Consider the following 57,671-nt stretch of genomic DNA (forward strand, 5'->3'; position numbering starts at 1 on the left):
GACCTCTTCTGCTCACGAAGTGCCGCACACCGGACCGAACGCAGGACGGGAGGCACGGTGCCAGCCCGCACCGCGCCTCCCGACCGCAGACGCCCGCCGCACCCACTCCCACGCGCCGCTAGGCTTGCCCCGTGGTCACACGGCTTTCGCATCTGTTCCTCCGTACGCTCCGCGACGACCCCTCCGACGCCGAGGTGACGAGCGCGAAGCTCCTCGTCCGCGCCGGCTACGTCCGTCGCCAGTCCCCGGGGATCTTCGCGTGGTTGCCGCTCGGTCTGAAGGTCCGCGCCCGCATCGAGGCGATCATCCGCGACGAGATGGTCGCCGCCGGCGCGCAGGAGGTCCTGCTCCCGGCGCTCCTGCCGCGCGAGCCGTACGAGGCGACGAACCGCTGGACCGAGTACGGCGACGGCATGTTCCGCCTGCAGGACCGCAAGGGTGCCGACTACCTGCTCGCGCCCACGCACGAGGAGATGTTCGCGCTCCTGGTGAAGGACCTGTACGGCTCGTACAAGGACCTTCCCGTCACGCTGTTCCAGATCCAGGACAAGTACCGCGACGAGGCACGCCCCCGCGCCGGACTCCTGCGCGGCCGCGAGTTCACCATGAAGGACGCGTACTCGTTCGACCTCACCGACGAGGGCCTCGAGCGCAGCTACCAGGTCATGCGCGACGCCTACGAGAAGATCTTCGCCCGACTCGGTCTCGAGTACGTCATCGTCAAGGCGGACGCCGGCGCGATGGGCGGGTCGAAGTCCGAGGAGTTCCTGCACCCGATCGGCGTCGGCGAGGACACCTTCGTCCGCAGTGCCGGCGGCTACGCGGCCAACGTCGAGGCCTACGTCACCCCGGTGCCGGACGCCCTGCCGATCGAAGGGCAGCCCGAACCCGTGCTCCTGCCCGCGTCGGACACCCCGACGATCGAGACGCTCGTGGCGCACGCGAACGAGATCGCACCGCGCGACGGCGCCCCCTGGACGGCCGCCGACACGCTGAAGAACGTCGTGCTCGCCCTGACGCACCTCGACGGCACGCGCGAGATCGTCGTCGTCGGGCTCCCGGGTGACCGCGACGTCGACCTGAAGCGCGCCGAGGTGGCCTTCGCCCCGGCCGAGGTCGAGCCCGCCGGTGACGACGACTTCCGCAAGCACACGGGCCTGGTCAAGGGCTACATCGGCCCGCAGGTCCTCGGTGCCGAGAGCACGACGGGCATCCGCTACTTCGTCGACCCCCGCGTGGTCGACGGCACCGCGTGGATCACGGGCGCGAACGAGCGCGGCGTGCACGTCTCCGGCCTCGTCGCCGGTCGTGACTTCGTGGCCGACGGCGTCGCCGAGGTGTCCGACGTCCGTGCCGGTGATCCGGCCCCCGACGGCTCCGGCCCGCTCGAGACCGCGCGCGGCATGGAGATCGGCCACGTCTTCCAGCTCGGCCGCAAGTACGCCGAGGCGCTCGGCCTCAAGGTGCAGGACGAGAACGGCAAGCTCGCCACGGTCACGATGGGCTCGTACGGCATCGGCGTGACGCGCATCCTCGCGATCCTCGCCGAGGCGCACAACGACGAGAAGGGCCTCGCCTGGCCGAAGAACGTCGCACCGTTCGACGTGCACGTCGTCGCGACCGGCAAGGACGAGGTCGCCTACGACCTGGCCACGTCGATCGTCGCCGAGCTCGAGGGTGAGCGGTTCGAGGTCCTCTACGACGACCGTCCGAAGGTCTCGCCCGGGGTGAAGCTGCGCGACGCCGAGCTCCTCGGCATGCCGATCGTCGTCGTCGCCGGCCGCGGCGCCGCCGACGGCGTCGTCGAGCTGTGGAACCGGGCGAGCGGCGAACGCCGCGACGTGCCGGTCGCCGAGCTGCTCGAGGCGGTCCGCGCGATCTAGCGGGTCACGTCCTCGACGTGACGACACGGCGGACGGGAGGCACGGTGCCAGCTGGCACCGTCCCTCCCGTCCGTCGTCCGGCCGGGTCCGTGACCCGCAGTGCGGTAGTCTGGTCGCCGACTTCCGCGCGGTTCCATCCGCGGGAGCGACTCATCTGAATACGGAGGCCCTCGGTGAAGATCGATCTCGCAGTCCTGCGACTCATGGAGCGTGAGCGGGAGATCCCGTTCGACGAACTCGTCCAGATCATCGAACAGGCCATCCTGACGGCGTACCAGAAGCACCGCACCGAGAACGAGGAGCCCGTCGACGCGGACGTCCGCGTCGAGCTCGACCGCAAGTCGGGCGAGGTCTCGGTCTACGTGCCCGAGCGCGACGACGAGGGCACCGTGATCGGCGAGGCCGTCGACCAGCCCAGCGACTTCGGTCGCATCGCCGCGTTCGCCGCCAAGCAGGTCATCAACCAGCGCCTGCGCGACATCGGCGACGACAAGATCCTCGGCGAGTTCCGCGGCAAGGAAGGCGACATCGTCGCGGGCATCGTCCAGCAGGGCCCGAACCCGAAGATGGTGCACGTCGACCTCGGCACCGTCGAGGCGATCCTGCCGCCGGAGGAGCAGGTGCCCGGCGAGGACTACAAGCACGGTGCACGGCTGCGCGTCTACGTGACGAGCGTCGGCCGCGGCATGAAGGGTCCGCAGATCACGGTCTCGCGCACCCACCCCGGCCTGGTGCGCAAGCTGTTCGCGCTCGAGGTCCCGGAGATCGCGTCCGGCGTCGTGGAGATCACCTCCCTCGCGCGCGAGGCCGGCCACCGCACGAAGATCGCGGTCAAGGCGAACGAGCCCGGTGTGAACGCGAAGGGTGCGTGCATCGGCGAGCTCGGTGCCCGCGTCCGTGCCGTGACGACGGAGCTCGGCGCCGAGAAGATCGACATCGTCGACTACTCGTCCGACCTGGCGTCGTTCGTCGCCAGCGCCCTGTCGCCGGCAAAGGTGACGAGCGCCTTCGTGCTCGACGCCTCGACGAAGGCCGTCCGCGCCCTCGTGCCGGACTACCAGCTGTCGCTCGCGATCGGCAAGGAAGGGCAGAACGCCCGCCTCGCCGCGAAGCTCACGGGCGCCCGGATCGACATCCAGCCGGACTCGATCCTGGACGGCGAGGACTGACGGTTTCGCTCGTGGCACGTCCGGTCCGGGCGTGCCGGATCGCGGTCGTCGAGAGGGAGGAGTAAGGTGGTTCCCGTCAGAACATGCATCGGCAGTCGCCGTCGTGCTCCCCGGTCCTCCCTCCTCCGTGTCGTCGCCCTGAGCGACGGTCGTGTCGTGGCGGACCCGAAGGCAGTCATGCCGGGGCGGGGAGCGTGGCTCACCCCGACCGTCGAAGCACATGATCGGGCCGTCAAGCGCAAGGCGTACCGCCGGGCGCTCCGGCTCGATCATGAACCGGACACGTCCGCGGTGCGTGACTACCTCGAAGCGCTCCGGCGCCCCGAACCACAGGCACGCGACCAGGACATGACAGAACAGGCTGAACGGCTTATGGACAACTGATGAGCGGCTCGAAATGAGACCCGTCATCCATTGAGTCCTGCCCCTCCACGGGGTGGGACCCGTGAAGGAGAACAGTGGCAAAACCACGCGTACACGAGATCGCATCCGAACTCGGTGTCGACAGCAAGACCGCAATGGAGAAGCTCAAGGAACTCGGCGAGTTCGTCAAGGGCCCGAGCTCCAGTGTCGAACCCCCCGTCGCGCGCAAGCTCCGTGCTGCGCTGCAGGCTGACGGCGCCTCGGCGTCGAAGCCCGCTGCGGCACAGACCCCGAGCGCGCCCGCCAAGACCGCGGCGCCGAAGTCGGGCGCACCGAAGCCCGGCGGCCCCCGCCCGGGTCCGGCCCGTCCGGCACCCACCCCCGAGCCCGAGCCCGAGGTGCAGGCGCCCGCCGCCGACGTGCCGACCCCGGCCGCCCCGAAGTCCGTCGCCCAGCGACAGGCCGAGGCCGAGGCCGCTCGCAAGGCCGCCGCTGCCGAGAAGGCCGCTGCCGAGAAGTCCGGCGACGCCGGCCCCGACGCAGCAGCCGAGCCGAAGGACGACGCCGTCAAGCCCGGCGGCGCTCCGAAGCCCGGTGCCGCAGCCGGCCCCAAGCCGGGTGGCCCGAAGCCGGGCGCACGCCCCGGCAACAACCCCTACGCGTCGAGCCAGGGCATGGGCTCGCGCCCGCCGCGTCCGGGCAACAACCCGTACTCGTCCAACCAGGGCATGGGCCAGCGCCCCGCCGCCGGCGCCGGTGGCGGCAACGGCATCCCGCGTCCGGCCCCGCCGCGTCCGGGTGCTCCCCGTCCGGGCGCTCCGCGTCCCGGTGGTCCCGGGCAGGCAGGCCGTCCGAACGGCTTCGGGCAGCGCCCGGGCCAGGGTGGCGGCGGTCGTGGCGGCCCCGGTGGTCGTCCGGGCGGTGCCGGTGGTGCCGGTGGCGGCTTCCCGCGTCCGGCCTTCAGCGGCCCGCGTCCCGCCGGTGGCGGTGGCCGCGGTCGTGGCCCCGGTGGCGGTACCGCTGGTGCGTTCGGTCGCGGTGGCGGCAAGAGCCGTGCCCGCAAGTCGAAGCGGACGAAGCGCGCCGAGTACGAGATGCGGCAGGCGCCGTCGCTCGGCGGTGTGCAGGTCCCTCGTGGTGACGGCAACACGGTCGTCCGTCTGCGTCGCGGAGCGAGCATCTCGGACTTCGCGGACAAGATCGACGCGAGCCCCGGCAACCTGGTGACGGTGCTGTTCCACCTCGGTGAGATGGCGACCGCGACCGAGTCGCTGGACGAGGCCACGTTCGAGGTCCTCGGCGAGGAGCTGGGCTACAAGATCCAGATCGTCTCGCCGGAAGACGAGGACAAGGAGCTCCTCGAGGGCTTCGACATCGACCTCGAAGCCGAGCTGGACGACGAGGACGACTCGGTGCTGCAGCAGCGGCCCCCGGTGGTCACCGTCATGGGTCACGTCGACCACGGCAAGACCCGCCTGCTCGACGCGATCCGCAACTCGAAGGTCGTCGAGGGTGAAGCCGGTGGCATCACCCAGCACATCGGTGCGTACCAGATCGTCACCGAGCACGAGGGCATCGAGCGCCCGATCACCTTCATCGACACCCCGGGTCACGAGGCCTTCACGGCCATGCGTGCCCGTGGCGCCCAGGTGACGGACATCGCGATCCTCGTGGTCGCGGCGGACGACGGCATCATGCCCCAGACGATCGAGGCACTGAACCACGCGCAGTCGGCCGGTGTGCCGATCGTGGTCGCGGTGAACAAGATCGACAAGGAAGGCGCGAACCCGGCCAAGGTCCGCCAGCAGCTCACCGAGTACAACCTGGTGGCCGAGGAGTACGGCGGCGACGTCATGTTCGTCGACGTGTCGGCTCGTCAGAACATCGGCATCCAGGACCTCCTGGACGCCGTGCTGCTCACGGCCGACGCCGGTCTCGACCTGCGGGCGAACCCCGACAAGGACGCCCGCGGTGTGGCGATCGAAGCACGCCTCGACAAGGGCCGTGGTTCGGTTGCGACCGTGCTCATCCAGTCCGGCACACTGCACGTCGGCGACGCCATCGTTGCGGGGACGGCCTACGGCCGCGTCCGTGCGATGACGGACGAGAACGGCGTGGCGGTCAAGGCCGCGACGCCGAGCCGTCCGGTCCAGGTGCAGGGTCTGTCCTCGGTGCCCCGCGCCGGTGACACCTTCCTCGTCACCGAAGAGGACCGCACGGCACGTCAGATCGCCGAGAAGCGTGAAGCCGCCGAGCGCAACGCCCAGCTGGCCAAGGCCCGCAAGCGCATCTCGCTCGAGGACTTCACCCGTGCACTCGAAGAGGGCAAGGTCGACTCGCTCAACCTCATCATCAAGGGTGACGTCTCCGGTGCCGTCGAGGCACTCGAGCAGTCGCTCCTGGACATCGAGGTCGACGACAGCGTCCAGCTCCGGATCCTGCACCGCGGCGTCGGTGCGATCACGGAGTCGGACATCGACCTGGCCACGATCGACAACGCGATCGTCGTCGGCTTCAACGTCCGCCCGGACGTCAAGGCCCGCGAGCGTGCAGCGCGCGAAGGCATCGACGTGCGCTTCTACTCGGTCATCTACAACGCACTCGAGGACATCGAGCAGTCCCTCAAGGGCATGCTCAAGCCCGAGTACGAAGAGGTCCAGTCGGGTGTCGCCGAGATCCGCGAGGTGTTCCGTTCCTCGAAGTTCGGCAACATCGCGGGTGTCATCGTCCGCTCCGGCACGATCACGCGCAACGCCAAGGCGCGCGTCATCCGAGAAGGCGTGGTGCTCGCCGATGGTCTGGCCATCGAGTCGCTGCGTCGGTTCAAGGACGACGTGACCGAGGTCCGCACGGACTTCGAAGCCGGTATCGGTCTGGGCAAGTTCAACGACATCCAGATCGGCGACGAGATCGAGACCACCGAGCTCGTCGAGAAGCCGCGCGACTGATCGCGTGACTACCCTGGGCCCCGGCTTCCTTCACGGGAGGTCGGGGCCCAGCCCCGTTCCAGAGCAAGACATCTCCACAGGAGGCACCCATGGCCGATCCGCAGCGCGCACGCAAGATGGCGGACCGCATCAAGGAAGTCGTCGCACGCCGACTCGACAAGGGCCTTCGCGACCCGCGACTCGGGTTCGTGACGATCACCGACGTCCGTGTGACCGGTGACCTGCAGCACGCGTCGATCTTCTACACCGTGTACGGCACCGACGAGGAGCGTGCCGACTCCGCCGCGGCGCTCAAGGCCGCGACCGGGATGCTCCGGTCCGAGGTCGGCAAGAACATCACCGCTCGTCTGACCCCGTCGCTCGAGTTCATCGCCGACGCCCTGCCGGAGACCTCGGCGCACATGGAGGACCTGCTCGTGCAGGCCCAGGTGCGCGACGAGCAGGTCCGTGCAGCCGCGGCCGGCGCGACCTACGCCGGCGACGCCGACCCGTACAAGCACGACGAGGACGAGGACGAGGACGAGGACGAGGACGACGCCGACGCGGCGCGCGCCTGACCCGTCCGATCAGCCCTCGGGCAGCCGGTAGCCGCTCGCGTCGTCCCCGACGGCCAGTCCGTCGCGCAGGAGCGACGCGAGCGCCCGGTCCCGCTGCTCGGCGTCGGGCCACACCGGTTCGATCTCGTCGCGCGTGACGGGGACGTCGCTCGCGCGGAGCTCCGCCATGATGAGCCCGCGCACCTGCCGGTCGCTGCCGGCGAACTTCGCCTGCTTCGGCGCGCGTGGGCCGTCGTGCTCCGGGTAGCCGGCGGCCCGCCACGCGCAGCGGTCGGCGATCGGGCACGCGTCGCACGCGGGGGAGCGGGCGACGCAGACGAGCGCACCGAGCTCCATCACCGCGGCGTTCGTCGCTGCGGCGTCGTCACGGTCGTCCGGCAGCACCGACTCCATCAGCGGGAGGTCCTGCTTCGCCTTCGCCGGGCCCGGTTCGCCCTGGCCGAGCAGGGCGCGGGCGAGGACGCGCCGGACGTTCACGTCCACGACGGGGTGCCGGTCGCCGTACGCGAACACGGCGACAGCTCGGGCCGTGTAGTCCCCGATCCCGGGCAGCGCGAGCAGCGCGTCCACGTCCCGGGGCACCACGTTGTCGTGCTGCTCGGCGATCGCGGTCGCGGCCGCGTGCAGCGCGAGCGCTCGTCTCGGGTAGCCGAGCCGGTCCCAGGCACGCACCGCGTCCGCCGGGGGTGAGGCCGCGAGGTCCGCAGGCGTCGGCCAGCGGGTGAGCCATGCCTCCAGGCGGGGCACGACACGCGCGACCTGGGTCTGCTGCAGCATGATCTCGCTGACCAGCGTGCCCCACGCGGGGAACCCGGGACGCCGCCACGGCAGGTCGCGCGCCTCTGCGCGGAACCACGCGATGAGCGGCGTCGCGATGTCCGTTCGTCGGGTCGCGTCCTGTGGACGGGTCGGGTTGTCCACATTCGGACTGGAGGCACGACTCGCGTTCACCACGACAGCCTACGGTGGGTGCATGGCACGTTGGGCACCCCAGGAGACCGACACCATGGCCGCGATCGCGGCCGAGGTGATCGCGCAGGTCGGCACGAACCGGACGGTCGTCGGCATCGACGGACAGGACGGCGTCGACCTCGAACGTGTGGCCTCCGGGCTCGTCGACGGCTTCCAGCAGCACGGGGTGTCCGCGATGGCCGCTGCCGCACCGTCGAGCGACGTCGACGCGCTGCGGGCCGACCTCGTCGCGCCGTTCCGGTCCACCGGCGAGGGCCCCGGCATCCTCGTGGTGCACGGACACGGGGTGCTGGCACACGGTGCCCACCGGCTCTGGCGCTGGTCGCTGTGGGTGGAGCAGGAGTCCGGGCGCCTCGAACGCCGCGCGGACGTCAAGATCGCCGCGTCCGCGGTGCTGGACGTCACCGACCCCGAGCACCCGCGTCGCGAGTGGAACGACGCCTGCTGAGTCGCCGGAGCGCTGGTAATCTCCTCTGGTGCTCGAAACCGCGCCCGACGGCATCCTCCTCGTCGACAAGCCGCAGGGGATCTCCAGCCACCGGGTCGTTTCCATCGCCCGACGTCGGCTGGGCCTGAAGAAGGTCGGCCACGCCGGCACGCTCGACCCGATGGCGACCGGCCTGCTCCTGCTCGGGATCGGCCCGTCGACCCGGCTCCTGACGCACCTCGTCGGGCTCGGCAAGACCTACACCGCCACGATCCGTCTCGGGGTCTCGACCGACTCGGACGACGCCGACGGGACCCCCACCGCGGCCGTGGGCACGTCCTCGGCGGACGTGTCCGAGGCCGCCGTCGAGCGGGCCGTCGCCGCGCAGCGCGGACAGATCTCGCAGGTGCCGTCGACCGTCAGCGCCATCAAGGTCGACGGCCGCCGCGCCTACGACCTCGCGCGCAAGGGTGAAGCGGTCGTCCTGCAGTCCCGGACCGTGACGGTGTCGCGGTTCGACGTCACCGGCCGGGGCGACCGCGTCGTCTCCGTCGACGGCGAGGACGTGGCCGTGATCGACCTCGACGTCGTCGTGTCGTGCTCGTCCGGCACCTACGTGCGCGCGCTGGCCCGTGATGTCGGCGCCGCACTCGGCACCGGCGCCCACCTCACCGCGCTCCGCCGCACCGAGGTCGGCCCCTTCAGCGTCGACGACGCGATCGACCTCGAGGACGAATCGGTCGACGTCCGGGCCGCACTCGCCCGACCGGTCGACGTCGCCCGCACCCTGTTCCCGTCCGTGCCGCTCGACCCGGCCGCGGCGAAGGACCTCGCCGACGGCAAGCGCGTCGCGGCGGACCACCCGGACACCGACGGTCCGGTCGCGGCCGTCGCCACCGAGGGGGACCGGCTCGTCGGGCTCGTCTCGGTGCGACGCGGACTGCTGCGCGTGATCACCAACTTCCCGACGGCATCGGGGGTGGGCGCGTGATCGAGTGGTTCATGTGGGTGCAGCTCGTCATCGCCGTGCTCGCCGGGCTCTTCGCGGTCATCGTGGGCTTCATCGGCTGGAAGCCGAACGACTACACGGTCGGGTCGCTCGCGCTCATCGAGCTGCTGCTCCTCGCCCAGGGTGTGATCTCCCTCGTCCTGCCGGCCACGGGCAGCCCGCCGGTCGGCAACGCGCTCGAGTTCGGCGTGTACGCGGTCTCGGTGCTGCTCGTCCCGCCGGCCACCATCGTCTGGGCGCTCATCGACCGGACGAAGTGGAGCACGGTGGTCCTCGGGGCCGGTGCGTTCACGGTCGCGGTGATGGTCTACCGGATGTACCAGATCTGGTTCGCCCTGAACTGACCCGCTCGCGTGCCCCCCGGCGACTGCGCGTTCGTCGTGGTGCGTCATCGTGGCCGCCCGCCGTCGGTAGAATCGGTGCAATGGCGACCAGATCCTCTCTCGCGACCGGCATCGGCCGCGTCCTCATCGCCGTCTACGGCATCCTCGCGCTCGCAGCGACGGGACGCAGCGTCGTGCAGATCATCGAGAAGTTCTCGTTCGCACCGTTCGCGTACACCCTCAGCGCCGTCGCCGCGGTCGTGTACATCGTCGCGATGATCGCCCTCATCGTGCCGGGTCGGTTCTGGTACCGCGTGGCCTGCGTCACGATCGTCTTCGAGATGACCGGCGTGCTCGTGATCGGCACGCTGTCGCTCTTCGACCGGCAGCTGTTCCCCGACGACACCATCTGGTCGTACTACGGCATGGGCTACGCCTTCGCGCCGCTGGTGCTGCCGGTGGCCGGACTCTGGTGGCTCCGCAAGCACCACCGCACCGCCACCGCGACCGAGACGACCCCGTCCGCCGTACCGGCCGGCGAGTAGGGACCGACGTGCAGTACTACGACGACACCGCCGACGTGGCGCAGGGCTTCGGGCCGAGTGCGGTCACCATCGGGAAGTTCGACGGGGTCCACGTCGGACACCGTGCGGTCATCGCGCACCTCGAGCGTGCGGCGCGCGAGCACGGCCTCGTGTCCACGGTCGTGACGTTCGACCGCCACCCGCTCGACGTGATCGACCCCGACAAGGTGCCGCCCGCCCTGACGAGCATCGCCCAGCGGCGCGAGCTGCTCGACGACGTCGGGGTCGACGCCACCCTGCTGCTCCGGTTCGACCACGAGCTCCAGTCGAAGGCACCAGAGGCCTTCGTGTCCGAGATCCTCGTCGACACCCTGCACGCCCAGCTCGTGTTCGTCGGCAGCGACTTCCGGTTCGGGGCGAAGGGCGCCGGCGACGTCGCCCTCCTGCGCGAGCTGGGGGAGCAGCACGGTTTCACCGTCGAGCTCATCGACGACGTCGACCTGGTCGACGACGTCCGGCCGGACGGTGAGCGACGGGTGTCCTCGACGTGGATCCGCGAGCTCCTCGGGGACGGCCGCGTCGCCGAAGCCGCGCGCCTGCTCGGCCGTGAACACGCGGTGCGGAGCGTCGTCGTGCACGGGAACGAGCGCGGTCGGGCCATGGGTTACCCGACGGCGAACCTCGACCCGGCCTCCGAGGGCTTCGTCCCCGCGGACGGCGTCTACGCCGCACGGGTCCTGCACGACGGCACGGTGTACCCGGCTGCCGTCTCGGTCGGCAACAACCCGACGTTCGAGGGCGTGCCGGCGAAGCAGATCGAGGCGCACCTGCTCGACGTGGACATCGACCTCTACGGCGACACGATCTCGGTGCTGTTCGTCTCGTACGTGCGGGGCATGGTGAAGTTCGACTCGATGGACGAGCTCGCCGAGCAGATGCGGCAGGACGACCGCGACATCCGGACGCTGCTGGGGCTCCCCGCCGTCGTCTGACCAGTTGTCGCAGTGTGCGAGGTTCCGGCCTCGGTGCGAGGGCATCCGCGTCCCACGGTGCGCGGGACCTCGCACACTGCGGACGTCCCCCAAGCCCTGCGACCGACGACGAAGCCCCCGCGACCGAACGGTCGCGGGGGCTTCGTCGTACGGGCCGATCAGCCGCCGAGGGCGTCGAGCCAGATCTTGCGGGCGTCGAGCGCTTCCTGCGCGTCCTTGATCTTGCGGGCGTCGCCCGAGGCCTGGGCATCGGCGAGCTCCGCTTCGAGCTTGCCGATCGCGTCCTCGAGCTGGCTCGCGAGACCGGTCTGACGGGCCTTGCGCTCCGGGTCGGACGCCTTCCAGTGCTCGTCCTCGAGGCTGCGCACGTGGTCCTCGACCGCGCGGAGACGGTCCTCGATGCGCCGGACGTCACCGCGGGGGACCTTGCCGATCTCGTCCCACCGGCGCTGGATGCCCGTGAGGGTCTTGCGTGCGGCTGCCCGGTCGGTGACCTTCAGGAGCGGCTCGGCCTCGGTCAGGAGCGCCTGCTTCGCTTCGAGGTTGGCCGAGTACTCGACGTTCTCGGCGGCGGCTTCGGCGTGGCGCTGCTCGAACAGCACGTCACCCGCGGCCTTGAAGCGCGCCCAGAGTGCGTCGTCGTGCCGCTTGCCGGCTCGCCCGGCGCCCTTCCAGTCGTCGAGCAGTTCGCGGTACGCCGGGATCGCGTCGGACCCGCGGGGAGCGAGCGCCTCGGCCTGCTGGACGAGCTCCTGCTTGCGGTTGCGGGCGTCGCGGTGCTGCGCGTCGAGCTCGGAGTAGAACGCGCGACGGTGCTGGTCGACGGTGGATCGGGCCGCGCGGAAGCGCTTCCAGAGCTCGTTCGCCTCGTTCTTGGGGATGCGCGGGCCGTCGTGCTGGTGCTGCTGCCACCGCGCGAAGACGTCGTCGAGCTGCGCGGTGATCTGCTTCCACTGCGCCCGTGCCGGGTCGACCGCGGCGAGGGCCTCGGCTTCTTCCACCAGGGCGGTGCGGTGCGCCAGGGCGTCCGCGAGGGCCTGCTGTGCCTGCTCCGCCTGCTCCTTCGTCAGGGAGCCGAGCTGCTCGGTCAGGGCGGCGACGCGGGTCTCGAGCGACTTGAGGTCGCCGACGACCCGTGCCTCGGCCACGAGGGCCTGCAGGTGCTCCACCGTGCGGGCGACGTCGTTCGCCGAGGCGCCACGCTGGACGCGCTGCTCGGCGATCTTCACCTGCCCCTCGAGGTCGGCGTACTTCCGCGCGAAGTAGGCGAGGGCTTCGTCGGGTGTCGCGTCCGGGTACTCACCGACGGCTTTCTCGGTGTCCTCGTACCGGACGTACACCGTCCCGTTCTCGTCGACCCGCCCCCAGGTCGTTGCTTCGTCAGGTCCCACAGGTCTCGCCTCGATCGTGGTCGTGCATCACCGACGTCGCCGTCGGCACGGTCAGGTCGTCAGCCTATTGCACGGAGAGCATCTGCGACCCGCCGGGTCGGCGCGCCTGTGGACTACTTCTCCTGCTCGATCGTCGCGCCGGTGATCTTGGTCGCCACCTTCGGCTCGCCGGTGCCGTCGCTGCCGGCGGAGGAGATGCCCTTCGACGTGATCTTCGACTCGAGTTCGTCGAGGCCGCTGGTGACCTTCCCGACGACGGTGTAGCCGCCGGTGGAGCCGTCCAGCGTGGTGTCGCCGTAGACGATGAAGAACTGCGTGGTCTGCGAGTACGCCGACGAGCTGCGGGCGATCGCGATGGTGCCCTTGGTGTACTTGCCGTCGCTCGGGACGTTCTCGAGCGGGCCGTACTGGAAGCCGGCGTCACCGGTGCCGTCGCCGTTCGCGGAGCCGCACTGCAGGAACTCGAACCCGGTGCTGTCGGCGAGTCGGTGGCAGGTGGTGCCGTTGTAGAACTGCTCCTGGATGAGCTTGATCTCGACGCTCGCGGCCTGTGGTGCCTTCTCGCCGTCCAGCTCGATGCCGAGCTTCACGTCCTTGTTCAGGGTGAGTGATCCGGTCCAGGTGGAGTCCTTGGCGATGGACTTGCTCGGGACGTCGCCCGTGTTCGCGGCGGTGGCACTCGCGGACGGGGTCGGCGTCGCGGTCGCGGAGGCACTCGCGCTCGCGTCCGCCCCGCCACCATGCGACCCGGCGAAGGCGAGCTGCGAACCGGTCGCCAACGCCGCGACGAGGACGAGGACACCGGCGCCGACGACGTTGTCCCGCACCCGGCGGCGCCGCTGCCGTTCGTGCAGGCCCTGCCGTGCCGTGTAGAGGCGGAGGCGCTCGCGCGCCTCCCGGTTGTCACGCGCCTGGTTCTTCGGTGCCACGGTGCTGGTCGTACCTCTCGTCGAGTGTGCGACGAGCGTACTGTAAACGGCCCTGTCGGAGGCCTGGAGGCACGCCCCTGTCGGTGGGTCGGCCTACGATTGGTCCCATGGCAGCGGACCGTTCGGGCATGCGTGCGCCCACCACCGGCGGTCGCGCCGGGCTGGCTCAGGGGTCCGTCCCACTCGCGGTGCGGATGCGGCCGACCAGCCTCGACGAGGTCGCCGGCCAGCAGCACCTGCTCGGCCGCGGCAGCCCCCTCGTGCAGCTCGCGACGGGCACGCGCGAGAACCCCGGCGGCGTCTCGGTGATCCTGTGGGGACCGCCCGGCACCGGCAAGACGACCCTGGCGCAGGCGATCGCGCGGCAGTCCGGTCGCGAGTTCGTCGAGCTGTCGGCCGTGACCGCCGGCGTGAAGGACGTGCGCGAGGTCATGGAGAAGGCGCTCACGCACCGCGACCTCTACGGATCGACCACGGTCCTCTTCCTCGACGAGATCCACCGCTTCAGCAAGGCCCAGCAGGACGCCCTGCTGCCCGGCGTCGAGAACGGTTGGGTCATCCTCATCGCGGCGACGACCGAGAACCCGTCGTTCTCGGTCATCTCGCCGCTGCTGTCCCGCTCCCTGCTGCTCACGCTCAAGCCCCTCACCGACGAGGACCTCGGCATGCTCGTCGACCGCGCGGTCGAGGACCCGCGGGGCCTCGGCGGATCGGTCGTCCTCGGCGACGAGGCCCGCAGCGCCATCGTGCGGCTGTCCTCCGGCGACGCCCGTCGGGCACTCACCGCGCTCGAGGCCGCAGCGTCCTCGGCCGTCGCAGCGCAGGCCGACGACGACGTGGACGGGGCGCTCGACGGCATCGACACGGTCCCGGTCGTCGACGCCGACACCGTCGCCGCAGCGGTGGACCGGGCACTGCTCCGCTACGACCGCCAGGGCGACGAGCACTACGACGTCATCAGCGCGTTCATCAAGTCGGTCCGGGGGAGCGACGTCGACGCCGCACTCCACTACCTGGCGCGCATGATCGAGGCGGGGGAGGACCCGCGGTTCATCGCCCGTCGCATCATCATCTCGGCGTCCGAGGACATCGGCATGGCCGATCCCCAGGCCCTGCCCATCGCCGTCGCAGCCGCACAGGCCGTCCAGCTCATCGGCATGCCCGAGGGCCGGATCCCCCTGGCCGAGGCGGTCGTCTACCTGGCGACCGCGCCGAAGTCGAACGCCGCCTACAACGGGGTGAACGCCGCGATCGCCGACGTCAAGGCCGGGCGGCTCGGGGTCGTGCCGATGCACCTCCGCGACGCCCACTACCCTGGCGCGAAGCGGCTCGGCCACGGCAAGGGCTACGTCTACTCGCACGACGCCGAGCACGGTGTCGCCGAGCAGCAGTACCTGCCCGACGCGCTCGAGGGCACCGAGTACTACACCCCGACGGCGAACGGCTTCGAGCGCGAGGTCGGGCCGCGACTCGAGCGCCTCCGGAAGATCACCCGCGGCGAGTAGTGGCCGCCCCGAGTTCCTGCTAGCATTGCCGGGCCTACGTCCTGGTCCTCGAGCACGGCTGCGTCGAGGACAGAGTGCCACTCCGGTGGTACGGGGGCAGAGGTTCGGACTGTAGCCGTCCGATCCCACAGGCTCATCCCTCTGGATCCCGTCGTCGGGACCGATCCCTTCCGTGTGTCTCGTTGCCCACGGTCGGACGGATCCCCTCGAGTCATTCAGTTCAGACAGAGAAAAGGACCCTGTGTCTACCAAGTCACGTACCCGCAGCAAGACCCGCCTCTCGCGCGCGCTCGGCATCCCGCTGACGCCGAAGGCGGCCCGTTACCTCGAGAAGCGCCCCTACGGCCCCGGTGAGCACGGCCGCACCCGCCGTCGTGCGGACAGCGACTACGCCGTCCGCCTCCGTGAGAAGCAGCGTCTGCGCGCCCAGTACGGCATCCGCGAGAAGCAGCTCCGCATCGTCTTCGAAGAGGCCCGCAAGACGAAGGGCCTGACCGGTGAGAACCTGGTCGAGCTCCTCGAGCAGCGCCTCGACGCCCTCGTGCTCCGTGCCGGCTTCGCCCGCACCACCGCGCAGGCCCGTCAGCTGATCGTGCACCGTCACATCCTGGTCGACGGCAAGCTCGTCGACCGTCCGTCCTTCCGCGTGAAGGAGGGGCAGCTCATCCACGTGAAGCAGCGCTCCGAGTCCCTCGAGCCCTTCCAGGTCGCCGCCGCCGGTGGGCACCAGGAAGTCCTGCCGAAGGTCCCGGGCTACCTCGAGGTCGAGATCGACAAGCTCCAGGCCCGCCTGGTCCGTCGCCCGAAGCGCGCCGAGGTCCCCGTGACCTGTGAAGTGCAGCTCGTCGTCGAGTACTACGCAGCTCGCTGATCCACTGATCACACCCGAACGGCGGGTCGTCCTCTCACGAGGGCGGCCCGCCGTTCGGCGTCGGTGGCCGGTGTCGTCGGTAAGATCGTCTGGGCACGCACCGCTCGCGTGCACAAGAGGGAGAGGCACCGTGAAGCAGCTGTTCTTCGTCGCCGTCGGCGTCGTCATCGGGTTCGCCGTCGCGCACAAGGTCGCGAACACCCCCGGTGGCGCGCGGTTCTTCGCCGACGTGAACGCTCGCGCGGAAGCCTTCCGTGGTGCCGTCGCCGAGGGCTACCGCTCTCGCGAGGCCGAGCTCCGCACTGACGTCTGACCGACGACCCCTCCCACGCACACGACCTGAAACCAGGAAGCACCATGCAGACCGCAGAGATCCGCCGCCGTTGGCTCCAGTTCTTCGGTGACCGCGGCCACACCGTCGTCCCGTCCGCCTCGCTCGTCTCGGACGACCCCTCGCTCCTGTTCACGGTCGCCGGCATGGTGCCGTTCATCCCGTACCTGACCGGGCTCGTCCCCGCGCCGTACCCCCGCGCCACGAGTGTCCAGAAGTGCATCCGCACGAACGACATCGAAGAGGTCGGCAAGACCCCGCGGCACGGCACGTTCTTCCAGATGAACGGCAACTTCTCGTTCGGCGACTACTTCAAGGAGCAGGCGATCGAGTACGCCTGGCAGTTCCTGACGACGCCCGAGCCGGACGGTGGGCTCGGCTTCTCGCCCGACGACCTCTGGGTCACCGTGTACGAGGACGACGACGAGGCGATCGCCTTCTGGAAGCAGCACTCCTCGCTCCCCGACGAGCGGATCCAGCGGCTCGGCAAGGACACCAACTACTGGTCGACCGGGCAGCCCGGGCCGGCGGGCCCCTGCTCCGAGATCTTCTTCGACCGCGGTCCGGAGTACGGCATCGACGGCGGTCCGGCGACCGACGACGACCGTTACGTCGAGATCTGGAACCTCGTGTTCATGCAGTACCAGATCGCCGACGTCCGTTCGAAGTACGACTTCGAGATCACGGGCGAGCTGCCGAACAAGAACATCGACACCGGCATGGGGCTCGAGCGCGTCGCCTTCATCAAGCAGGGCGTCGACAACATGTACGAGATCGACCAGGTGCGCCCGGTCCTCGACGAGGCGGCGGCGATCTCCGGTCGTCGGTACGGCGCCGTGCACGAGGACGACGTCCGCATGCGCGTCATCGCGGACCACGTCCGGTCGGCGCTCATGCTCATCGCCGACGGCGTCTCCCCGTCGAACGAGGGCCGCGGCTACATCCTCCGCCGCCTGCTCCGCCGCACCGTGCGCGCGATGCGCCTGCTCGGCGTCGAGGGTGCGACCTTCCCCCGGCTCTTCCCCGCGTCCCGCGACGCCATGCGCGACGCCTACCCCGAGGTCGGCAGCGACTACGACCGCATCGCGCGCATCGCCTACGCGGAAGAGGAGACCTTCCTCCGCACGCTCGCGCAGGGCACGACGATCCTCGACGTCGCGGTCGAGCGCGCGAAGCAGGACGGCGCGCCCTCGATCGGCGGGGACACGGCGTTCCTCCTGCACGACACCTTCGGCTTCCCGATCGACCTCACGATGGAGATGGCTGAGGAAGCCGGCGTCCAGGTCGACCGGTCCGCGTTCGAGACCCTGATGTCCGAGCAGCGGGCGCGGGCGAAGGCGGACGCCAAGAGCAAGAAGACCGCACTCGCCGACCTCAGCGTCTACAGCGCGTTCCGGGCGAAGGGCGAGACCGTCTTCCTCGGCTACGACGCGCTCGAGGCCGAGACGAACATCCTCGGCATCATCGTGGACGGCGTGAGCGTCGACCGTGCGGTCGCGGGCGACATCGCCGAGGTCGTCCTCGGCGAGACCTCCCTCTACGCCGAGTCCGGTGGTCAGGACGCCGACCAGGGCTCGATCGTCGGCAACGGCTTCGACCTCGAGGTGCTCGACGTCCAGCGTCCCGTCGCCGGTCTGTGGAGCCACACGGTCCAGGTGCGCTCGGGCGAGGTCGGTGTCGGTGCGCCGGCGACGACCGTGGTCGACGCCGAGTACCGCCGCGGTGCGACCCAGGCGCACTCCGCGACGCACCTCGTGAACGCCGCACTGCGCGACATCCTCGGCCCGGAGGCGCTCCAGGCCGGCTCGTACAACAAGTCGGGCTACATGCGGCTCGACTTCTCGTGGTCGCAGCCGGTCTCGCTCGAGACCCGTTCCGAGATCGAGGAGGTCGTGAACAACGCGATCCGCTCCGACCTCGAGGTCTCGACGCGCGTGCTCCCGCTCGACGAGGCCAAGTCGCTCGGCGCGCAGGCGCTGTTCGGCGAGAAGTACGGCTCCGAGGTCCGCATGGTCGACATCGGTGGCCCGTGGTCCCGTGAGCTCTGCGGTGGCACGCACGTGGCGTCCAGCGCCCAGGTCGGGCTCGTCAACCTCGTGGGGGAGTCGAGCGTCGGTTCGACCAACCGCCGCGTCGAGGCGCTCGTCGGGCTCGAGGGCTTCCGCGACCTCGCCGTCGAGCGGACCATCGTGTCCCAGCTGTCGAGCGCACTCAAGGCCCCCCGAGAGGACCTGCCGACCCGCGTGCAGTCCCTGATGGAGGACCTGCGGACGGCGCAGAAGCGCGTCGCCGAGTTCGAGTCCGCCAACCTCCAGCAGCGCGTCCCGGCGATCGCACGCCAGGCGACGACGGTGGGCGCGACGACCGTCGTGGCCGAGTCCGTCCAAGGCCTGCAGTCCGGTGACGACCTGCGCGCGCTCGCGACCGGTGTCCGCAGCCAGCTCGGCGACGGTGCCGCGGTGGTGGTCCTCGGCGCGGTCATCAACGACAAGCCGGTGGTCATCGTCGCGACGAACGACGCCGCCCGCGCCGCCGGTGTACAGGCGGGACCGCTCGCGAAGGAGGCCGCCGGCGTCCTCGGTGGTGGTGGCGGCGGCAAGCCGGACCTCGCGCAGGGCGGTGGCACCGACGCGTCGGCGCTCCCGGCAGCGCTCCGCGCGGTCACCGACCGGCTCGCGGCCTGATCGTGGCGATCCGTTCCGGGCGCCGGCTCGGCGTCGACGTCGGCCGCGCCCGGATCGGGGTCGCCGTGTGCGACCGTGACGGGCTGCTCGCGACGCCCGTCGAGACCGTCGCCCGGCACGACGCCACGGACGTCCGGCGGATCCTCGAGATCGCGGAGGAGTACGACGTCCTCGAGATCGTCGTCGGGCTGCCGCTCTCGATGTCGGGCGGGGACACCCCGTCCACGGCGGACGCCCGGGAGTTCGCCGGGCGCCTGGCGGAACACCGTCCGGTGCGCCTGGTCGACGAACGACTCTCGACCGTGACGGCCCAGCGCGGCCTGCACCAGGCCGGCAAGAACACGAAGAAGTCCCGCGCCGTGATCGACCAAGCGGCCGCTGTTATCATTCTGCAACACGCGCTCGACCACGAGCGTGCGGCCAGTGCCCCACCCGGGGCCACGCTCCCCTGAAACTGCGGACCACCGCAGTGCTCGCCTGAACGCGGCTGCCACACCGTCGCCCAGCACCCCGAGCCCAGGCGGAGTTCCCGACCGAGAGACCCGAGGACCGTTGGCAGACGACCTGGACTGGAACGCGATCATCGCGCCCGGCAACGACGCCGAGCGGCGGAAGACGACTTCCGACCGTGCGGAGACCCCCGACGCACGCGGTGACGCGGGCGAGACCACCGGTGCGCGCAACGGCGCCCCGGACGCGACCGGTCGACCCATGTCCCGACGCGAAGCACGCGCCGCCGAAGCCGCGCGGGCACGCTCCGAAGCGGGCCCCGCGGACGCGAGCCCGGCCACCACCGACGCGGCCGGGTCGAGCACCGACCGTCCCGACCTCGGCGGAGTCGACGACGACCGTCGCGCCGCCGCGGCGGACGCCCCGGTGGCGTCGTCACCCGACGAGCTGCACCCGGACGTGCACGCGCTCCTCACCGGCGAACTCCACGTCGACGACGACGCGCGTGCCGCGGCACGCGGCGGTGACGCCGGCGCGGCCACGGCCGCCGACGCGGGTGCCGGCGCAGGTGGTCCCGACCAGCCCGGCAACGGCCCCGGAGGCGCGGGAGACGGTGGACGCGGCGGTCGCGGTGGACGTGGGGGCGCCTCCAGGTCGCCACGCGGCCCGCGTGAGCCGCGTCCGAAGCGTCGTCGCGGCCCGCTCATCGCGGGCATCGTCATCGTCGCGGTGGTCCTCGCGGTCGGGGTGTCCGCGTACTCCTTCGCGGCGCCCAAGGTCCAGCAGCTCGTCGCCGCCATCAGCGGTTCGCAGGAGCCGGACGACTACTCCGGCGACGGCACCAGCAAGGTGACGATCACCATCAAGCAGGGCGACATCGGCGAGAACGTCGCCGCGACCCTGCAGCGCAGCGGTGTCGTGAAGGACTCGAAGGTCTTCTACAAGCTCCTGCTCGCCTCGCCGGACGTCCAGTTCCAGCCGGGGTCGTACGCGCTCAAGAAGAAGATGAGCTCGAAGGCGGCCCTCGCGGCGCTGCAGGACAAGGACAACCGCGTCCAGGCCTCCATCGTGATCCCCGAGGGCACGGCGCTCAAGGACATCGAGGCCGGCATGGTTTCGAAGGCGGGACTCTCCGCCGCCGAGGTCTCCGCCGCGGCGAAGGACCTCTCCGCGTACGACCTGCCGGCGAACACGACCACGCTCGAGGGCTGGCTGTTCCCCGCGACCTACCCGATCAACCCGGGTTGGAGTGCGACGGAGTACTTCAAGTCGATGGTCGACACGATGAAGGAGCACCTCTCGGCCGCCGGTGTGGCCGAGGCCGACCAGGAGCGCGTGATCGTCTTCGCCTCGCTCGTGCAGAAGGAAGCGGGCCTCGCGGCCGACTACCCCAAGGTCGCGCGGGTGTTCCAGAACCGGCTCGACATCGACATGCCGCTGCAGTCCGACGCGACGGTCGCCTACGGCACGGGCAACACCCACCGGGTGACGACGACCGACGCCGAGCGTGAGGACGCGTCGAACAAGTACAACACCTACAAGCACGACGGCCTGCCGCCGGCACCGATCTCGAACCCCGGCGACATCGCCATCAAGGCCGTCACGAACATGGCGCAGGGCAAGTGGTTGTACTTCGTGACGGTGAACCTCGAGACCGGCGAGACGGTGTTCTCGGACACCTTCGCCCAGCACGAGGTGGCCGTGGCGCAGTTCCAGGCGTGGCTCCGGGCACACCCCGACTACCAGTAGTCGAGCGGCGTCGCACGGGGCCCGGGCTGTGGGAAGATGGACACCATGCTTCGTTGGTTGACTGCTGGTGAGTCCCACGGACCCGAACTGATCGCGATGCTTGAGGGCCTGCCCGCGGGTGTCCCGGTGTCGTTCGAGTCCATCCGTACCGATCTCGCGCGACGCAAGCTCGGCTACGGCCGCGGCTCCCGCATGAAGTTCGAGCAGGACGAACTGCACGTCTCCGGCGGCGTCCGGCACGGCTACTCGCTCGGCAGCCCGATCGCGATCCGCATCGGCAACACCGAGTGGCCGAAGTGGGTCGAGGTCATGAACCCCGAGCCCGTCGAGCAGACCGACCTCTCCCGTGGTCGGAGTGCCCCGCTCACCCGCCCGCGTCCGGGCCACGCCGACCTCGTCGGCATGCAGAAGTACGGCTTCGACGAGGCCCGCCCGATCCTCGAACGCGCGAGCGCTCGCGAGACCGCGGCCCGGGTCGCGCTCGGCGCCGTCGCGAAGTCCTTCCTGGCCGAGCTCGGCATCCGATCGGTCGCGCACACGCTGCAGGTCGGCACCGTCCGCGTCCCGGACGGCACCGCGCTGCCCCTGCCGGACGACGTCGACCGCCTCGACGACGACCAGCTGCGGTGCTTCGACGCCGAGACCTCCGCTCGCATGGTGACCGAGGTCGAAGCCGCGAAGAAGGACGGCGACACCCTCGGCGGCGTCGTCGAGGTGCTGTTCTACGGCGTCCCGCCCGGACTCGGATCGCACGTGCAGTGGGACCGCCGGCTCGACGCTCGTCTGGCCGCGGCGATCATGGGCATCCAGGCGATCAAGGGCGTCGAGGTCGGCGACGGCTTCGCGACCGCTGCCCGCCGCGGGTCCGAGGCGCACGACGAGCTCTTCCGCGAAGACGGCGAGATCTACCGCACGTCCGACCGCGCGGGCGGTACCGAGGGTGGCATGTCCACGGGCACCGTGCTGCGCGTCCGCGCCGGCATGAAGCCGATCGCGACCGTCCCGCACGCGCTGCACACCATCGACGTCGCCACGGGTGAGGACGCCTCGGCGCACCACCAGCGCTCCGACGTCTGCGCCGTGCCGGCTGCCGGTGTCGTGGCCGAGGCCATGGTCGCGCTCGTCCTCGCCGACGCCGTGCTCGAGAAGTTCGGTGGCGACAACGTCGTCGAGACGAAGCGGAACCTCGACGCGTACCTCGCGTCGATCCCGGAGACGCTGCGCACCCGCAGCACCGAGGCCGCCGAGCACTCCTCGGCCTGGTGACGCACGCACCCGAGCCGGCGGCGGCGTCGCCGTCGGCCGGTCCCGCAGCCCCGGTCGTCATCATCGGGCCGATGGGCGCCGGCAAGTCCAGCGTCGGCAAGCGCGTGGCGAAGGCGCTCGGCGTCCCGTTCACCGACACCGACCGGGTGATCGTCCGCGAGCACGGTCCGATCCCCGGGATCTTCGCGGACCGTGGTGAGGCCGCCTTCCGTGCACTCGAGGCGGCAGCCGTCCGGACAGCGCTGTCGACCGGGGGCGTCATCGCCGTCGGTGGCGGGGCCGTCACCCACGTCGACACGCGCGAGGCCATGGCCGGGGCGCGCATCGTCCTGTTGACCGTCTCGCCCGAGGCCGTCGCCGACCGGATCGCCGGCAGCGACCGCCCGCTCCTGGCAAGCGGCGGCATCGACGCGTGGCAGACGATCATGGACGCGCGGGCGGCGACCTACGCCGAGCTCGCGCACGCGGTGTTCGACACCTCGCGCCGGCCGATGTCGCGCGTCGTCGACGACGTCGTCGCGTGGCTGCGCGACGGAACCCCTCCGGTCCGCACCGGTGCACCCACGAGCGAAGGAACAGCGTGACCGACCCGACCCAGTCAGTCCTCCCCGACGGCACCACCGAGATCCGCGTCGGCGGCGCGGACGGGTACGTCGTGGCCGTCGGCAACGGCCTGCTCGGCTCGGTGCCGGCGCTCCTCGGCCCCCGTGTCGCCAAGGTCCTCATCGTGCACGCCCCGACGCTCGGCGCCCGGGCGAACGCGCTGCGCGACCTGCTCGTCGACGCCGGCCTCGAGGCCCTCATCGCCGAGGTCCCGGACGCCGAGGGCGCCAAGCGCGTCGAGGTCGCCGCGTTCTGCTGGCAGATCATGGGGCAGTCCGACTTCACCCGCACCGACGCCGTCATCGGCCTCGGCGGCGGTGCCGTGACCGACCTCGCCGGGTTCGTCGCGGCGACCTGGCTGCGCGGGGTGCCGTACGTCGCGATCCCCACGAGCGTGCTCGGCATGGTGGACGCGAGCGTCGGCGGCAAGACCGGCATCAACACCAACGAGGGCAAGAACCTCGTCGGCGCCTTCTCCCCGCCCCGCGCGGTCGTCGCCGACATCGACCTCGTCGCCACGCTGCCCCGCAACGAGATCCTCACGGGCTTCGCCGAGATCGTGAAGGCCGGCTTCATCGCCGTCCCGGAGATCCTCGACATCATCGAGGCCGACGTCGACCGCGTCACCGACCCGACGACGCCGGAGTTCCGCCGCGTCGTCGAGCTCGCGATCGAACTCAAGGCGCAGGTCGTCTCGGACGACTTCACCGAGCAGGGCCGCCGCGAGATCCTGAACTACGGGCACACCCTCGGGCACGCCATCGAGCACGCCGAGCGGTACCAGTGGCGACACGGAGCGGCCGTCGCGGTCGGGATGGTCTTCGCCGCCGAGCTCGCGCGCCTCACCGGACACCTCGACGACGCCACGGTGGACCGACACCGCGCGATCCTCGAGTCGCTCGAGCTGCCCACGACCTACGGCATCGGTCGCTGGGAGGGGCTCCTCGCCACGATGCGTCGTGACAAGAAGGCCCGCGCCGGCATGCTCCGGTTCATCATCCTCGACGGTGTCGGCAAGCCGGTCACGCTCGAGGGGCCCGAGGACCACCTGCTCTTCACCGCCTACCAGGAGGTCGGGGTCTAGCTCAGCGGAGGACGCGGCGGGTCCGTCGCCACCACCACTTCACCCGCATCGAGACGGTGAGGACATCCGTCCGCTTCCACTCGTGGAACTCGGCGATGGTCGCTCCGTTCTCCCATGCCCAGTACGCGTCGTCGTCACGGTCGGGATCGAGCGCATCCGGGAGGCGTCTGAAGATCGGCATCACTCCGGCTCCTTCGTGTCGACGGTCGGCCTGCTCCGAGGGACGCGGCGGCGCAACGCGCGGTCTGCGAGCCGCCGGTCCGCCTTGGACCACCACGATAGGTCGGCGAGTCCCCGGAGCACAGTTGTCGAAATGTCGTATGTCTGATCACCCTGGTGCTGCGAAACGGACCAGGTGAATCGATCCCAACCTGACGCAGTGCAGGCGGCCGCAGGACGGGCGTCGGCCGCCTGGGGACGGCGAGCCGCGCCTCCAGGCTGTGGAGGAACCGACCACGCAGGGCGGGGGAGCAGACTGGAACCGTGCCCACCCCGCCACGCCTGAGCGACCTGTCCACACCGGACGCGACCGACCCCGGGACCGTCCGGTCCCGTGCCCGCCGGTTCACCGAGCTGCTGTCGATCGCACGCCGGCACGGCCTCGTCCCGTTCCGGCGCCTGGACTTCTCGCACGACCCGGCGAACTCGGACCTCCGCCGCAGCCAGGCCGAGCACCTCCGCCGTGCGCTCGAGGAGGCCGGCGGCGGGTTCGTGAAGATGGGCCAGCTCCTCTCCACCCGCGACGACCTGCTCCCCGAGGAGTGGACCGAGGGGCTCGCGCACCTGCAGCGGAACGTGTCCCCGGCACCCGCGGACGAGGTCGCAGCGCTGCTCGAACGCGAACTCGGCGCGCCCGTGGACGAGGTCTTCGCGGCCTTCGACCCGGTCCCGGTGGCCGCGGCGTCGATCGCACAGGTCCATCGAGCCCGCCTCGCCGACGGCACGAGCGTCGCCGTCAAGGTGCAGCGGCCCGGCATCGACCAGGCCGTCCGCCGCGACGTCGACATCGCCCTCCGTGTCGTGCGCTTCATGGCGCGCTGGTCGGTCGAGGCCCGTCAGGTCGGCGTGCAGGACGTGGCCCAGCAGTACGCCGACGACCTCGTGCGGCAGGTCGACTTCAGCTCGGAGCTCCGGAACCTCGAGGCACTGCGGGCTGCCCAGCGCCGGAGCGCCCGCCCCGACGAGGTGCGCTTCCCGGACCCGTACCCGGAGCTCTCCGGTCGGCGCGTGCTCGTGATGGAGTTCCTCGAAGGGGACACCCTCAGCGCGATCCGGGCCGAGCGGAGCGACCGCGACCTCGACCAGCCGATGCGGTCGATCCTCCGTGCGTTCCTCCGGCAGGTGGTGTTCGACGGGGTGTACCACGGTGACCTCCACCCCGGGAACGTCCTGCTGCTGCCCGACGGCCGGCCGGCGCTGATCGACTTCGGATCGGTGGGCAGGCTCGACCCCGGCCTCCGGGACATCGTGCAGGAGCTGCTCGCCGCGTACATCCAGGACGACACCTCGCGGATCGCCGACGCGGTGCTCCGGATGGCACCGGTCCGGGACGCCCAGGACGAACCCGACTTCCGCCGGGACATCGCGCGCTTCGTCGCGGACGAGCTCGGTCCGGGTGCCCGGATCGGCGTCGAGACGGTGGACGACGCCGTCGCGGTGTTCGGGCGGTACCGGTTGAAGGCGCCGCCGGACTTCGTCGCCGCCGCGCGCGCCCTGGCGATCTTCGAGGGGACGCTGCGCACGCTCGCCCCCTCGTTCGACCTGCTCGAGGAGTCACGAGGACTCGCCTCCGAACAGATCCGCGACCAGCTGCGACCGGGCAAGCTCCGGGACGTGGCGGTGCGCGAGCTGTTCGGCGCGGTGACGGCCGCACGCCGGCTCCCGCGTCGGGTGGACCGCATCGGCGAGGCGATCGAGACCGGCAAGCTGTCGGTCAACATCCGGCTGTTCGCGGACCGGCGGGACCGACGGACGCTGAACGGGGTGGTCCGGCGGGTGCTGCTCGTGCTGCTCGGCGCCGGGGCCGGCATCCTGTCGATCGTGTACCTCGCGCTGCCGGCCCGGCCGACGGCGGTCATCTCGACCGGGGTGGCCGGAGCGTTGCTCGGGGGAGCGGCGGTGGTGCTGCTCGCCTGGGCAGCGGTCGACGCGATCCGCGCGCGACGACGAGAGTGACCGCAGGCGCAGGCGCAGGCGCAGGCGCAGGCGCAGGCGCAGGCGCAGCGCGCACTGCGCGGGGACGCCACGACCCGTCCGCTACACTCGTCCGGGACCCAGCGCGGTCCGCAGACCTTCACAACACGATCGAACGGGACATCGAAGACTCATGGCCAGTACCACTGACATCAAGAACGGCGCCGTTCTCATCATCGACGGGCAGCTCTGGTCGGTCGTCGAGTTCCAGCACGTCAAGCCGGGCAAGGGCGGCGCGTTCGTCCGCACCAAGCTGAAGAACGTCGTGTCGGGCAAGGTCGTCGACCGCACCTTCAACGCGGGCGCGAAGATCGACACCGCGACGGTCGACCGCCGTGACTACCAGTTCCTCTACGAGGACGGCGACTCCTACGTGTTCATGGACACCGACACCTACGACCAGATCCCGGTCTCGGCGACGGTCGTCGGCGACGCGAAGAACTACCTGCTCGAGTCCGCGATGGTCACCATCGCGATGAACGAGGGCAACCCGCTCTACGTCGAGCTCCCGACGTCGATCGTGACCGAGGTCGAGACCGAGCCCGGCCTGCAGGGCGACCGCTCGTCCGGTGGCACGAAGGACGCGACGATCATCGCGACCGGCCACCGCATCCAGGTCCCGCTCTACCTCGAGAGCGGCACCACGGTGAAGATCGACACGCGCGACGGCAGCTTCCTCGGCCGCGTCAACTCCTAGGCGACGCCCGTATGAGTGCTCGTTCGAAGGCCCGCAAGCGCGCCCTCGACATGCTGTACGTGGCCGAGGTGCGTGAGCTCCCGATCGCGGACGTCCTCGCGACCGAGACCGTCCGGCACCTCGACCAGCCGGAGCGTGCCTCCAGCTGGGACTACGCCCGCCAGATCGTCACGGGTGTCGACGACGCCCGCCACGAGATCGACGCCGTGATCGTCGAGCACGCCCAGGGCTGGTCGATCGCCCGCATGCCGGTGCTCGACCGCTGCATCCTGCGCATGGGCGTCTGGGAGCTCCGGTTCAACCCCGATGTCCCCGACGCGGTCGCGATCGCCGAGGCGGTCGAGCTGGCCCAGTCGCTCTCGACGGAGGAGTCCGCCGGGTTCGTCAACGGTGTGCTCGGGGCCGTCGCCGGCGGCCGCGCGCCGGGCGAGAAGTCGAGCGGTGCACCGTCCGGTCGGACGGTCGCAGAGGACCAGGAGTCCCGGTAGGGTTGACCACGTCAGCATCCTTTAATGCCGTCCGGTGAGGCGGGGAAGGAGGTCGGCGTGGGCACCAGAACGGTCCTGCAGCACTCCGACATCACGCGTGCTCTGACACGCATCGCGCACGAGATCCTCGAGGCCAACCACGGTGCCTCGGACCTCGTGCTCCTGGGCATCCCGACACGGGGCGCCGTCCTGGCCGAGCGGCTCGACCGCATCCTGGCGGACATCGAGCCCGAGTGGGCGGCCATCGAGCCCGAGCGGACGAGCGAACCGGCAGCGACCGGCGCGGACGCCGGCAGGTCGCACCGCGTCGGCACGCTCGACGTCACGATGCACCGCGACGACCTCGGCCACGGCATCGGTCGCGCGCCGCACCGGACGACCATCCCGGCGAGCGGCATCGACGGCAAGGTCGTGGTCCTCGTCGACGACGTCCTGTACTCCGGTCGCACGGTCCGGGCGGCACTCGACGCGCTCCAGGGCATCGGTCGCCCGCGCGCGGTTCGGCTCGCCGTGCTCGTCGACCGGGGCCACCGCGAGCTCCCGATCCGCGCGGACCACGTCGGCAAGAACCTGCCGACGGCCTCCGACGAGCGGGTGACGCTCCGCCTGACCGAGACCGACGGCACCGACGAGGTCGTCATCGAGCAGGGCGACGGGGGTGGAGCGTGAAGCACCTCCTCTCCACCGCCGACCTCTCCCGCGCCGAGGCGATCCACATCCTCGACGTCGCCGAGGAGATGGCCGAGGTCAACACGCGCGAGGTCCGCAAGCTCCCCGCGCTGCGCGGCAAGACCGTCGTGAACCTCTTCTTCGAGGACTCCACGCGCACCCGGATCTCGTTCGAGGCGGCCGCCAAGCGCCTCTCCGCCGACGTCCTCAACTTCGCGGCGAAGGGCTCGAGCGTCTCCAAGGGCGAGTCCCTCAAGGACACCGTGCAGACCCTCGGCGCCATGGGCATCGACGGCATCGTGATGCGCCACGGTGCGTCCGGTGCGCCGCGGGTCCTCGCCGACGCCGACTGGATCGACGTCCCGGTCGTCAACGCCGGCGACGGCACGCACGAGCACCCCACGCAGGCCCTGCTCGACGCGTTCACGATGCGTCGGCGCCTGCACGGTGCCGGCAGCCGCGGCCAGGCCCTCGACGGCGTCCGGGTGCTCATCGTCGGCGACGTGCTGCACAGCCGGGTCGCCCGGAGCAACGCCTGGCTCCTGCAGACCCTCGGCGCGAGCGTCACGTTCGCCGCGCCGCCGACCCTGCTCCCGGTCGCGAGCACGCCGTTCGGCGCCGCGGTGCACCACGACCTCGACGTCGCCCTCGCCGAGGACCCGGACGTCGTGATGACCCTGCGCATCCAGCAGGAGCGGATGAACGACGCGTTCTTCCCGAACCCGCGCGAGTACACCCGGCACTGGGGCCTCACGGCGAGCCGGTTCGCCCGGCTCGACGAGCGCACGCTGATCATGCACCCGGGCCCGATGAACCGCGGGCTCGAGATCGCCGGCGTCGCCGCCGACGACCCCCGATCGACGGTCGTCGAGCAGGTCGAGAACGGCGTGTCGGTCCGGATGGCCGTGCTCTACCTGGCCCTGACCGGGTCCGAAGCGACCGCAGCAACGAAGGAGACCGTCGCATGACCGCCCACCTCATCCGCGGCGCGCAGCTGGTCGACGGCACGCGTGCCGACATCCGCCTGGAGGCGCGGCGCATCACCGCGGTCGGCTCCGGTCTCGACGCGGCCGGCGCCACGGTCGTCGACGCGGACGGTCTGATCGCCCTGCCCGGTCTCGTGGACCTCCACACCCACCTGCGCGAGCCCGGCTTCGAGGAGTCGGAGACGGTCCTCACCGGCTCGCGTGCCGCGGCCGCGGGCGGCTTCACCGCCGTCAACGCGATGGCGAACTCGTCGCCGGTGGCGGACACCGCCGGTGTGGTCGAGCAGGTGCAGGCGCTCGGCGACGACGCCGGGTACGTCACGGTGCGCCCGATCGGCGCGGTCTCCCAGGGACTCCAGGGCACCCACCTGTCCGAGATCGGCGCGATGGCGACGAGCCGGGCGAAGGTCCGGGTCTTCTCGGACGACGGTTCGTGCGTGTCCGACCCGCTCCTCATGCGCCGGGCGCTCGAGTACATCAAGGGCTTCGGCGGGGTGCTCGCGCAGCACGCGCAGGAGCCGAGGCTGACCATCGGCGCCCAGATGAACGAGGGTCGGCTGTCGTCGGAGCTCGGGCTCGCCGGTTGGCCGGCGGTCGCGGAAGAGGCGATCATCGCCCGCGACGTCCTGCTCGCCGACCACGTCGGGGCCCGGCTGCACGTGTGCCACGTCTCGACCGCCGGCAGCGTCGAGGTGATCCGCTGGGCGAAGTCCCGCGGCATCGACGTCACCGCCGAGGTCACGCCGCACCACCTGGTGCTGACCGAGGACCTCATCGCCGGGCACGACGGCGCTCCCGGCTACGACGCCCGGTACAAGGTCAACCCGCCGCTGCGCTCCCGCGAGGACGTCGACGCGCTCCGGGCCGCCCTGGCCGACGGCACGATCGACATCGTCGCGACCGACCACGCGCCGCACACCGCCGAGGCGAAGTGCTGCGAGTGGCCCGCGGCGGCGAACGGCATGGTCGGCCTCGAGTCCGCGCTGAGCGTCGTGCAGGCCGCCGTGGTCGACGACGGCCGGCTCGACTGGGCCGACGTCGCGCGCGTCCTGTCCGAGGCGCCCGCGCGCATCGGCCAGGTCGAGGGGCACGGGCAGCGGATCGCCGAGGGCGCACCGGCCGAGATCACGCTGTACGACCCGACGGCCGTCCGCGAGTTCTCCGTCGCCGACCTCGCCGGGCAGTCGCAGAACTCGCCGTACCTCGGCATGCGGCTCCCGGGCCGGGTCGTCGCGACCTTCCACCACGGGTACCCCACGCTCCTGGCGGGGGAGCTCGTCGACGCCGAGACGGTCGCCGGACACGCCCGCGCCGCGCGGGCGGAGGCGACGGCATGAGCGGTGACGCGCTGCGCTGGCTCGAAGGGGGCATCATCCTCGCCCTCGTCGTCGCGCTGTTCGTCGCCATGGCACGCACCTGGCGGACGCGGGCGAGGAAGCAGGCGGAATCCGTGCCTCCCGTCCCGGTGCCGACCGACGTCGGACCGGCGGCCGGGTCGTGGGACGGCTTCACCGTCGCGACGACCCGCGCCGACCAACCGCTCGAGCGGATCACCGCTGGTGGACTCGGCTTCCGGGGCCGCGGCGGCGTGACCGTCCACGACACCGGCGTGGTGCTCCACCACGCCGGCACCCCGGACCGCTGGATCGAAGCCTCCGCCGTCCGCGGCGCCGACCGCGCCACGTGGGCCATCGACCGCGTGGTCGAGCCCGGGGGACTGGTCCGTCTGCGATGGACGGCGACCGGCGCCGCAGGTGCGTCGGACCTCGACACCTACTTCCGGTTCCCGGAGGGCGACGGCGCAGCACTGGCCGCCCTGCAGGGACTGTCGACGAAGCACGAACACCCGCACACCGCGGGCGAAGGGACGAACTGATGACACGCGAACGGGCCGTACTGGTCCTCGAGGACGGCACCCGGTACGACGGCTGGGCCTACGGCGCCCGCGGGCGCACGCTCGGCGAGGTGGTCTTCGCGACCGGCATGACCGGGTACCAGGAGACGCTCACCGACCCCTCCTACGCCGGACAGATCGTGGTGCAGACCGCGCCGCACATCGGCAACACGGGTGTGAACGACGAGGACCCCGAGTCCCGTCGCATCTGGGTCGCCGGCTACGTCGTGCGCGACCCCAGCCGCGTCGTGTCGAACCACCGCGCGAACGCGTCGCTCGACGACCACCTCGTGCGCGACGGCATCGTCGGCATCTCCGGGATCGACACCCGGGCGCTCACCCGCCGGATCCGCGACGCTGGAGCCATGAAGGGCGGCGTGTTCAGCGGCGCCGACGCCGCGCTGTCCGAGTCGGAGCAGCTCGACGCGGTCCGCGCGCAGGCCACGATGGCGGGCGCGAGCTTCTCGTCGATCGTGTCGACGCCCGAGACCTACGTGGTCCCCGCGGTCGGCGAGCAGATCGGCAAGCTTGCCGTGCTCGACCTGGGTGTGAAGGCCTCGACCACGCGGTACCTCGCCGAGCGCGGCTTCGAGGTGCACGTCGTGCCGCAGGACATCACCGCCGACGAGCTCGAGGCCCTCGCGCCGGACGCGCTCTTCTACTCGAACGGCCCCGGCGACCCTGCCGCGTCGGACGCCCAGGTGGAGCTGCTCCAGGGCAGCCTGAAGACCGGGCGCCCGTTCTTCGGCATCTGCTTCGGCAACCAGCTGCTCGGACGCGCCCTCGGGTTCGGCACCTACAAGCTCCCGTTCGGGCACCGCGGCATCAACCAGCCGGTGCTCGACACCGTGACCGGCAAGGTCGAGATCACGAGCCAGAACCACGGCTTCGCGGTCGACGCGCCCCTCGGCGAGGTCGTCGAGTCACCGGCCGGCTTCGGTCGTGTCGAGGTCTCGCACTACTCCCTGAACGACCAGGTGGTCGAGGGCCTCCGCGCGCTCGACGTGCCGGCGTTCAGCGTGCAGTACCACCCCGAGGCGGCGGCCGGCCCGCACGACTCCATGTACCTCTTCGACCGGTTCGCGGACCTGGTGCGCGAGCGTCGCGACGGGGAGCCGCTCGACGCGGCGACCGCCGACGCCACGACCCCCGCAGCAGACATCACCAAGGAAGCCAACTGATGCCGAAGCGCGCAGACATCAACTCCGTCCTCGTCATCGGCTCCGGCCCGATCGTCATCGGGCAGGCCGCCGAGTTCGACTACTCCGGCACCCAGGCGTGCCGCGTCCTCCGTGCCGAGGGCGTCCGGGTGATCCTCGTCAACCCGAACCCGGCGACGATCATGACCGACCCGGACTTCGCCGACGCGACGTACATCGAGCCGATCACGAGCGCCTCGCTCGAGGAGATCATCAAGATCGAGCAGCCGGACGCCGTGCTGCCGACCCTCGGCGGCCAGACCGCCCTGAACGCCGCGATCAAGCTCGACGCCGAGGGCATCCTCGACAAGTACGGCGTCGAGCTGATCGGCGCGAAGGTCGACGCCATCCAGCGCGGTGAGGACCGCCAGCTCTTCAAGGAGCTCGTCCTCGAGTCCGGCGCCGACGTCGCGCGCAGCCACATCGCGCACACCTTGGAAGAGGCGAAGGAGTACGCGCAGGACCTCGGCTACCCGCTCGTCGTCCGTCCGTCCTTCACCATGGGCGGCCTCGGCTCCGGCTTCGCCTACAACGAGGAAGAACTCGTCCGCTTCGTCGGCGACGGGCTGCAGTCCAGCCCGACGACCGAGGTCCTGCTCGAGGAGTCGATCCTCGGCTGGAAGGAGTACGAGCTCGAGCTGATGCGCGACAACTACGACAACACCGTCGTGATCTGCTCGATCGAGAACGTCGACCCCGTGGGCGTCCACACCGGTGACTCGATCACCGTCGCCCCCGCGCTGACGCTGACCGACCGCGAGTACCAGAACATGCGCGACATCGGCATCGACATCATCCGTCGCGTCGGCGTCGACACCGGCGGCTGCAACATCCAGTTCGCCGTCGACCCGTCGAACGGCCGCGTCATCGTCATCGAGATGAACCCGCGCGTCTCCCGCTCCTCGGCGCTCGCGTCGAAGGCGACGGGCTTCCCGATCGCGAAGATCGCCGCGAAGCTCGCGATCGGGTACCGCCTCGACGAGATCGAGAACGACATCACCCGTGTCACCCCGGCCAGCTTCGAGCCGACGCTCGACTACGTGGTCGTGAAGACCCCGCGGTTCGCGTTCGAGAAGTTCCCCGCGGCGGACGCCACGCTCACCACGACGATGAAGAGCGTCGGCGAGGCGATGGCGATCGGCCGCAACTACGCGACGGCGCTGCAGAAGTCGCTCCGCTCGCTCGAGAAGCGCGGCTCGTCGTTCCACTGGGACACCCCGGCGGTCGAGCTCGACAAGGACGCGCTGCTGCAGAAGTCGGCGATCCCGACCGACGGTCGCATCGTCACCGTGCAGCAGGCGCTCGTCGCGGGCGCCACCGCCGACGAGGTCTTCGAGGCCACCAAGATCGACCCGTGGTTCATCGACCAGATCGTGTTGATCAACGAAGTCGCTCTGGAGGTCAGGAACGCCGAGACCCTCGACGCGGACACCCTGCGCTGGGCGAAGGAGCACGGCTTCAGCGACGCCCAGATCGGCAGCCTGCGGGGGATCACCGAGCAGCAGGCCCGTGACGCCCGTCACGCCGAGGGCATCCGCCCGGTGTTCAAGACCGTCGACACCTGCGCCGGCGAGTTCCCGGCCCTCACGCCGTACCACTACTCGTCGTACGACGCCGAGACCGAGGTCGCCCCGAGCGACCGCAAGAAGGTCGTCATCCTCGGCTCCGGCCCGAACCGCATCGGGCAGGGCGTCGAGTTCGACTACTCCTGCGTGCACGCGTCCTTCGCGCTGAGCGCCGCCGGGTTCGAGACGATCATGATCAACTGCAACCCGGAGACGGTCTCGACCGACTACGACACCTCGGACCGCCTGTACTTCGAGCCGCTGACCACCGAGGACGTCCTCGAGGTCATCGAGGCCGAGGCGGCCTCCGGCGAGCTCGTCGGCGTGGTCGTGCAGCTCGGCGGCCAGACGGCCCTCGGGCTCGCGAAGCCGCTCGAGGCTGCGGGCATCCCGATCCTCGGCACCAGCCCGAGCGCGATCGACTCCGCCGAGGAGCGCGGCCAGTTCTCCGCCATCCTCGACGCTGCCGGCCTGCTCGCGCCCCGGAACGGCACCGCCCACGACCTCGCCAGCGCGACCGCGGTGGCCGAGGAGATCGGCTACCCCGTCCTCGTCCGCCCGTCCTTCGTGCTCGGCGGTCGCGGCATGGAGATCCTGTACGACTCCCCGTCGCTCGCGGACTACTTCGACCGGATGGCCGACCAGGCGATCATCGGGCCGGAGCTCCCGCTGCTGGTCGACCGCTTCCTCGACGACGCGGTGGAGATCGACGTCGACGCGCTCTTCGACGGCGAGCGGCTCTACATCGGCGGGATCATGGAGCACCTCGAAGAGGCCGGCATCCACTCCGGCGACTCGGCCTGCACCCTGCCGCCGGTCGGTCTCGGCCGTGCCGAGATCCAGGGCGTCGTGGACGCGACCGAGAAGATCGCGCGCGGCATCGGCGTCCAGGGCCTGCTCAACGTGCAGTTCGCCATCGGCGCGGGCGTGCTCTACGTCCTCGAGGCGAACCCGCGCGCCAGCCGCACGGTCCCGTTCGTCTCGAAGGCGCTCGGCATCCCGCTGGCCAAGGCCGCATCGCGGATCATGACCGGCACGACGATCGACACGCTCGTCGCCGAGGGGCTCCTGCCCGCCCGTGACGGCGCGTTCGTGCCGATCCAGTCCCCGATCGCCGTGAAGGAGGCCGTGCTGCCCTTCCGCCGGTTCCGCACCCACGACGGCCAGGTCGTCGACTCGGTGCTCAGCCCGGAGATGCGCTCCACCGGCGAGGTCATGGGCATCGACCGCGACTTCCCGCGGGCGTTCCTCAAGTCGCAGGAAGCCGCGTACGGCGGTCTGCCCACGAGCGGCACCGTGTTCGTGAGCGTCGCCGACACCGACAAGCGCGCCATCGTGCTCCCGGTGCACCGGCTGCAGCAGCTCGGCTTCACGATCACGGCGACCGAGGGCACGGCGGAGATCCTGCGCCGCAACGGCATCGAGGTCACGCTCGTCGGCAAGTACAGCGAGGGCGGCGAGAGCGTCGTCGACCTGCTGGCCCGGAACGAGGTCGACATCGTCATCAACACGCCGTCGGGTGCCGCCGGTCGTGCGGACGGGTACGAGATCCGTGCGGCGACGGTCGCGGCGGACAAGCCGCTGTTCACGACGATCGCGCAGCTCGGGGCCGCCGTCGCGGCGATCGAGACGATCGGGTCGCCGCACAGCGTGCGGAGCCTGCAGGACTACGCGCTCGAGCGCGCCACCTGGTGAGCGACCCGGGCACGGGAGGCGCGGCCTCCTTCGGCGTCCGGCTCGCGTCCGCCATCGGGTCGCGTTCCGCCCTCTGCGTCGGCATCGACCCCCACGCCGCCACCCTGGCGGCGTGGGGGCTGGGCCGCGACGAGCAGGGCCTGACCGCGTTCGGCGCGACCCTGGTCGACGCGGCCGCCGGCCGCGCCGCGGTCGTGAAGCCGCAGATCGCGTTCTTCGAGGCCGCGGGGGTGGCGGGCTACCGTGCGCTCGACGCGACGATCCGTCGGGCACGCGATGCGGGCCTCCTGGTCGTCGCCGACGTCAAGCGCGGCGACATCGGGTCGACGGGGGACGACTACGCGCTCGCGTGGCTGGACCGTGACGGTCCGTTCGCCGCCGACGCCATGACGGTGTCGCCGTACCTCGGCTACGGCTCCCTCGCGGGAACGGTCGACGTGGCGCGCCGGAACGGTGCCGGGGTCTTCGTGCTCGCCGCCACGAGCAACCCCGAGGCGCGCGTGCTGCAGACCGCGGTGCTCGCCGAGGGACCTCGTTCGGGGCGGAGCGTCGCTGCCGGTATCGTCTTGGACGTGGCAGACGACAACCGGAGAGGCGGCGACCAGCCCCTCGGCGACGTCGGGCTCGTGCTCGGCGCGACCCTCGACCTCGACGACTTCGGCATCGACGCGGACACCATCGGCACCTCGCCGATCCTCGCCCCGGGCTTCGGTGCCCAGGGCGCCCGCATCGAGGACCTCCGCGCGCTGTACGGCGCCCGCGCCGAGCAGGTGCTCGTCAGCGAGTCGCGCGGCCTGCTCACCGACGGTCCCGACGGCGTCGCCGCCCTCGTGACCGACCGTGCGGACCGGATCCGCGCCGCGCTGGGGGCCGCCGCATGACGACGGACCGCGACGGCCTGCCCGCACACCGGAACCCACCCGAGGTCGACCGGGTCGCCGCGGCTGCCGCTGCGGTGGCCGCCCGTCGTGCCCGGGCCGCGGTCAAGGCCGCGGTCGCGTCGGGGGAGCGCTCCGCTCTCGAGGTCGCCCGCACCGCCTGGTCGGACGCCGACGCACCGGCCGAGAAGTCCCTGCGGGTGCGCGACCTGCTCACGAGCCTGCCCGGCATCGGACCGGCACGGGCGGAGTCGATCATGGGCGAGCTGCGGATCGCGCCGTCGAAGCGCCTCGGCGGCCTCGGCACCCGGCAGCGGTCGGAGCTCGCCGACTGGCTCGCAGCCCGCGGTCGCAAGCGCGGGTCGTCGAAGCTCGTCGTCCTGGCCGGCCCCACCGCGGTCGGCAAGGGCACGGTCAGCGCGTACATCCGCGAGCAGTACCCGGACGTCAACCTCAGCGTCTCGGCGACGACCCGCAAGCCCCGTCCGGGCGAGGTCGACGGCGTGCACTACTACTTCGTGGACGACGCCGAGTTCGACCGGATGATCCGCGACCGCGAGCTCCTCGAGTGGGCCACCGTCCACAACTCGTACCGGTACGGCACGCCCCGGCCGCCGATCGACCGCGCGCTCGACGCCGGCGACAAGGTGATGCTCGAGATCGACCTGCAGGGCGCACGCCAGGTCCGGGACGCCATGCCCGACGCGGTGCTCGTCTTCCTGCTGCCCCCGTCGTGGGAGGAACTCGTGCGCCGGCTGATCGGCCGCGGCACGGAATCGGCCGAGGAACAGGCACGCCGGCTCGACACCGCCAAGGTCGAACTCGCCGCCCAGGACGAGTTCGACGTGCGCATCGTGAACTCCGATGTCGGCACCGCGGCGCGTGAGGTCGTAGACTTGTTCACTGCGCCCTGACCGGGCGTCCCCCCGTTCCGTCGACTGGAGACACCATGGCCAACCCCCAGGGCATCATCGACCCGCCCATCGACGACCTGCTCGCCAAGGTGGAGTCGAAGTACGCGCTCGTCATCTTCGCCTCGAAGCGCGCGCGACAGATCAACGACTACTACGCCGACCTGCACGAGGGTTCGCTGTTCGACAACGTCGGCCCGCTGGTCGACTCGACGATCGACGACAAGCCGCTGTCCGTCGCACTGCACGAGATCAACGAGGACAAGCTCACCGTCACCAAGCAGCAGCAGCCCACCGACTGACCGCGGTGACCAGCAGCAGCCTGCGCCTCTTCACGTCCGAGTCGGTGACGGAGGGGCACCCCGACAAGATCTGCGACCAGATCTCGGACACGATCCTCGACGCGCTGTTGACCGTCGACCCGCACGCACGCGTCGCGGTGGAGACGATGGTCACCACCGGGCTCGTGCACGTCGCCGGCGAGGTCACGACCTCGGGCTACGTCGAGATCCCGAAGCTCGTCCGTGACGTCATCACGGGCATCGGCTACAACTCGTCCGAGGTCTCCTTCGACGGCCACACCTGCGGCGTCGAGGTCTCGATCGGTGCGCAGTCGCCCGACATCGCCCAGGGTGTCGACGAGTCCCTCGACGCGCGCTCCGGCGCCGGCGTGGACCCGCTCGACCGCCAGGGCGCCGGCGACCAGGGGATCATGTTCGGCTTCGCGACGAACGAGACCCCCGAGTACATGCCGGTCGCGATCTGGCTGGCGCACCGCCTGGCCGAGCGACTGGCCGCGGTCCGCAAGTCCGGCGAGCTGTCGTTCCTGCGTCCCGACGGCAAGACCCAGGTCACGGTCGGGTACGACGGCGTCGTGCCGAAGACCGTCGAGACCGTCGTGCTCTCCACGCAGCACTCGCCGTCCGTCACGCTCGACGAGCTCACCGCCGCGGTGACCGAGCACGTGATCCGTCCGGTGCTCGCCCAGGTCGACCTCGACTCGTCGCACGTCGACGTCATCGTGAACCCGACCGGCCGGTTCGAGATCGGCGGCCCCCAGGGCGACGCCGGCCTCACCGGACGCAAGGTCATCGTCGACACCTACGGCGGTGCCTCCCGCCACGGTGGCGGCGCCTTCAGCGGCAAGGACCCCTCGAAGGTCGACCGCTCGGCCGCCTACGCGCTGCGCTGGGTCGCGAAGAACGCGGTCGCCGCGGGCCTCGCCGACCGGCTCGAGGTGCAGGTCGCCTACGCGATCGGCCGCGCGAAGCCCGTCGGCCTCTACGTCGAGTCGTTCGGCACCGGACACGTCGACGACGCCACGATCGAGGCCGCGATCCTGCAGGTCTTCGACCTCCGGCCGGCCGCGATCATCCGCGACCTCGACCTGCTCCGTCCGATCTACGCGAAGACCGCGACGTACGGGCACTTCGGTCGCGAGCTCCCCGGGTTCACCTGGGAGCAGCTCGACCGCGTCGAGGAACTCCGCGCCGCCGCAGGACTCGTCGCCGCTGCTGTCTGAGGCCTCGGCGTGACCACCGTCGCGCGCGTCGTCCTCGACTCGCCGCTCCCGCAGTTGGACCGTCTGTTCGACTACCGGGTGCCGGACGGGCTCGAGGACGACTGCGTGCCGGGGGCGCGGGTCAAGGTGCCGCTCCGCACCGGTGCGCGCATGTCCGACGCGTACGTGGTCGAGATCGTCACCGAGGGTGAGTACCCGGGCGAGCTCAGTGCCATCGAGACGGTCGTCTCCCCGGTGCCGGTCCTCGCGCCGGAGATCTGGTCGCTCGCGCGCGCCGTGGCCGACCGTGCCGCGGGGGTGGCGTCCGACGTGCTCCGGCTCGCCGTGCCGACGCGCCAGGTCCGTGCCGAGAAGGCCTGGCTGGCCCGCGACACCGCGTGGTCGCCGCCGGCGGTCGAGCCGCCGCCCGTCACCGGCTACGCCGAGGGCGTCCTGGAGGCGCTGGTCGCCGACCACGGTCGCGCTGCGGTCGCCGCCGTCCCTCACCCGACAGCGCTCGGTGCCGCCGACGCGCCGGTCTGGGTCCCCGGGTGGGCCGCCACGCTCGCCCAGGCGGCCGCGCACACGCTCGCCGGGGAGCAGTCGGCCGTGATCGCCGTGCCGGACTTCCGCGACGTCACCGACCTCGAGCGTGCGCTCCTCGCGGTGCTGCCGCCGGAGCGGGTCGTCCGGTTCGACGCCAAGCAGACGAACGGGCAGCGGGCGAAGGCCCTCCTGCAGGCGAGGACCCACGCGGTCGTCGCGATCGGCAACCGCACGGCGGTGTACGCGCCCGCGACCGAGCTCGGACTCATCGCCATGTGGGACGACGGGGACGCCTCGTTCATCGAGCCGCGTGCCCCGTACGTGCACACCCGGGACGTCGCCCTCGTCCGGGCAGCCCAGTCCGGGGCCGCGCTGCTGTTCCTGTCGCACGCCCGGAGCACCGACGTGCAACGGCTCGTCGAGCTGCACTGGCTGCAGGAGGTCACGCCGTACCGGGCGAAAACACCCAAGGTCATCCCGACCGTCCAGCAGACCGGTGCCGAGGGGTACGCGGCACAGGCCCGCATCCCGAGCTCGGCGTGGCGTGCCGCGCGCGAGGCCAGCCAACACGGAGCCGTCCTCGTGCAGGTCGCCAGTCCGGGGTTCGGCACCGGGCTCGTCTGCGCCGAGTGCGGTGAGCGGGCGCACTGCCGGATCTGCGGTGGTCCGCTCGGCAGCCCGCACCGGGGCGCGACGCCGCAGTGCCGGTTCTGCGGTGCGCTGGCGGTCGGGTTCCGCTGCCCGACGTGCGGCAACGGCACGGTGAAGCCGGTCGGGCAGGGGGCGCAGCGCACCGCGGACGAGCTCGGCCGGGCGTTCCCGGGCACCCGCATCGTGGTGGCCGACGGCTCCCGTCCGCTCGACGAGGTACCGGCGCGCCCCTCGGTCGTGGTCGCCACCCGCGGAGCCGAGCCGAGCGTCCCGGGCGGGTACGCGTGCGTGCTCCTGCTCGACGGGGAGCGCATGCTCGCGCGCGAGGGGCTCCGCGTGCAGGAGGACGTCCTGCGCTTCTGGACGAACGCCGCCGCCAAGGGAGCCCCGGGCGCCGAGGCGTACCTCGTGGGCATCGGCGGGAAGCTCGCGACGGCCATGGCGCTGTGGCGGCTCGACGGTCCGGCGCACGACGAGCTCGCCGACCGCCGTGAGCTGCACTTCCCACCGGCCGTGCGGGTCGCGACGCTGACGGGCACGGACGAGGCGGTGACGGCCGCGGTCGAGGCGCTCGACGGTCTCACGGTCGGCCCCGTGCTCGGTCCGGTACCCGTCGAGGACGACGCACTCCCGGGAACCGTCCGTGCGATCGTGCGCTTCCCGTACGCGCACGGTGCCGAGGTGGCGGCGACCCTCAAGGCCGAAGTGATCCGGCGTGCGTCCACGCGGCGGGTGCTGCCCGGGGGGAACCGACGTCGGGCGGCGCCGGCGCTCCGGGTGCGGCTCGACGACGCGGAGCCCTTCAGCGAGGTCTGACCCGGCCGGCCGCGCGCTGCTGGGCGCGGGCCGTCGCGCCGGACCTGCGCCGTGCCTCCAGGGCGCCTGCCGCGTGCCGCGCGTTGCCCGCGCGCGCATGTTCCGACGTTCCGCCTGTCGATCGACGGGTGTTCTGTCGACGCATGCGCACGCACCGTCTGCGTGCGCATGTTCCGACGTTCCGCCCGTCGATCGACGTGTGTTCTGTCGACGCATGCGCACGCACCGGCCGCCCGTGCGGCCGCGCCCACGCCGTGCATGCGACGTGCGCGACCCGCGCGCGCGACCTGTGCCAGGGTGGACGACGGCGGTCACGAGCCGCCGACGACACACATCACGCACGACGAGGTGACGCGGATGACGCCGATGAGGGCGCTGTACAAGCCGGACGCTGCTCCGGGACTGATCATGACCGAGCGGCCGGTACCGGTCCCGACGGAGGACGAGGTCCTCATCCGGGTCCTCCGCACCGGGATCTGCGGGACCGACCTGCACATCCGGCGGTGGGACGACTGGGCGGCGTCGGCGGTCACGGCCCCGCTGGTCCCCGGACACGAGTTCTTCGGCGAGGTGGTCGAGGTCGGCTCCGCCGTGCGCGACGTCGCGGTGGGGGACCGGGTCTCCGGCGAGGGTCACATCGTGTGCGGCACGTGCCGGAACTGCCGGGCCGGCCGACGCCAGATGTGCATCCGCACGAAGGGCCTCGGCGTGCAGCGGGACGGCGCCTTCGCGGAGTACCTGACGCTGCCCGGCGCGAACGTGTGGGTGCACCACGCCGACGTCGACCCCGAGGTCGGCGCCCTGTTCGACCCGCTCGGCAACGCGGTGCACACGGCGCTCGCGTCCGCCGTCGTCGGCGAGGACGTGCTCGTCACCGGGTGCGGGCCGATCGGCCTCATGGCGATCGCGGTCGCTCGGCACGCCGGTGCCCGGTTCGTGGTCGGCACGGACGTCAGCGCGAACCGACTGCGGATGGCCGAGGCGATGGGCGCCGACCTCGGCGTCGACGTCGGTGCCGCCGGTGACCCGATCCGGGCGGCGCAGGAGCAGCTCGGCATGCGCGAGGGGTTCGACGTCGGCTTCGAGATGTCCGGCGCCCCGACCGCCCTCCCGGCGATGGTCGACAACATGAACCACGGCGGGCGGATCGCCATGCTCGGACTCCCGACCGGCGAGATCGCGGTCGACTGGGGCAAGGTCGTGACGCACATGCTCACGGTCAAGGGCATCTACGGCCGCGAGATGTTCGAGACGTGGCAGACCATGAGCTCGATGCTGCAGACGAGCGAGGTACTGCGCGACCGCATCGCCTCGATCGTCTCGGGGCGCTTCGCGGCGCGTGACTGGGAGGCAGCGTTCGCCGCGGCGGCGAGCGCGGACGGCGGCAAGGTCGTCATCGACTGGACGGAGATCTGATGTACGGCGCGATCAAGGACCACCTGACGGCCGAGCTGGCGGGCATCGAGGCCGCCGGGCTCACGAAGCGGGAGCGCGGCATCGCCGGTCCGCAGCGTGCGGCGATCGAGGCGGACGGTGCTCCGCTGCTGAACTTCTGCGCGAACAACTACCTCGGGCTGGCCGACTCCAGCGATCTCGTCGACGCGGCGAAGGACGCCCTCGACCGGTGGGGCTACGGCATGGCGAGCGTCCGGTTCATCTGCGGCACGCAGGACCTCCACCTCGACCTCGAGCGTCGCGTGTCGGCGTTCCTCGGCACCGAGGCCACGATCCTGTACTCGTCGTGCTTCGACGCGAACGGCGGCCTGTTCGAGGTGCTCCTCGGGCCGGAGGACGCGATCATCTCGGACGAGCTGAACCACGCCTCGATCATCGACGGCGTGCGGCTGTCGAAGGCGCAGCGGTACCGGTACCGCAACCGCGACGTGCAGGACCTCGAGGCGCAGCTCGTCGCCGCCGGGGACGCCCGGTTCCGCGCGATCGTCACCGACGGCGTCTTCTCGATGGACGGCTCGATCGCCCCGCTCGCCGAGATCTGCGACCTCGCGGACCGGTACGACGCCCTCGTCATCGTCGACGACTCGCACGCCGTCGGGTTCGTCGGCGAGCACGGCCGCGGGACGCCCGAGCTGTGCGGCGTCGCGGACCGGGTCGACGTGTACACGGGCACGTTCGGCAAGGCACTCGGGGGTGCGAGCGGCGGGTACGTCGCCAGCCGCCAGGAGATCGTCGACCTGCTGCGGCAGCGGTCCCGTCCGTACCTGTTCTCGAACTCGCTCGCGCCGGTGATCGCCGCGGGGACGGTCGCAGCGCTCGACCTCATCGAACGGTCGGACGCCGCGCGCGAGCGGCTGCGGGCGAACGCGGCACGCTTCCGGTCGCTCATGACCGACGCCGGGTTCGAGCTGTTGCCGGGGGAGCACCCGATCGTCCCGGTGATGTTCCACGACGCGGCCCTGACCGCACGGATCGCCGACGAGATGCAGGCGCGCGGGATCTACGTGACGGCGTTCAGCTACCCGGTGGTCCCGAAGGGCCGGGCACGGATCCGGGTGCAGCTCTCGGCGGCGCACACCGAGGAGCAGGTCCGGCGGTGCGTGACGGCCTTCACCGAGGCCCGAGCGGCCGCGGCGCGAGCGGCCGCGGCGCGAGCGGCCGCGGGTCCGAGCGGCGACGCGGTCAGCCCGCGCTGACGGCGGTGTGGCGCTCGCGCGGGAAGACCACGCCGAGCGCCACCATCCCGACCGCGAGCACCAGGTGCAGCCAGTTGTCCGCCCAGTTCAGCGGCACGAAGTTCGCCCCGGAGTCGTGTCCGGCGGTGAACAGCCCGTACACCCACAGCACGAAGTAGACGACGCCACCGATCACGAGGTACATGCGCGACCCGGTGGCGTACCGCGCCGCGAGCAGTCCGACGACCCCGAACAGCAGGTGCACGACGTTGTGGAGCACCGACACCTGGAACAGTCCGAGCAGCATCGCCATCGAGCCGTGCCCCGCCCCGCCGAGGTCGCCCGTCGTCAGCCCGGGGACGAACCCGGCGATCCCGACGAGCAGGAAGACGATCCCGACGACGAGTGCGATCGCCTGGATGCTCGAGCCCGCGTAGCGGTCGGTGGACGTGGTGACGTCGGACATGGTGGAACCTCCTCGTTCGGCTGCTGGCGACGGTACCCGTGGGAGACTCGGACGGTGACGACGGGGGAACGCACGAACGACCGCACGGGGGCCCGCACGCTCCCGCTCGCCAGCTGGCGTTACCAGGGCACGCTGCGCACGTACCAACGCGACGTCCTCGACCGGGTGCCGGTCGAACCCGGCGACCCCGTCCACGTCGTCGCGCCCCCGGGGGCCGGCAAGACCCTGCTCGGGCTGCTCCTCGCCGGACGCCACGGTGCGCGTGCCCTCGTGCTCGCGCCGACCGCGACGATCCGCGCGCAGTGGGCCCGATCGGCGTCGGCCCTGCACGGCGACGCGACGGTGTCCGAGGACCCGGACCGCCCCGGCGACCTCACCGCGCTGACCTACCAGATGCTCTCCGTCCTCGACACCGGCAGTCCGCTCACCGACCTCGCCACCGCGGACTGGCGTCGCGAACTCGTCGACGGGGGACGGGACGACGCGGCCGCAGCACGGTGGATCGACGACCTCCGCACCAGCAACCCGGCAGCGTTCCGGAGGGGCGTCCGTCGCCGTTCCCGCGCGATCCGGAAGCGGCTCGCGCGCGAGGACCCCGAGCGCCTCGCCGAGGCCCTGCACCCGAACGCCCGCGCCCTCGTCGACCGGCTCGTGGCACACGGCGTCGAGACCGTCGTCCTCGACGAGTGCCACCACCTCCTCGACCACTGGGCGCTGGTGGTCGCCTACCTGCTCGGCCGCATCCGCGCGTCCGGCCGCGAACCGGTCGTCATCGGCCTGACTGCGACCCTGCCGTCCACCGACGACCGCGACGCCCACGACACCTACACCGCACTGCTCGGCGACGTCGACCACGAAGTGCCGACACCCGCCGTCGTGAAGGAGGGCAACCTCGCGCCCTACCGCGACCACGTCTGGCTCGTCGAGCCGACCCCGGACGAGCTCGCCTTCCTGCGCGACCACGAACGCCGACTCGCCGCGCTGATCCGCGGGGCGCTCGCCGAACCCGACGGGATCGACTGGCTCGAGACGACGCTGCAACCGGAGACCAGCACCGGCGCGGTCCCGGAACCGGACCCCGGCACCCGGCCCGCCACCGCCGCGGAACGACTCGCCGCAGCCTTCGCCGCCGACTTCCCCGTCGCCGAGGCCGCCGCACGCACCCTCGCCGAGTTCCGCCCCGACCACCCGCTGCTCGCACTCCTGCCCGACGACGTCCGACGCGCCCCCGACGCCGAGGGGCGGATCCGGGTCCTCGCCCGCTACGCCCTCGACCGACTGCTGCCCGACCCCGACCGTGCGGAGCAGTGGCAGCGCATCACGCGCTCCATCGTGGATTTCGGCTTCACCCTGACCGACCGCGGCGTCCGACGGAGCCGCGACCCGATCGACACCGTGCTCGCATCGTCCGCCGCGAAGGACCGCGCCGTCGTCGACCTGCTCCACCTCGAACTCTCCCAGGACGCCGCCGACCGGGTCCGGGCGGTCGTGGTGACCGACCACGCCACCCACGGCAACACCCGGGGGAGCGCCGTCCCCGCCGCGGGCGCACTCCGGACCTTCGCCACGGTCGCGACGGAGGACCACCCCGTGCCGCTGCGCCCCGTGCTCGTCACCGCACGCCACCTCCGGATCGCCACCCGTGACGCCGACGTCCTGCTCCCCGCACTCGAGCAGCGCCTCGGCACGACCTGCAGCACCGAGCCGGTGCCCGACGACCCGCACGTGCTCAGCGTCGAGACCCCCGGTGCCGGATCGGCCGCCGTGCTGGCCGCCGTCTCCGCCCTGCTCACGGACGGCACCACCCGACTCGTCGTCGGTACCCGTGGCCTCCTCGGCGAGGGCTGGGACTGCCCCGCCGCGAACACCCTCATCGACCTCACCGCCGTCGCGACCTCGTCGGCGACCCAGCAGCTCCGCGGTCGCACGCTCCGCCTCGACCCGGCGTGGCCCCGCAAGGTCGCCCACAACTGGACCGTCACCGCCGTCGTCCCGGCCGACGTCCCGCTCGACGCCGCCCCGGACGTCTCCCGGATGCGCCGGAAGCACGAACAGATCTGGGGACTCCTCCGCTCCGACTCCGCGCAGGTGGTCCGCGGCACGTCGATCGCGCTCACCGACGGACAGGCCCGCCGGCTCGCCGGACTCGTCGCCAAGGACGAGCGGCAGACCGTCCGGGCCCTCGACGAGACCATCGCCGCCGAACTCCCCACCCGGGCCGACAGCTGGGCCGCCTGGCGCGTGGGCGAGCCCTACGCCGACCGCGAGAGCACGGCGACCGTCGTCGAGGAACCACGGACGCAGCCGTTCCGTACCGGACCGACCGCGGAGTTCGTGCTCGCCGTCGTCCTCGGCGCGGTCCTCTGGCTGCTCGCCGAGTCCGCCCGGGGCATCGTCGCCCTCTGGCGGCTCGGCTCGGTGCCCGGCGTGCTCGGGCTCCTCGTCGTCATCGGTCTCGCCGTCCTGCTCGTCTGGCCCGTCGCCCGACAGCTCGGCCTCGCCCTCCGCCAGCGGTTCAGCACCGTCGGCGCCTACCGCAGAGCCGTCCGGGTCGTCGTCGACGCACTGCACCGGGCCGGTCGGGTCCCGGCGTTCGGCGAGGGGGACGTCCGCGTCACCGCGCAGATGGCGGGGAAGGTGCCGCAGAGCTTCACGATGGAGGTGCTCGGCGCACGCCCCGAGGACCGCCGCGTCGTCACCGGCGCGCTCGCCGAGTTCTTCGGCCCGGTGCGGACCCCGCGCTTCCTGCTGCAGGTCAGCCGCACCGAGCGCGCGACCGTGCGGCGGGCACCGTTGCTCGTCGTGGCCCTGGCCGTGGCCCGTGCGGTCACCCCGGGCGACCGGTACTTCGCCGTGCCGGCGGCCGTGGGACGCCGCCGTGCCGATGCCGAGGCGTTCGCCGCCGACTGGAGCCGCCGGGTCGGTCCGTGCCGCCTGCACGAGATCGACTCGCCGGAGTCGCTCGTGCTGCTGGTCCGTGCCCGCCGGACGTCGGGTGCCGCCACGGCCGCGCCGGTGCTCCGCGACCAGTGGTCCTGACACGATCGGAGCTGCCGTCGGACACGGAGCACGTGGGGAACATGGGAGGATCGAACCCATGCGTCTCGTCGTCGCCGGCAGCCCCGCTGCGGCCGTCCCCACCCTCCGCCGCCTCGCGGCGTCCGAGCACGAGATCGCCGCGGTGCTCACCCGTCCGGCGACCCCGCAGGGCCGGAAGCGCGTCCTCACCCCGACCCCCGTCGCCCAGGTCGCACAGGAGCTCGGCCTCCCGGTGATCGAGGCGTCCCGGGTCGACGACGAGGTCACCGCCCGCATCGCCGACCTCGGGGTCGACCTCGGCGTCATCGTCGCGTACGGCGCCCTGCTCCGACGCCCGGCGCTCGACGCCCCGCGGCTCGGCTGGGTGAACCTGCACTTCTCGGACCTGCCGCAGTACCGCGGCGCCGCCCCCGTCCAGCGGGCGGTGATGGCCGGCGACACCCGCACCGCCGCGACGGTGTTCCAGCTCGTCGAGGCGCTCGACGCCGGTCCGGTCTACGCGAGCGACCCGTTCGACATCGCCCCCGAGGCGACCTCCGGCGAGGTCCTCGCCGCGATGGCCGAGACCGGCGGCGAGACCGTCGTCCGCGTCGTCGACGACATCGCCACGGGCACCGCGGTCGCCGTGGAGCAGACCGGCGAGCCCACCCTCGCCCCGAAGCTGACCATCGACGACGGTCGCATCGACTTCGCTGCGCCGGCCGCCGTCGTGCACGCACGCCTGCGCGGCGTCACGCCCGAGCCCGGCGCGTACGCCCACCTCGGCGAGACCCGCGTCAAGCTGCTCCGCAGCAACCGACTGCCAGGAGGCGCGGCAGACCCCGCCCCGTCGCTCGCCCCCGGTGCGCTCAGCGTCCAGGGCGGTCGGCTGCTCGTCGGGACCGCCGACGACCCGCTCGTGCTCACCGAGGTGCAACCCGCCGGCAAGAAGGCGATGGACGCCGCCGCCTGGGCCCGGGGCCTCGGCTCCCTCGACGGGAAGGTCCTGGCGTGAGCGCCGCGAGCACCGGGCAGCGCCGACACCACGGACCGCGGCAGACGAGCGCCCGCCGTGTCGCCTTCGACGTGCTGCGGGCGGTCCAGGTCGACGACGCCTACGCCAACCTCCTGCTCCCGACCCGGATCCGCCGCGCCGGGCTCTCCGCGCGCGACGCCGGGTTCGCCACCGAGCTGACCTACGGGTCGATCCGGATGCTCGGCCGGTACGACGCGATCATCGCCCTCGCCTCCGGTCGTCGCATCGACAACGTCGAGTCCGACGTGCTCGACGTCCTCCGGCTCGGCGCCCACCAGCTGCTCGGGATGCGCACCCCGACGCACGCCGCCGTCGACGCCACGGTCGAGCTCGCCCGCGAGGTCGGTGCCCGCCGTGCCACCGGCTTCGTCAACGCCGTGCTGCGCAAGGTGGCCGCACGCACCGACGACGAGTGGGACGCGCTCATCACCGAGGGCCGCGGTGGGGACGCACTGCTCGCCACCCGGTGGTCGCACCCCACGTGGGTGGTGTCCGCGCTGCGGGACGCCCTCGCTGCCGAACGTTCGCGGGACGAGCTCGCCGCGCTCCTGGCGGCCGACAACGCCGCGCCCCGGGTGCAGCTCGCCGCGCTGCCCGGGCTGGCCACCGACGAGGACGTCGCCGCCGCCCGGGCCCACGCCGCGACCGCGACCGAACACGAGACGGACGCCGACGACGAGACGCAGGTCGCGCCTCCCGAACCGCTCACGGACCCCGAGGCGGACCTGCCGGTCTCGCCCGTCGGCATCCGCGGGATCTCCGGCGACCCGGCCCGCGTGCCGGGCGTCACCGCCGGACGGCTCCGCGTGCAGGACGAGGGCTCCCAGCTCGCGGCACTGGCGCTCAGTCGGTCGTCGGCGATCCGGCCGGGGGAGCGGTGGCTCGACCTCTGCGCCGGGCCCGGTGGCAAGGCGGCGCTCCTCGCGGCCGAGGCCGCACAGGGCGGGGCGACCCTCGTGGCGAACGAACTCGTGCCGGCGCGGGCCGGACTCGTGCGGAAGGCGCTCGCGGGCTCCGGCGACGGCGTGACCGTGGTCGAGGGCGACGGTCGGCGCTTCGGTCGCGACGGCGCCGGGGTGACGTTCGACCGGATCCTGCTCGACGCGCCGTGCACCGGACTCGGAGCGCTCCGGCGTCGTCCGGAGGCCCGGTGGCGCAAGCAGCCCGAGGACGTCCCCGAGCTCGCCGCGCTGCAGGCCGAACTGCTCGACGCCGCCGTGCGGGTGCTCGCACCGGGCGGGACCCTCGCGTACGTGACGTGCTCGCCGCACCTGGCGGAGACCCGCGGCCAGGTCGACGCCCTGATGGCGCGGCACGGTGGCGAGCTCGAGCAGCTCGACACCGCGTCCGTCGTGCGGTCCGTGGCCGCGCGGGACCCTCGGGTGGCCGACGGGAACACGGTGCAGCTCTGGCCGCACCGGATCGGGACGGACGCGATGTTCATCGCGCTGTTCCGGCGCGTCGCTTAGCGCCAGAGCCCAGCAGCAGGCCGCCGGCTCAGCGTGACCGGCGGTACGCGCTCCCGTCGCAGGTGTGCACGGCGTCCTCGTCGAACAGTGCCCGCAGGTTGTACGCGGCGCAGTCGCGGAAGGTCGCGATGCTGATCCACCGCGCCGAGCGGCGGAGCTCGCCCTTCGCGGGGCCGTCCGAGCCGATGCCGGCCCGGTGCACCGTCCAGGCGATGTCCCGCGCCTCGGCGTCGAGGTAGCGCATCACCGCCTCGTTGTCGGCGTGCTGACCGCGGTACGCGCGGGCGAGCGTCGCCCGCACGAGCCGCAGCACCGGTGCGAGCCGCCGGCCGGGAGGCGCGCTCAACCCGCCCGCCTGGTAGAGCAGGCGGGTGGCACCGCTCCGACGCATCGCCGGCACGAGCGCCCGGACGAAGGGCGTGTTGACCAGACGGTCACGCTGCGCGTCGACGTCCCCGAGCATCACGACGACGGCGGTCACACCGTCCAGCAGTGCGTCGAGGTCGAGGTCGTCGGGGACGGAGCCCGGTACGACCTCGAGGTCGTCGTGCTGGATCGTGAGCTTGGCCGGCGTGCGGGCGACGGCGCGCACCCGGTGTCCGGCGTCGAGGGCGAACTGCGTGAAGTGCTGGCCGGTCTGGCCCGTCGCGCCGAAGACGAGCAGGTGCTGTTGGGGTGTCATGGTCCCAATCTAGGCACTGACTAGAAAATAGGCAATGCCTAGTCGCGGGGTAGGGTGGAGCCATGCCGGATCGTCCCTTCCACCACGGGAACCTCCGCGCCGTCCTGCTCGACGAGGCCGTGACGGTCCTGCGTGAGGACGGTGTCGACGGGCTGTCCCTGCGTGACCTCGCGCGCCGTGCCGGTGTGAGCCACGGAGCGCCACGGAGCCACTTCGTCGATCGCCAGGCGCTCCTCGACGCCGTGGCCGAGCTCGGCTTCGACCGGCTGGCCGCCGCGGTGCGCCGAGCGCTGGCCGGGGCCGGTGACCTGGACGACCGCTTCCGCCGGGTCGCCCTCGCGTACGTCGACTTCGCGATCGACGACGCCGCGCTGATGGACCTGATGTTCCAGGCGAAGACGACCACCCGGGCCGGGTCGGTGCAGGCCGCCGCCTCGTCGCTGTTCGCCGTGCTCGACGGCGCGATGGGGAGCGCGCTGGCGGACGGCGGCGACGGCGACGCCCGGCACCTGTTCAAGCTCCTGTTCGCCGCCACCATGCAGGGGATCGCAGCGCTCGTGGTCTCGCGTCGGATCGACCGCGCGGAGGGGGAGCGGCTGGTGGACGCCGCGCTGGAGACGATGCTCCGCTCGGACCTCGGCTCCCGCGCGGTCGGCGCGAGCTGAGGCCGGTGCGGAGCGGGCAGACGGGCGCGCCCCGGTAGGCTCGACGGGTGACGATCCGCATCTCGCCGAGCATCCTGTCCGCCGACTTCGCGAACCTCGAACGCGAGCTCCACCGCATCGAGACCGCCGACCTGGTGCACGTCGACGTGATGGACAACCACTTCGTGCCGAACCTCACGCTGGGCCTGCCGATCGTGCAGCGCCTGCAGGAGGTCTCCCCGGTGCCGCTCGACGTCCACCTCATGATCACGAACGCCGACACCGAGGCGCCGAAGTACGCCGAGACTGGTGCGTCGAGCGTGACGTTCCACTTCGAGGCCGCCGACGACCCGGTGGCGACCGCCGCGGCGATCCGCTCGAACGGCGCCCGGGCAGCCGTCGCGGTGAAGCCCGGCACCCCGATCACCCAGGTGCTCCACCACCTCGACGCCTACGACATGATCCTGCTCATGACGGTCGAGCCCGGGTTCGGCGGCCAGGCGTTCATGCGCTCGGTGATGCCGAAGCTCGCCGACGCCCGTGCGGCGGTCGACGCCTCGGGGCTCGACGTCTGGCTCGAGGTCGACGGCGGGATCGCGGTCGACACGGTGCCCGAGGCGGTCCGCAGCGGTGCCGACACCCTCGTGGCGGGCTCCGCGGTCTACGGCGGCGAGCCGGCCGCGCGCATCGCGGACCTGCGCGAGGCGGCCGCGGCAGCACGCTCGTGACCGGACCGGCGCCCGAGGTGACGGGCGTGGCGGACACGAGCCGCGCCTCCCGTCCGGACGGTACGTCGGCCGTGTCGGCGGGGGACGGTAGCCTGGTGCGCGTGAAGACGTTCGACGACCTGTTCCAGGAGCTCACCGAGAAGGCGCGCACGCGCCCCGAGGGCTCCGGCACCGTCGCCGAACTGGACGCCGGCGTGCACCAGATCGGCAAGAAGATCGTGGAAGAAGCGGCCGAGGTCTGGATGGCGGCCGAGTACGAGGGCGACGAGCGCACCTCGGAGGAGATCTCGCAGCTCGTGTACCACCTGCAGGTGCTCATGGTGGCGAAGGGGCTCACCCCGGCGGACGTCTGGCGACATCTCTGATCCGCTGATCAGCCGCCGACCCTCCACCAGAAAGCAGACCCCCTGATGCTCCGCATCGCCGTGCCCAACAAGGGCTCCCTGTCCGAGACCGCGTCCGACATGCTGCGCGAGGCCGGGTACGCCGGCCGCCGCGACCCGAAGGCGCTCCACCTGCTCGACGAACGCAACGGCGTCGAGTTCTTCTTCCTCCGCCCGCGCGACATCGCCACGTACGTGGGTTCCGGCGCGCTCGACGTCGGCATCACCGGCCGCGACCTGCTGCTCGACTCCGGCTCCGCTGCGCACGAGGTCGACGCGCTCGGATTCGCCGACTCGACGTTCCGGTTCGCCGGTACGCCCGGCCGGTTCAGCACGCTGCAGGACCTCGACGGTGTGCGGGTGGCGACGAGCTACCCCGGGCTCGTGGGGGAGTTCCTCGCGAAGCACGGCGTCACCGCGACGCTCGTGAAGCTCGACGGCGCGGTCGAGAGCGCCGTGCGCCTCGGTGTCGCCGACGCCGTGGCCGACGTGGTCTCGACGGGCAGCACGCTCCGGGCGGCCGGGCTCGAGATCTTCGGGCCGGTCATCCTCGAGTCGACCGCGCTCCTCATCTCCACCGACGAGACGATCCCCGGCATCGACGTCCTGCGGCGCCGACTGCAGGGCGTGCTCGTCGCGCGCGGCTACGTGATGCTCGACTACGACATCCCCACCGGGCTCCTCGAGCAGGCGACCGCCGTCGCGTCGGGCATCGAGTCGCCGACCGTTTCGCCGCTGCACGGTCGCGACTGGTCGGCCGTCCGCGTGATGATCCCGCGCGACGACGCGAACCTCATCATGGACGCGCTGTACGACCTCGGCGCGCGCGCCATCCTCGTCAGCCCGATCCACGCCGCACGACTGTGACCGGGGTGACCGGCTCCGGTGCCGTGCCGCCGGCACGCGCGGGCGGGGTCTCCGTCCGGGTGATCCCATGCCTGGACGTCAAGGGCGGCCGGGTCGTCAAGGGCGTCAACTTCCTGGACCTGCAGGACGCCGGTGACCCGGTCGAGCTCGCCGCGCGCTACTACGAGCAGGGCGCGGACGAGCTGACCTTCCTCGACGTGGGTGCCACGGTCGAGAACCGCGCGACGATGTACGACACGGTGACGCGCACGGCCGAGCAGGTGTTCATCCCGCTCACCGTCGGTGGCGGCGTCCGGAGCGTCGACGACGTGTCGCGACTGCAGCAGTGCGGTGCGGACAAGATCGGCGTGAACAGCGCCGCGATCGCGCGTCCGGACCTCGTCGGCGAGATCGCGGACCGGTTCGGCGCGCAGGCCGTCGTGCTCTCCCTGGACATCAAGCGGTCGGACCGGATGCCGTCGGGCTTCGTCGTGACGACCCACGGCGGTCGGACCGAGTCGGACCTCGACGCGCTCGCCTGGGCGCGCGAGGCCGTCGAGCGGGGCGCGGGGGAGCTCCTCGTCAACTCGATCGACGCGGACGGCACGAAGAACGGGTTCGACGTCGAGCTCGTGGCAGCGGTGCGCGCGGTCGCGTCGGTCCCGGTCATCGCCTCGGGAGGCGCGGGTCGGCTCGAGCACTTCGCCCCCGCGATCGAGGCGGGCGCGGATGCCGTCCTCGCCGCCAGCGTCTTCCACCGCGGCGAGATGACCATCGGTGACGTGAAGGCCGCGCTGCGCGCGACCGGGCACGCCGTCCGCTGATCCGCCGCCGTAGGCTAGGAGTCTCATGACCGACAGCACCAGCACCAGCACGGACGCGGTCCTCGACCGCGCGCGGTTCGGTGCGGACGGGCTGCTCCCCGCCATCGTGCAAGAGGAGTCGTCGAAGGACGTCCTCATGCTCGGCTACATGGACCGAGAAGCGCTCCGCCGCACCCTGACCGAGGGACGGGTGACCTTCTGGTCGCGGTCCCGGAACGAGTACTGGCGCAAGGGCGACACCTCCGGGCACGCGCAGTACGTGCGCGGGGCGGCGTTCGACTGCGATGCGGACACGCTCCTCGTGACCGTCGAGCAGGTCGGTGCCGCGTGCCACACCGGCGCGCACCGCTGCTTCGACGTCGACCCCCTCGAGCCCGTGACGGCGTCCGCGCCCGACGGCGCCGCGTCCGCTCTCGCCGGTGCGCCGTCCGATCTCGCTGGTGCGCCGTCCGCTCTCGCTGGTGGGGCCGTGGAGGAGGCCCGATGAGCACCGCGACGCTCTCCGACACGCCGCACACGACCTCCCGTCCGGAGTTCGACGCCCTGCTCGACGCCCACCGCGTCGTCCCCGTCGTGCGCGCGCTCTACGCCGACAGCGAGACGCCGGTCGGTGTCTACCGGAAGCTCGCCGACGGCCGGCCCGGTACCTTCCTGCTCGAGTCCGCCGGGCAGGGCGGCCTCTGGTCGCGCTGGTCCTTCGTCGGGGTGCGCAGCTTCGGCGTCCTCACCCAGGACGGCGACCGTGCCGCGTGGATCGACACCGGCATCCCGGCGTCCCGCGCCGTGGACTCGCTCGACGGCGAGCCGCTCGAGGTCCTGGCGCGGCTGCACGAGCGCTGGGCGACCCCGCGGATCCCCGGCACCCCGCCGCTCGTCGGTGGCACCGTCGGGTTCATCGGCTGGGAGGCCGTCCGTCAGCTCGAGCACCTGCCGAACGTGCCGCCGGCCGACTTCGACGTGCCGGGGCAGGCCCTCGCGTTCGTGTCCGAGCTCGCCGCGCTCGACCACCGCACCGGGCTCGTCCTGCTCGTCGCCAGCGTGCTGAACGACGGTGTCGACGACGCCGAGGCGCTGTGGGCGGACGCCCAGGCGCGACTCGACCGGATGCAGGCCGACCTCGTGCAGCCCTCCGCCGCGACCGTCGCCGAGGCGTTCGACATCGCCGAGCCGACCCCGACCCACCGGTCCACCCCCGCGGACTACATGGCCGCCGTCGAGCGGTCGAAGGACTTCATCCGCGACGGGGACGTCTTCCAGGTCGTCATCTCGCAGCGGTTCGACCACGAGGTCACCGCGGATCCCCTCGACGTCTACCGCGTGCTGCGGACGCTCAACCCGAGCCCGTACATGTACTTCCTGTCGCTGGCGGACACCGCCGACGAGCGCTTCTGGATCGTCGGTGCCTCGCCCGAGGCCCTGGTCAAGGTGCAGGACGGCCGGGCGATCACCCACCCGATCGCCGGGTCGCGTCCGCGCGGCGCCACACCCGAGGCGGACGTCCGTCTCGGCGAGGATCTGCTCGAGGACCCGAAGGAGCGCGCCGAGCACCTCATGCTCGTCGACCTGGCGCGCAACGACCTGCAGAAGGTCTGCGAGCCGGGCACGGTCGCCGTGACCGAGTTCATGACGGTCGAGCGGTTCAGCCACATCATGCACCTGGTGTCGAGCGTCGAGGGCGCCGTGCGGCCCGGGGCCTCGGCGATCGACGTGTTCCGTGCGACCTTCCCGGCCGGCACCCTCTCCGGGGCGCCGAAGCCGCGGGCGCTCGAGATCATCGACGAGCTCGAACCCGCGAAGCGTGGTGCCTACGCGGGCGTGGTCGGCTACTTCGACTTCGCCGGCGACGCCGACCTCGCGATCGCGATCCGCAGCGCCCTCATCAAGGACGGTGTGGCACGTGTGCAGGCCGGGGCCGGGCTCGTGGCCGACTCCGACCCCGAGACCGAGCACATCGAGGCCGTGAACAAGGCCGCGGCACCGCTGCGTGCCATCGCGACCGCCAATCGGATGCGCGGGGTGCACTCGTGACGGCCCGCCGTTCCCGGCCGCTCGTCGTCGTCGCCGGCCTCGCCGTCGCGGGCATCATCATGCTGTCGTGGACGCAGACCTGGTTCACGGTCCACCTCCACGCGGGCGCTGCCGTCGCCGCGAAGGTGGACGCCGACGGTGCGGCCGCGGTCCCGCAGTACACCGCCCTGGCGATCGCGAGCCTCGCGCTCTTCCTGGCGATGACCATCGCCGGTCGGGTCGTCCGGATCGTGCTCGCCGCCGTCGAGATCCTGCTCGGCGTCGGCGTGGTGGTGTCCGGCATCACCGCCCTGGCCGACCCGGTCGCCGCAGCGAAGGGCGCCGTGGGCGAGGTCGCGGGCGTCGCGGACCTGTCCGCCGTCCGCCGGGCTGTGTCGAGCGTGGACGTGTCGGCGTGGCCGGTCGTCGGCATCGTCGGCGGCGTGCTCGCGGTGGCCCTCGGGGTCGTCGTGCTCGTCGTGCAGCGGTCCTGGCCGGGGCCGAGCCGGAAGTACGGCGCGGCCACCGCGGGTGCGGCGGCGGATGCCCGTGCGGTGCCGCCGGTCGAGCGTGACGCCGTCGTGGACTGGGACGACCTGAGCGCCGGCGTCGACCCGACCTCGGACGCGGTCGCAGGCCCCGACAGCGCAGCCGCGGGCCCCGACGACGCGAGCGCGGGCGCTGCCGGAGCGGCCCCGGACGACACGGTAGGATCGAACGGACGCCGGTCGAACGACGGCGTCGAAGCAGAACGAGGAGCACCGTGAGCAACACTGAGCCCGCAGAACTCGGCGAAGGCCACTCGCCGGCAGCCTGGACCGCCGTCGTGATCATGCTGATCGGATTCGCGGCCGGCACGCTGTTCTTCTGGTTCGACCAGCCGTGGGGCGTCTGGGCCTCCGCCGGCGTGGTGCTCATCGGCCTCATCGTCGGTGGCGTCATGAAGAAGGCGGGCTACGGCGTCGACGGCCCGAAGTTCGTCCCCAAGCACCACTCCGAGTAGGTCCGGCATGCCGAACGTGCTCGAGACCCTCGTCGCGGGCGCGCTCGAGGACGCCGCGGCCCGTCGCGTCGACCGTCCGTACGCGGACGTCGAACGCGACCTGGACCGTGTCGCGTCCCCGCTCGACGCCCTCACGTTCCTGGCCCCCGGCGACCGGGTGAAGATCCTCGCCGAGGTCAAGCGTGCCAGCCCGTCCCGCGGGTCCATGGCCCCGATCGAGGACCCCGCGTCCCTCGCCGCCGACTACGAGCGCGGCGGTGCCTCGACGATCAGCGTCCTGACCGAGGGGCGCAAGTTCCTCGGCAGCCTCGCCGACCTCGAAGCGGTCAAGGCGCGGGTGGGCGTCCCCGTCCTCCGCAAGGACTTCATCGCCGACTCGTACCAGGTGATCGAGGCCCGGGCGTCCGGTGCCGACGTCGTCCTGCTCATCGTGGCGGCGCTCGAGCAGCAGCAGCTGGTCGAGCTCCACACCCTGGCGGAAGAACTCGGCATGCGCGTCCTGGTCGAGGCGCACTCGGCGGACGAGGTCTCGCGCGGCCTCGACGCCGGCGCCCGGATCCTCGGGGTGAACGCCCGCGACCTGACCGACTTCTCGCTCGACCGCGACCTGTTCGGATCGCTCGCCGACCGGATCCCCGACGGGGTCGTGCGCGTCGCCGAGTCCGCGGTCGCCGGTCCGGCCGACGTCGCGCACTACCGTGCCGCCGGCGCCGACGTCGTCCTGGTGGGAGAGGCGCTCGTGACGGGCGACGACCCCGCTGCCACACTCGCGTCGTTCATCGCAGCCGCCGACCGCGACTGACCGACGACAGCATCCATCCCAGCCCGGTTCGCCGGGCGCGTCCCGGGAGACCCATCGTGACCTCACTCCGCGACCTGCACGGACCGTACTTCGGCGACTTCGGCGGGCGGTTCGTCCCCGAGTCGCTCGTCCTCGCGCTCGACGAACTCGAAGCGGCGTTCCGCGAGGCCTGGGCGGACCCGGCCTTCCGCGACGAGCTCGACACGCTCCAGCGCGACTACACCGGGCGGCCCTCGATCATCACCGAGGTGCCCCGGTTCGCCAAGCACGCCGGCGGTGCCCGGATCATCCTCAAGCGCGAGGACCTCAACCACACCGGCTCGCACAAGATCAACAACGTGCTCGGTCAGGCCCTCGTGGCCAAGCGCCTCGGCAAGACGCGCCTCATCGCCGAGACCGGCGCCGGCCAGCACG

The 57,671-nt window shown here is 71.9% G+C and carries 55 protein-coding genes (1 of these 55 running past the window's edge); 49 read left to right on the forward strand and 6 right to left on the reverse strand.

Going from position 1 to position 57,671, the window contains the following annotated elements:
- Positions 1-131: 131 nt before the first annotated feature.
- The 5 genes from BIV03_RS15045 (at position 132) to rbfA (ending at position 6,920) form a co-directional block, all read left to right on the forward strand.
- The gene (locus BIV03_RS15045; protein WP_071296257.1) at positions 132-1,883 is read left to right on the forward strand and encodes a proline--tRNA ligase; all 1,752 of its coding nucleotides are present in this window, start codon (positions 132-134) and stop codon (positions 1,881-1,883) included.
- Positions 1,884-2,056: 173 nt separating this feature from the next.
- On the forward strand, positions 2,057-3,052 hold the full coding sequence (nusA, locus tag BIV03_RS15050) for a transcription termination factor NusA (RefSeq protein WP_070416270.1): 996 nt from the start codon (positions 2,057-2,059) through the stop codon (positions 3,050-3,052).
- 66 nt (positions 3,053-3,118) lie between these two features.
- Positions 3,119-3,436 (forward strand): YlxR family protein, encoded by a 318-nt coding sequence (locus BIV03_RS18875; RefSeq protein WP_083403468.1) that lies wholly within the window; start codon positions 3,119-3,121, stop codon positions 3,434-3,436.
- 74 nt (positions 3,437-3,510) lie between these two features.
- Positions 3,511-6,363, forward strand: coding sequence for a translation initiation factor IF-2 (gene infB, locus BIV03_RS15055; RefSeq protein ID WP_071296258.1), 2,853 nt, complete (start codon positions 3,511-3,513; stop codon positions 6,361-6,363).
- Positions 6,364-6,452: 89 nt separating this feature from the next.
- Complete coding sequence (gene rbfA, locus BIV03_RS15060; protein ID WP_071296259.1) at positions 6,453-6,920, forward strand: 30S ribosome-binding factor RbfA; 468 nt, start codon at positions 6,453-6,455, stop codon at positions 6,918-6,920.
- A gap of 9 nt (positions 6,921-6,929) precedes the next feature.
- Here the strand turns inward: rbfA and BIV03_RS15065 are convergent, their stop codons facing one another.
- Positions 6,930-7,841, reverse strand: coding sequence for an A/G-specific adenine glycosylase (locus tag BIV03_RS15065; protein ID WP_071296260.1), 912 nt, complete (start codon positions 7,839-7,841; stop codon positions 6,930-6,932).
- Positions 7,842-7,893: 52 nt separating this feature from the next.
- Between BIV03_RS15065 and BIV03_RS15070 the strand changes: the two genes are divergently transcribed.
- The 5 genes from BIV03_RS15070 (at position 7,894) to BIV03_RS15090 (ending at position 11,167) form a co-directional block, all read left to right on the forward strand.
- The gene (locus tag BIV03_RS15070; protein ID WP_092386977.1) at positions 7,894-8,340 is read left to right on the forward strand and encodes a hypothetical protein; all 447 of its coding nucleotides are present in this window, start codon (positions 7,894-7,896) and stop codon (positions 8,338-8,340) included.
- Positions 8,341-8,368: 28 nt separating this feature from the next.
- Positions 8,369-9,310 (forward strand): tRNA pseudouridine(55) synthase TruB, encoded by a 942-nt coding sequence (truB, locus tag BIV03_RS15075; RefSeq protein WP_071296262.1) that lies wholly within the window; start codon positions 8,369-8,371, stop codon positions 9,308-9,310.
- Complete coding sequence (locus BIV03_RS15080; RefSeq protein ID WP_071296263.1) at positions 9,307-9,672, forward strand: hypothetical protein; 366 nt, start codon at positions 9,307-9,309, stop codon at positions 9,670-9,672. Before truB ends, BIV03_RS15080 begins: the two co-directional genes overlap by 4 nt.
- A gap of 80 nt (positions 9,673-9,752) precedes the next feature.
- Positions 9,753-10,196, forward strand: a complete 444-nt coding sequence (locus BIV03_RS15085) for a hypothetical protein (RefSeq protein WP_070416263.1) — start codon at positions 9,753-9,755, stop codon at positions 10,194-10,196.
- Positions 10,197-10,204: 8 nt separating this feature from the next.
- Positions 10,205-11,167 carry a bifunctional riboflavin kinase/FAD synthetase gene (locus BIV03_RS15090; RefSeq protein ID WP_070416262.1) on the forward strand — a complete coding sequence of 321 codons (963 nt, stop codon included), beginning with the start codon at positions 10,205-10,207 and terminating at the stop codon, positions 11,165-11,167.
- 158 nt (positions 11,168-11,325) lie between these two features.
- Here the strand turns inward: BIV03_RS15090 and BIV03_RS15095 are convergent, their stop codons facing one another.
- Entirely contained in the window at positions 11,326-12,558 is a 1,233-nt protein-coding gene (locus BIV03_RS15095) for a DUF349 domain-containing protein (protein WP_175473779.1), read from the reverse strand.
- 113 nt (positions 12,559-12,671) lie between these two features.
- Positions 12,672-13,487, reverse strand: coding sequence for a peptidylprolyl isomerase (locus BIV03_RS15100; RefSeq protein WP_071296264.1), 816 nt, complete (start codon positions 13,485-13,487; stop codon positions 12,672-12,674).
- A 128-nt stretch (positions 13,488-13,615) separates the two neighbouring features.
- Between BIV03_RS15100 and BIV03_RS15105 the strand changes: the two genes are divergently transcribed.
- From BIV03_RS15105 to aroB, 9 genes are all read left to right on the forward strand, one after another.
- Complete coding sequence (locus BIV03_RS15105; RefSeq protein WP_083403482.1) at positions 13,616-14,992, forward strand: replication-associated recombination protein A; 1,377 nt, start codon at positions 13,616-13,618, stop codon at positions 14,990-14,992.
- 241 nt (positions 14,993-15,233) lie between these two features.
- Positions 15,234-15,863 (forward strand): 30S ribosomal protein S4, encoded by a 630-nt coding sequence (gene rpsD / locus BIV03_RS15110; RefSeq protein ID WP_058726527.1) that lies wholly within the window; start codon positions 15,234-15,236, stop codon positions 15,861-15,863.
- 130 nt (positions 15,864-15,993) lie between these two features.
- The gene (locus BIV03_RS15115; protein ID WP_070416260.1) at positions 15,994-16,176 is read left to right on the forward strand and encodes a hypothetical protein; all 183 of its coding nucleotides are present in this window, start codon (positions 15,994-15,996) and stop codon (positions 16,174-16,176) included.
- Positions 16,177-16,220: 44 nt separating this feature from the next.
- Positions 16,221-18,878 carry an alanine--tRNA ligase gene (alaS, locus tag BIV03_RS15120; RefSeq protein ID WP_071296265.1) on the forward strand — a complete coding sequence of 886 codons (2,658 nt, stop codon included), beginning with the start codon at positions 16,221-16,223 and terminating at the stop codon, positions 18,876-18,878.
- Entirely contained in the window at positions 18,878-19,330 is a 453-nt protein-coding gene (ruvX, locus tag BIV03_RS15125) for a Holliday junction resolvase RuvX (RefSeq protein WP_092386988.1), read from the forward strand. Before alaS ends, ruvX begins: the two co-directional genes overlap by 1 nt.
- 100 nt (positions 19,331-19,430) lie before the next feature.
- Complete coding sequence (mltG, locus tag BIV03_RS15130) at positions 19,431-21,077, forward strand: endolytic transglycosylase MltG (RefSeq protein ID WP_254790920.1); 1,647 nt, start codon at positions 19,431-19,433, stop codon at positions 21,075-21,077.
- A gap of 45 nt (positions 21,078-21,122) precedes the next feature.
- Complete coding sequence (gene aroC / locus BIV03_RS15135) at positions 21,123-22,343, forward strand: chorismate synthase (RefSeq protein WP_071296356.1); 1,221 nt, start codon at positions 21,123-21,125, stop codon at positions 22,341-22,343.
- Complete coding sequence (locus tag BIV03_RS15140) at positions 22,340-22,927, forward strand: shikimate kinase (RefSeq protein WP_302847774.1); 588 nt, start codon at positions 22,340-22,342, stop codon at positions 22,925-22,927. The genes aroC and BIV03_RS15140 overlap by 4 nt, the downstream gene beginning before the upstream one ends.
- Complete coding sequence (gene aroB, locus BIV03_RS15145) at positions 22,924-24,030, forward strand: 3-dehydroquinate synthase (protein ID WP_071296267.1); 1,107 nt, start codon at positions 22,924-22,926, stop codon at positions 24,028-24,030. The genes BIV03_RS15140 and aroB overlap by 4 nt, the downstream gene beginning before the upstream one ends.
- Before the next feature lies 1 nt (position 24,031).
- On the opposite strand, the gene BIV03_RS15150 is transcribed toward aroB, so the two are convergent.
- The gene (locus BIV03_RS15150) at positions 24,032-24,211 is read right to left on the reverse strand and encodes a hypothetical protein (RefSeq protein WP_071296268.1); all 180 of its coding nucleotides are present in this window, start codon (positions 24,209-24,211) and stop codon (positions 24,032-24,034) included.
- A 302-nt stretch (positions 24,212-24,513) separates the two neighbouring features.
- Here BIV03_RS15150 and BIV03_RS15155 point away from each other — a divergent pair, with 302 nt between their 5' ends.
- The 16 genes from BIV03_RS15155 (at position 24,514) to BIV03_RS15230 (ending at position 43,370) form a co-directional block, all read left to right on the forward strand.
- Positions 24,514-26,205, forward strand: coding sequence for an AarF/ABC1/UbiB kinase family protein (locus BIV03_RS15155; protein WP_071296269.1), 1,692 nt, complete (start codon positions 24,514-24,516; stop codon positions 26,203-26,205).
- Between the two features lie 151 nt (positions 26,206-26,356).
- Positions 26,357-26,920, forward strand: coding sequence for an elongation factor P (efp, locus tag BIV03_RS15160; RefSeq protein WP_022906721.1), 564 nt, complete (start codon positions 26,357-26,359; stop codon positions 26,918-26,920).
- A gap of 11 nt (positions 26,921-26,931) precedes the next feature.
- Entirely contained in the window at positions 26,932-27,408 is a 477-nt protein-coding gene (nusB, locus tag BIV03_RS15165) for a transcription antitermination factor NusB (protein ID WP_071296270.1), read from the forward strand.
- 24 nt (positions 27,409-27,432) lie between these two features.
- Positions 27,433-28,077 carry a bifunctional pyr operon transcriptional regulator/uracil phosphoribosyltransferase PyrR gene (pyrR, locus tag BIV03_RS15170; protein ID WP_071296271.1) on the forward strand — a complete coding sequence of 215 codons (645 nt, stop codon included), beginning with the start codon at positions 27,433-27,435 and terminating at the stop codon, positions 28,075-28,077.
- Positions 28,074-29,045 carry an aspartate carbamoyltransferase catalytic subunit gene (locus BIV03_RS15175; RefSeq protein ID WP_071296272.1) on the forward strand — a complete coding sequence of 324 codons (972 nt, stop codon included), beginning with the start codon at positions 28,074-28,076 and terminating at the stop codon, positions 29,043-29,045. The genes pyrR and BIV03_RS15175 overlap by 4 nt, the downstream gene beginning before the upstream one ends.
- Positions 29,042-30,400 (forward strand): dihydroorotase, encoded by a 1,359-nt coding sequence (locus tag BIV03_RS15180; protein ID WP_071296273.1) that lies wholly within the window; start codon positions 29,042-29,044, stop codon positions 30,398-30,400. The genes BIV03_RS15175 and BIV03_RS15180 overlap by 4 nt, the downstream gene beginning before the upstream one ends.
- Positions 30,397-30,939, forward strand: a complete 543-nt coding sequence (locus tag BIV03_RS15185) for a hypothetical protein (RefSeq protein WP_071296274.1) — start codon at positions 30,397-30,399, stop codon at positions 30,937-30,939. Before BIV03_RS15180 ends, BIV03_RS15185 begins: the two co-directional genes overlap by 4 nt.
- Positions 30,939-32,138 (forward strand): glutamine-hydrolyzing carbamoyl-phosphate synthase small subunit, encoded by a 1,200-nt coding sequence (gene carA / locus BIV03_RS15190; protein WP_070416250.1) that lies wholly within the window; start codon positions 30,939-30,941, stop codon positions 32,136-32,138. Before BIV03_RS15185 ends, carA begins: the two co-directional genes overlap by 1 nt.
- Complete coding sequence (carB, locus tag BIV03_RS15195; protein WP_071296275.1) at positions 32,138-35,416, forward strand: carbamoyl-phosphate synthase large subunit; 3,279 nt, start codon at positions 32,138-32,140, stop codon at positions 35,414-35,416. The genes carA and carB overlap by 1 nt, the downstream gene beginning before the upstream one ends.
- Positions 35,413-36,297: an orotidine-5'-phosphate decarboxylase gene (gene pyrF / locus BIV03_RS15200; protein ID WP_083403470.1), complete on the forward strand. Its 885-nt coding sequence runs from the start codon at positions 35,413-35,415 to the stop codon at positions 36,295-36,297. The genes carB and pyrF overlap by 4 nt, the downstream gene beginning before the upstream one ends.
- Entirely contained in the window at positions 36,294-37,208 is a 915-nt protein-coding gene (gmk, locus tag BIV03_RS15205; RefSeq protein WP_070416248.1) for a guanylate kinase, read from the forward strand. Before pyrF ends, gmk begins: the two co-directional genes overlap by 4 nt.
- Positions 37,209-37,243: 35 nt before the next feature.
- Positions 37,244-37,507 carry a DNA-directed RNA polymerase subunit omega gene (gene rpoZ / locus BIV03_RS15210; RefSeq protein WP_022906709.1) on the forward strand — a complete coding sequence of 88 codons (264 nt, stop codon included), beginning with the start codon at positions 37,244-37,246 and terminating at the stop codon, positions 37,505-37,507.
- Positions 37,508-37,512: 5 nt separating this feature from the next.
- Entirely contained in the window at positions 37,513-38,727 is a 1,215-nt protein-coding gene (gene metK, locus BIV03_RS15215; protein WP_070416247.1) for a methionine adenosyltransferase, read from the forward strand.
- A 9-nt stretch (positions 38,728-38,736) separates the two neighbouring features.
- The gene (locus BIV03_RS15220; RefSeq protein ID WP_071296276.1) at positions 38,737-40,719 is read left to right on the forward strand and encodes a hypothetical protein; all 1,983 of its coding nucleotides are present in this window, start codon (positions 38,737-38,739) and stop codon (positions 40,717-40,719) included.
- A gap of 366 nt (positions 40,720-41,085) precedes the next feature.
- Positions 41,086-42,135 carry an L-threonine 3-dehydrogenase gene (gene tdh / locus BIV03_RS15225; protein ID WP_071296359.1) on the forward strand — a complete coding sequence of 350 codons (1,050 nt, stop codon included), beginning with the start codon at positions 41,086-41,088 and terminating at the stop codon, positions 42,133-42,135.
- Positions 42,135-43,370: a glycine C-acetyltransferase gene (locus BIV03_RS15230; RefSeq protein ID WP_071296277.1), complete on the forward strand. Its 1,236-nt coding sequence runs from the start codon at positions 42,135-42,137 to the stop codon at positions 43,368-43,370. The genes tdh and BIV03_RS15230 overlap by 1 nt, the downstream gene beginning before the upstream one ends.
- Here BIV03_RS15230 and BIV03_RS15235 read toward each other — a convergent pair.
- A complete protein-coding gene (locus BIV03_RS15235; protein WP_175475891.1) occupies positions 43,357-43,815 on the reverse strand; it encodes a DUF4383 domain-containing protein in 459 nt (152 codons plus the stop codon). The genes BIV03_RS15230 and BIV03_RS15235 overlap by 14 nt on opposite strands.
- A 54-nt stretch (positions 43,816-43,869) precedes the next feature.
- Between BIV03_RS15235 and BIV03_RS15240 the strand changes: the two genes are divergently transcribed.
- From BIV03_RS15240 to BIV03_RS15250, 3 genes are read left to right on the forward strand one after another with little or no spacing between them, the layout of a single operon-like run.
- Positions 43,870-46,854 carry a DEAD/DEAH box helicase family protein gene (locus BIV03_RS15240; RefSeq protein WP_071296278.1) on the forward strand — a complete coding sequence of 995 codons (2,985 nt, stop codon included), beginning with the start codon at positions 43,870-43,872 and terminating at the stop codon, positions 46,852-46,854.
- 58 nt (positions 46,855-46,912) lie between these two features.
- Positions 46,913-47,848, forward strand: a complete 936-nt coding sequence (gene fmt / locus BIV03_RS15245) for a methionyl-tRNA formyltransferase (RefSeq protein ID WP_071296279.1) — start codon at positions 46,913-46,915, stop codon at positions 47,846-47,848.
- Entirely contained in the window at positions 47,845-49,338 is a 1,494-nt protein-coding gene (locus BIV03_RS15250) for an RsmB/NOP family class I SAM-dependent RNA methyltransferase (protein WP_071296280.1), read from the forward strand. The genes fmt and BIV03_RS15250 overlap by 4 nt, the downstream gene beginning before the upstream one ends.
- Before the next feature lie 28 nt (positions 49,339-49,366).
- On the opposite strand, the gene BIV03_RS15255 is transcribed toward BIV03_RS15250, so the two are convergent.
- Positions 49,367-50,020 carry an NAD(P)-dependent oxidoreductase gene (locus BIV03_RS15255; protein WP_071296281.1) on the reverse strand — a complete coding sequence of 218 codons (654 nt, stop codon included), beginning with the start codon at positions 50,018-50,020 and terminating at the stop codon, positions 49,367-49,369.
- 62 nt (positions 50,021-50,082) lie between these two features.
- On the opposite strand from BIV03_RS15255, the gene BIV03_RS15260 reads away from it, so the two are divergent.
- The 11 genes from BIV03_RS15260 to trpB form a co-directional block, all read left to right on the forward strand.
- Entirely contained in the window at positions 50,083-50,685 is a 603-nt protein-coding gene (locus BIV03_RS15260; protein ID WP_071296282.1) for a TetR/AcrR family transcriptional regulator, read from the forward strand.
- A gap of 47 nt (positions 50,686-50,732) precedes the next feature.
- The gene (rpe, locus tag BIV03_RS15265; protein ID WP_071296283.1) at positions 50,733-51,392 is read left to right on the forward strand and encodes a ribulose-phosphate 3-epimerase; all 660 of its coding nucleotides are present in this window, start codon (positions 50,733-50,735) and stop codon (positions 51,390-51,392) included.
- A 101-nt stretch (positions 51,393-51,493) separates the two neighbouring features.
- Positions 51,494-51,757, forward strand: coding sequence for a phosphoribosyl-ATP diphosphatase (locus tag BIV03_RS15270; protein WP_031259753.1), 264 nt, complete (start codon positions 51,494-51,496; stop codon positions 51,755-51,757).
- A gap of 45 nt (positions 51,758-51,802) precedes the next feature.
- Positions 51,803-52,642 carry an ATP phosphoribosyltransferase gene (gene hisG, locus BIV03_RS15275; RefSeq protein WP_022906699.1) on the forward strand — a complete coding sequence of 280 codons (840 nt, stop codon included), beginning with the start codon at positions 51,803-51,805 and terminating at the stop codon, positions 52,640-52,642.
- 5 nt (positions 52,643-52,647) lie between these two features.
- Positions 52,648-53,445 (forward strand): imidazole glycerol phosphate synthase subunit HisF, encoded by a 798-nt coding sequence (gene hisF, locus BIV03_RS15280; protein ID WP_254790922.1) that lies wholly within the window; start codon positions 52,648-52,650, stop codon positions 53,443-53,445.
- 25 nt (positions 53,446-53,470) lie between these two features.
- On the forward strand, positions 53,471-53,932 hold the full coding sequence (gene hisI, locus BIV03_RS15285) for a phosphoribosyl-AMP cyclohydrolase (protein ID WP_368086576.1): 462 nt from the start codon (positions 53,471-53,473) through the stop codon (positions 53,930-53,932).
- Positions 53,929-55,473, forward strand: a complete 1,545-nt coding sequence (locus tag BIV03_RS15290) for an anthranilate synthase component I (RefSeq protein WP_071296284.1) — start codon at positions 53,929-53,931, stop codon at positions 55,471-55,473. Before hisI ends, BIV03_RS15290 begins: the two co-directional genes overlap by 4 nt.
- Positions 55,470-56,219 (forward strand): Trp biosynthesis-associated membrane protein, encoded by a 750-nt coding sequence (locus tag BIV03_RS15295; protein ID WP_071296285.1) that lies wholly within the window; start codon positions 55,470-55,472, stop codon positions 56,217-56,219. The genes BIV03_RS15290 and BIV03_RS15295 overlap by 4 nt, the downstream gene beginning before the upstream one ends.
- A complete protein-coding gene (locus tag BIV03_RS15300) occupies positions 56,216-56,455 on the forward strand; it encodes an HGxxPAAW family protein (protein WP_070416235.1) in 240 nt (79 codons plus the stop codon). Before BIV03_RS15295 ends, BIV03_RS15300 begins: the two co-directional genes overlap by 4 nt.
- A gap of 16 nt (positions 56,456-56,471) precedes the next feature.
- A complete protein-coding gene (gene trpC / locus BIV03_RS15305; RefSeq protein ID WP_071296362.1) occupies positions 56,472-57,257 on the forward strand; it encodes an indole-3-glycerol phosphate synthase TrpC in 786 nt (261 codons plus the stop codon).
- 56 nt (positions 57,258-57,313) lie between these two features.
- On the forward strand, positions 57,314-57,671 hold the 5' portion of the coding sequence (gene trpB / locus BIV03_RS15310; protein ID WP_070416234.1) for a tryptophan synthase subunit beta. The gene runs 857 nt beyond the window's last position; the window shows 358 of its 1,215 coding nt (coding positions 1-358); its start codon is at positions 57,314-57,316; the stop codon falls past the right edge of the window.

Source organism: Curtobacterium sp. MCBA15_016 (assembly GCF_001865105.1).
In the GTDB taxonomy this organism is placed as follows: domain Bacteria; phylum Actinomycetota; class Actinomycetes; order Actinomycetales; family Microbacteriaceae; genus Curtobacterium.

Bases quoted from the DNA above. Each gene is read 5' to 3' on its own strand.
- rbfA (WP_071296259.1), top strand. From the start codon at position 6,453: ATGGCCGATCCGCAGCGCGCACGCAAGATGGCGGACCGCATCAAGGAA.
- BIV03_RS15070 (WP_092386977.1), top strand. From the start codon at position 7,894: ATGGCACGTTGGGCACCCCAGGAGACCGACACCATGGCCGCGATCGCG.
- BIV03_RS15085 (WP_070416263.1), top strand. From the start codon at position 9,753: ATGGCGACCAGATCCTCTCTCGCGACCGGCATCGGCCGCGTCCTCATC.
- BIV03_RS15105 (WP_083403482.1), top strand. From the start codon at position 13,616: ATGCGTGCGCCCACCACCGGCGGTCGCGCCGGGCTGGCTCAGGGGTCC.
- alaS (WP_071296265.1), top strand. From the start codon at position 16,221: ATGCAGACCGCAGAGATCCGCCGCCGTTGGCTCCAGTTCTTCGGTGAC.
- aroC (WP_071296356.1), top strand. From the start codon at position 21,123: ATGCTTCGTTGGTTGACTGCTGGTGAGTCCCACGGACCCGAACTGATC.
- BIV03_RS15150 (WP_071296268.1), bottom strand. From the start codon at position 24,211: ATGCCGATCTTCAGACGCCTCCCGGATGCGCTCGATCCCGACCGTGAC.
- efp (WP_022906721.1), top strand. From the start codon at position 26,357: ATGGCCAGTACCACTGACATCAAGAACGGCGCCGTTCTCATCATCGAC.
- nusB (WP_071296270.1), top strand. From the start codon at position 26,932: ATGAGTGCTCGTTCGAAGGCCCGCAAGCGCGCCCTCGACATGCTGTAC.
- pyrR (WP_071296271.1), top strand. From the start codon at position 27,433: ATGCCGTCCGGTGAGGCGGGGAAGGAGGTCGGCGTGGGCACCAGAACG.
- BIV03_RS15180 (WP_071296273.1), top strand. From the start codon at position 29,042: ATGACCGCCCACCTCATCCGCGGCGCGCAGCTGGTCGACGGCACGCGT.
- BIV03_RS15185 (WP_071296274.1), top strand. From the start codon at position 30,397: ATGAGCGGTGACGCGCTGCGCTGGCTCGAAGGGGGCATCATCCTCGCC.
- carA (WP_070416250.1), top strand. From the start codon at position 30,939: ATGACACGCGAACGGGCCGTACTGGTCCTCGAGGACGGCACCCGGTAC.
- carB (WP_071296275.1), top strand. From the start codon at position 32,138: ATGCCGAAGCGCGCAGACATCAACTCCGTCCTCGTCATCGGCTCCGGC.
- gmk (WP_070416248.1), top strand. From the start codon at position 36,294: ATGACGACGGACCGCGACGGCCTGCCCGCACACCGGAACCCACCCGAG.
- rpoZ (WP_022906709.1), top strand. From the start codon at position 37,244: ATGGCCAACCCCCAGGGCATCATCGACCCGCCCATCGACGACCTGCTC.
- tdh (WP_071296359.1), top strand. From the start codon at position 41,086: ATGAGGGCGCTGTACAAGCCGGACGCTGCTCCGGGACTGATCATGACC.
- BIV03_RS15230 (WP_071296277.1), top strand. From the start codon at position 42,135: ATGTACGGCGCGATCAAGGACCACCTGACGGCCGAGCTGGCGGGCATC.
- BIV03_RS15235 (WP_175475891.1), bottom strand. From the start codon at position 43,815: ATGTCCGACGTCACCACGTCCACCGACCGCTACGCGGGCTCGAGCATC.
- fmt (WP_071296279.1), top strand. From the start codon at position 46,913: ATGCGTCTCGTCGTCGCCGGCAGCCCCGCTGCGGCCGTCCCCACCCTC.
- BIV03_RS15255 (WP_071296281.1), bottom strand. From the start codon at position 50,020: ATGACACCCCAACAGCACCTGCTCGTCTTCGGCGCGACGGGCCAGACC.
- BIV03_RS15260 (WP_071296282.1), top strand. From the start codon at position 50,083: ATGCCGGATCGTCCCTTCCACCACGGGAACCTCCGCGCCGTCCTGCTC.
- hisG (WP_022906699.1), top strand. From the start codon at position 51,803: ATGCTCCGCATCGCCGTGCCCAACAAGGGCTCCCTGTCCGAGACCGCG.
- hisI (WP_368086576.1), top strand. From the start codon at position 53,471: ATGACCGACAGCACCAGCACCAGCACGGACGCGGTCCTCGACCGCGCG.
- BIV03_RS15290 (WP_071296284.1), top strand. From the start codon at position 53,929: ATGAGCACCGCGACGCTCTCCGACACGCCGCACACGACCTCCCGTCCG.